Annotated in this window: 51 protein-coding genes and 1 tRNA gene (1 of these 52 cut by a window edge); 30 read left to right on the forward strand and 22 right to left on the reverse strand. The window is 70.9% G+C overall.

Going from position 1 to position 55,426, the window contains the following annotated elements:
• Both JMJ55_RS24195 and JMJ55_RS24200 read left to right on the forward strand, forming a co-directional pair.
• The coding region (locus JMJ55_RS24195; RefSeq protein WP_236034004.1) for a hypothetical protein at positions 1-1,341 on the forward strand (1,341 nt) is incomplete at its 5' end.
• Positions 1,342-1,413: 72 nt separating this feature from the next.
• Positions 1,414-2,382 (forward strand): hypothetical protein, encoded by a 969-nt coding sequence (locus tag JMJ55_RS24200; protein WP_202828190.1) that lies wholly within the window; start codon positions 1,414-1,416, stop codon positions 2,380-2,382.
• A 703-nt stretch (positions 2,383-3,085) separates the two neighbouring features.
• On the opposite strand, the gene JMJ55_RS24205 is transcribed toward JMJ55_RS24200, so the two are convergent.
• A tRNA-Gly gene (locus tag JMJ55_RS24205) sits at positions 3,086-3,160 on the reverse strand.
• A gap of 107 nt (positions 3,161-3,267) precedes the next feature.
• Between JMJ55_RS24205 and nhaA the strand changes: the two genes are divergently transcribed.
• The 3 genes from nhaA (at position 3,268) to JMJ55_RS24220 (ending at position 6,229) form a co-directional block, all read left to right on the forward strand.
• On the forward strand, positions 3,268-4,434 hold the full coding sequence (gene nhaA, locus JMJ55_RS24210; protein ID WP_236034005.1) for a Na+/H+ antiporter NhaA: 1,167 nt from the start codon (positions 3,268-3,270) through the stop codon (positions 4,432-4,434).
• A 104-nt stretch (positions 4,435-4,538) separates the two neighbouring features.
• Positions 4,539-5,126, forward strand: a complete 588-nt coding sequence (locus tag JMJ55_RS24215) for a nucleotidyltransferase family protein (protein ID WP_202828191.1) — start codon at positions 4,539-4,541, stop codon at positions 5,124-5,126.
• A complete protein-coding gene (locus tag JMJ55_RS24220; RefSeq protein ID WP_202828192.1) occupies positions 5,123-6,229 on the forward strand; it encodes a DSD1 family PLP-dependent enzyme in 1,107 nt (368 codons plus the stop codon). Before JMJ55_RS24215 ends, JMJ55_RS24220 begins: the two co-directional genes overlap by 4 nt.
• 39 nt (positions 6,230-6,268) lie before the next feature.
• On the opposite strand, the gene JMJ55_RS24225 is transcribed toward JMJ55_RS24220, so the two are convergent.
• Positions 6,269-7,447: a D-alanyl-D-alanine carboxypeptidase family protein gene (locus JMJ55_RS24225; RefSeq protein ID WP_236034006.1), complete on the reverse strand. Its 1,179-nt coding sequence runs from the start codon at positions 7,445-7,447 to the stop codon at positions 6,269-6,271.
• Between the two features lie 262 nt (positions 7,448-7,709).
• Here JMJ55_RS24225 and JMJ55_RS24230 point away from each other — a divergent pair, with 262 nt between their 5' ends.
• The 5 genes from JMJ55_RS24230 (at position 7,710) to JMJ55_RS24250 (ending at position 14,517) form a co-directional block, all read left to right on the forward strand.
• A complete protein-coding gene (locus JMJ55_RS24230) occupies positions 7,710-8,333 on the forward strand; it encodes a phasin family protein (protein WP_202828194.1) in 624 nt (207 codons plus the stop codon).
• 274 nt (positions 8,334-8,607) lie between these two features.
• The gene (gene clpS / locus JMJ55_RS24235; protein ID WP_456237083.1) at positions 8,608-8,991 is read left to right on the forward strand and encodes an ATP-dependent Clp protease adapter ClpS; all 384 of its coding nucleotides are present in this window, start codon (positions 8,608-8,610) and stop codon (positions 8,989-8,991) included.
• A gap of 227 nt (positions 8,992-9,218) precedes the next feature.
• Entirely contained in the window at positions 9,219-11,582 is a 2,364-nt protein-coding gene (gene clpA, locus JMJ55_RS24240; protein ID WP_202828195.1) for an ATP-dependent Clp protease ATP-binding subunit ClpA, read from the forward strand.
• A gap of 257 nt (positions 11,583-11,839) precedes the next feature.
• Positions 11,840-14,068 (forward strand): catalase/peroxidase HPI, encoded by a 2,229-nt coding sequence (katG, locus tag JMJ55_RS24245; RefSeq protein WP_202828196.1) that lies wholly within the window; start codon positions 11,840-11,842, stop codon positions 14,066-14,068.
• A gap of 107 nt (positions 14,069-14,175) precedes the next feature.
• A complete protein-coding gene (locus tag JMJ55_RS24250) occupies positions 14,176-14,517 on the forward strand; it encodes a carboxymuconolactone decarboxylase family protein (RefSeq protein WP_202828271.1) in 342 nt (113 codons plus the stop codon).
• Here JMJ55_RS24250 and JMJ55_RS24255 read toward each other — a convergent pair whose 3' ends face one another.
• Both JMJ55_RS24255 and JMJ55_RS24260 read right to left on the reverse strand, forming a co-directional pair.
• Positions 14,518-17,745: a PAS domain-containing protein gene (locus tag JMJ55_RS24255; protein WP_202828197.1), complete on the reverse strand. Its 3,228-nt coding sequence runs from the start codon at positions 17,743-17,745 to the stop codon at positions 14,518-14,520.
• Between the two features lie 78 nt (positions 17,746-17,823).
• Positions 17,824-19,806, reverse strand: a complete 1,983-nt coding sequence (locus JMJ55_RS24260; RefSeq protein WP_202828198.1) for an ATP-binding protein — start codon at positions 19,804-19,806, stop codon at positions 17,824-17,826.
• A gap of 159 nt (positions 19,807-19,965) precedes the next feature.
• Here JMJ55_RS24260 and JMJ55_RS24265 point away from each other — a divergent pair, with 159 nt between their 5' ends.
• Both JMJ55_RS24265 and JMJ55_RS24270 read left to right on the forward strand, forming a co-directional pair.
• Positions 19,966-21,000: a chemotaxis protein CheB gene (locus JMJ55_RS24265; protein WP_202828199.1), complete on the forward strand. Its 1,035-nt coding sequence runs from the start codon at positions 19,966-19,968 to the stop codon at positions 20,998-21,000.
• On the forward strand, positions 20,993-21,979 hold the full coding sequence (locus tag JMJ55_RS24270) for a chemotaxis protein CheB (RefSeq protein ID WP_202828200.1): 987 nt from the start codon (positions 20,993-20,995) through the stop codon (positions 21,977-21,979). The genes JMJ55_RS24265 and JMJ55_RS24270 overlap by 8 nt, the downstream gene beginning before the upstream one ends.
• Here JMJ55_RS24270 and JMJ55_RS24275 read toward each other — a convergent pair.
• A complete protein-coding gene (locus JMJ55_RS24275) occupies positions 21,976-24,240 on the reverse strand; it encodes a CheR family methyltransferase (protein WP_202828201.1) in 2,265 nt (754 codons plus the stop codon). The two genes, JMJ55_RS24270 and JMJ55_RS24275, sit on opposite strands and share 4 nt — an antisense overlap.
• Positions 24,241-24,327: 87 nt before the next feature.
• On the opposite strand from JMJ55_RS24275, the gene JMJ55_RS24280 reads away from it, so the two are divergent.
• From JMJ55_RS24280 to JMJ55_RS24295, 4 genes are all read left to right on the forward strand, one after another.
• On the forward strand, positions 24,328-25,035 hold the full coding sequence (locus tag JMJ55_RS24280) for a Crp/Fnr family transcriptional regulator (protein WP_202828202.1): 708 nt from the start codon (positions 24,328-24,330) through the stop codon (positions 25,033-25,035).
• Positions 25,036-25,277: 242 nt separating this feature from the next.
• Complete coding sequence (locus JMJ55_RS24285; RefSeq protein ID WP_236034007.1) at positions 25,278-26,027, forward strand: Crp/Fnr family transcriptional regulator; 750 nt, start codon at positions 25,278-25,280, stop codon at positions 26,025-26,027.
• 55 nt (positions 26,028-26,082) lie between these two features.
• Complete coding sequence (locus tag JMJ55_RS24290; RefSeq protein ID WP_202828204.1) at positions 26,083-26,982, forward strand: LLM class F420-dependent oxidoreductase; 900 nt, start codon at positions 26,083-26,085, stop codon at positions 26,980-26,982.
• A 53-nt stretch (positions 26,983-27,035) separates the two neighbouring features.
• Complete coding sequence (locus tag JMJ55_RS24295) at positions 27,036-27,998, forward strand: tripartite tricarboxylate transporter substrate binding protein (RefSeq protein ID WP_202828205.1); 963 nt, start codon at positions 27,036-27,038, stop codon at positions 27,996-27,998.
• A 4-nt stretch (positions 27,999-28,002) separates the two neighbouring features.
• Here JMJ55_RS24295 and JMJ55_RS24300 read toward each other — a convergent pair whose 3' ends face one another.
• The 3 genes from JMJ55_RS24300 to JMJ55_RS24310 are packed head-to-tail and all read right to left on the reverse strand — an operon-like array spanning position 28,003 to position 31,054.
• Positions 28,003-28,446 carry a response regulator gene (locus JMJ55_RS24300; RefSeq protein WP_202828206.1) on the reverse strand — a complete coding sequence of 148 codons (444 nt, stop codon included), beginning with the start codon at positions 28,444-28,446 and terminating at the stop codon, positions 28,003-28,005.
• 58 nt (positions 28,447-28,504) lie between these two features.
• Positions 28,505-29,905 carry an ATP-binding protein gene (locus JMJ55_RS24305; protein ID WP_202828207.1) on the reverse strand — a complete coding sequence of 467 codons (1,401 nt, stop codon included), beginning with the start codon at positions 29,903-29,905 and terminating at the stop codon, positions 28,505-28,507.
• 3 nt (positions 29,906-29,908) lie between these two features.
• Entirely contained in the window at positions 29,909-31,054 is a 1,146-nt protein-coding gene (locus tag JMJ55_RS24310) for a penicillin-binding protein activator (protein WP_202828208.1), read from the reverse strand.
• Here JMJ55_RS24310 and rsmI point away from each other — a divergent pair.
• On the forward strand, positions 31,042-31,935 hold the full coding sequence (gene rsmI / locus JMJ55_RS24315; protein WP_202828209.1) for a 16S rRNA (cytidine(1402)-2'-O)-methyltransferase: 894 nt from the start codon (positions 31,042-31,044) through the stop codon (positions 31,933-31,935). The two genes, JMJ55_RS24310 and rsmI, sit on opposite strands and share 13 nt — an antisense overlap.
• On the opposite strand, the gene hemW is transcribed toward rsmI, so the two are convergent.
• The gene (gene hemW / locus JMJ55_RS24320; protein ID WP_202828210.1) at positions 31,932-33,083 is read right to left on the reverse strand and encodes a radical SAM family heme chaperone HemW; all 1,152 of its coding nucleotides are present in this window, start codon (positions 33,081-33,083) and stop codon (positions 31,932-31,934) included. The genes rsmI and hemW overlap by 4 nt on opposite strands.
• Positions 33,084-33,148: 65 nt before the next feature.
• Between hemW and JMJ55_RS24325 the strand changes: the two genes are divergently transcribed.
• From JMJ55_RS24325 to JMJ55_RS24335, 3 genes are read left to right on the forward strand one after another with little or no spacing between them, the layout of a single operon-like run.
• Complete coding sequence (locus JMJ55_RS24325; RefSeq protein WP_202828211.1) at positions 33,149-33,556, forward strand: MAPEG family protein; 408 nt, start codon at positions 33,149-33,151, stop codon at positions 33,554-33,556.
• A 30-nt stretch (positions 33,557-33,586) separates the two neighbouring features.
• Complete coding sequence (locus tag JMJ55_RS24330; protein WP_202828212.1) at positions 33,587-33,964, forward strand: rhodanese-like domain-containing protein; 378 nt, start codon at positions 33,587-33,589, stop codon at positions 33,962-33,964.
• Between the two features lie 4 nt (positions 33,965-33,968).
• Positions 33,969-34,886, forward strand: a complete 918-nt coding sequence (locus JMJ55_RS24335; RefSeq protein ID WP_202828213.1) for a 3-hydroxyacyl-CoA dehydrogenase NAD-binding domain-containing protein — start codon at positions 33,969-33,971, stop codon at positions 34,884-34,886.
• Here JMJ55_RS24335 and JMJ55_RS24340 read toward each other — a convergent pair.
• The 5 genes from JMJ55_RS24340 to JMJ55_RS24360 form a co-directional block, all read right to left on the reverse strand.
• Positions 34,870-35,025, reverse strand: coding sequence for a DUF3309 domain-containing protein (locus JMJ55_RS24340; RefSeq protein WP_202828214.1), 156 nt, complete (start codon positions 35,023-35,025; stop codon positions 34,870-34,872). The two genes, JMJ55_RS24335 and JMJ55_RS24340, sit on opposite strands and share 17 nt — an antisense overlap.
• A 71-nt stretch (positions 35,026-35,096) precedes the next feature.
• Positions 35,097-36,416 (reverse strand): TRAP transporter large permease, encoded by a 1,320-nt coding sequence (locus JMJ55_RS24345; RefSeq protein ID WP_202828215.1) that lies wholly within the window; start codon positions 36,414-36,416, stop codon positions 35,097-35,099.
• Entirely contained in the window at positions 36,416-36,925 is a 510-nt protein-coding gene (locus tag JMJ55_RS24350; RefSeq protein ID WP_202828216.1) for a TRAP transporter small permease, read from the reverse strand. Before JMJ55_RS24350 ends, JMJ55_RS24345 begins: the two co-directional genes overlap by 1 nt.
• A gap of 59 nt (positions 36,926-36,984) precedes the next feature.
• Positions 36,985-37,977: a TRAP transporter substrate-binding protein gene (locus JMJ55_RS24355; RefSeq protein WP_202828217.1), complete on the reverse strand. Its 993-nt coding sequence runs from the start codon at positions 37,975-37,977 to the stop codon at positions 36,985-36,987.
• Between the two features lie 90 nt (positions 37,978-38,067).
• Positions 38,068-38,733, reverse strand: a complete 666-nt coding sequence (locus JMJ55_RS24360) for a dienelactone hydrolase family protein (protein ID WP_202828218.1) — start codon at positions 38,731-38,733, stop codon at positions 38,068-38,070.
• 44 nt (positions 38,734-38,777) lie between these two features.
• Here JMJ55_RS24360 and JMJ55_RS24365 point away from each other — a divergent pair, with 44 nt between their 5' ends.
• Both JMJ55_RS24365 and JMJ55_RS24370 read left to right on the forward strand, forming a co-directional pair.
• A complete protein-coding gene (locus tag JMJ55_RS24365) occupies positions 38,778-38,960 on the forward strand; it encodes a DUF4169 family protein (RefSeq protein WP_202828219.1) in 183 nt (60 codons plus the stop codon).
• 65 nt (positions 38,961-39,025) lie between these two features.
• Positions 39,026-39,460 carry a hypothetical protein gene (locus JMJ55_RS24370; RefSeq protein ID WP_202828220.1) on the forward strand — a complete coding sequence of 145 codons (435 nt, stop codon included), beginning with the start codon at positions 39,026-39,028 and terminating at the stop codon, positions 39,458-39,460.
• A gap of 9 nt (positions 39,461-39,469) precedes the next feature.
• Here JMJ55_RS24370 and JMJ55_RS24375 read toward each other — a convergent pair whose 3' ends face one another.
• The 5 genes from JMJ55_RS24375 to JMJ55_RS24395 are packed head-to-tail and all read right to left on the reverse strand — an operon-like array spanning position 39,470 to position 42,761.
• Positions 39,470-39,913 (reverse strand): MgtC/SapB family protein, encoded by a 444-nt coding sequence (locus JMJ55_RS24375; protein WP_202828221.1) that lies wholly within the window; start codon positions 39,911-39,913, stop codon positions 39,470-39,472.
• Positions 39,914-39,924: 11 nt separating this feature from the next.
• Entirely contained in the window at positions 39,925-41,019 is a 1,095-nt protein-coding gene (gene ychF, locus JMJ55_RS24380) for a redox-regulated ATPase YchF (RefSeq protein ID WP_202828222.1), read from the reverse strand.
• Between the two features lie 9 nt (positions 41,020-41,028).
• Positions 41,029-41,484, reverse strand: a complete 456-nt coding sequence (locus JMJ55_RS24385) for a hypothetical protein (RefSeq protein WP_202828223.1) — start codon at positions 41,482-41,484, stop codon at positions 41,029-41,031.
• Complete coding sequence (pth, locus tag JMJ55_RS24390) at positions 41,484-42,059, reverse strand: aminoacyl-tRNA hydrolase (protein WP_202828224.1); 576 nt, start codon at positions 42,057-42,059, stop codon at positions 41,484-41,486. Before pth ends, JMJ55_RS24385 begins: the two co-directional genes overlap by 1 nt.
• Before the next feature lie 12 nt (positions 42,060-42,071).
• On the reverse strand, positions 42,072-42,761 hold the full coding sequence (locus tag JMJ55_RS24395) for a 50S ribosomal protein L25/general stress protein Ctc (RefSeq protein ID WP_202828225.1): 690 nt from the start codon (positions 42,759-42,761) through the stop codon (positions 42,072-42,074).
• 169 nt (positions 42,762-42,930) lie between these two features.
• Here JMJ55_RS24395 and JMJ55_RS24400 point away from each other — a divergent pair, with 169 nt between their 5' ends.
• Positions 42,931-45,564, forward strand: coding sequence for a DUF2339 domain-containing protein (locus JMJ55_RS24400; protein WP_202828226.1), 2,634 nt, complete (start codon positions 42,931-42,933; stop codon positions 45,562-45,564).
• Here JMJ55_RS24400 and JMJ55_RS24405 read toward each other — a convergent pair.
• From JMJ55_RS24405 to JMJ55_RS24415, 3 genes are read right to left on the reverse strand one after another with little or no spacing between them, the layout of a single operon-like run.
• A complete protein-coding gene (locus JMJ55_RS24405) occupies positions 45,536-46,129 on the reverse strand; it encodes a histidine phosphatase family protein (protein ID WP_202828227.1) in 594 nt (197 codons plus the stop codon). The genes JMJ55_RS24400 and JMJ55_RS24405 overlap by 29 nt on opposite strands.
• Position 46,130: 1 nt before the next feature.
• On the reverse strand, positions 46,131-46,748 hold the full coding sequence (locus JMJ55_RS24410) for a glutathione S-transferase family protein (protein ID WP_202828228.1): 618 nt from the start codon (positions 46,746-46,748) through the stop codon (positions 46,131-46,133).
• 24 nt (positions 46,749-46,772) lie between these two features.
• Positions 46,773-47,705, reverse strand: a complete 933-nt coding sequence (locus JMJ55_RS24415) for a ribose-phosphate pyrophosphokinase (RefSeq protein ID WP_202828229.1) — start codon at positions 47,703-47,705, stop codon at positions 46,773-46,775.
• 271 nt (positions 47,706-47,976) lie between these two features.
• Between JMJ55_RS24415 and fliF the strand changes: the two genes are divergently transcribed.
• The 7 genes in view from fliF to JMJ55_RS24450 are tightly spaced (at most 3 nt apart) and all read left to right on the forward strand, a layout consistent with a single transcriptional unit that may run on beyond the window.
• A complete protein-coding gene (gene fliF, locus JMJ55_RS24420; RefSeq protein WP_236034008.1) occupies positions 47,977-49,626 on the forward strand; it encodes a flagellar basal-body MS-ring/collar protein FliF in 1,650 nt (549 codons plus the stop codon).
• Positions 49,626-50,627, forward strand: a complete 1,002-nt coding sequence (gene fliG / locus JMJ55_RS24425; RefSeq protein ID WP_202828230.1) for a flagellar motor switch protein FliG — start codon at positions 49,626-49,628, stop codon at positions 50,625-50,627. The genes fliF and fliG overlap by 1 nt, the downstream gene beginning before the upstream one ends.
• The gene (locus JMJ55_RS24430) at positions 50,624-51,304 is read left to right on the forward strand and encodes a hypothetical protein (RefSeq protein WP_202828231.1); all 681 of its coding nucleotides are present in this window, start codon (positions 50,624-50,626) and stop codon (positions 51,302-51,304) included. Before fliG ends, JMJ55_RS24430 begins: the two co-directional genes overlap by 4 nt.
• A gap of 3 nt (positions 51,305-51,307) precedes the next feature.
• Entirely contained in the window at positions 51,308-51,631 is a 324-nt protein-coding gene (fliN, locus tag JMJ55_RS24435; RefSeq protein WP_236034009.1) for a flagellar motor switch protein FliN, read from the forward strand.
• Between the two features lie 2 nt (positions 51,632-51,633).
• Entirely contained in the window at positions 51,634-53,028 is a 1,395-nt protein-coding gene (locus JMJ55_RS24440; RefSeq protein ID WP_202828232.1) for a sigma-54 interaction domain-containing protein, read from the forward strand.
• A 3-nt stretch (positions 53,029-53,031) separates the two neighbouring features.
• The gene (flhA, locus tag JMJ55_RS24445) at positions 53,032-55,095 is read left to right on the forward strand and encodes a flagellar biosynthesis protein FlhA (protein WP_202828233.1); all 2,064 of its coding nucleotides are present in this window, start codon (positions 53,032-53,034) and stop codon (positions 55,093-55,095) included.
• Positions 55,095-55,426, forward strand: partial view of a hypothetical protein gene (locus JMJ55_RS24450; protein ID WP_202828234.1) — the beginning only. The gene runs 553 nt beyond the window's last position; 332 of the gene's 885 nt are visible here — the first part of the coding sequence; its start codon is at positions 55,095-55,097; the stop codon falls past the right edge of the window. Before flhA ends, JMJ55_RS24450 begins: the two co-directional genes overlap by 1 nt.

Consider the following 55,426-nt stretch of genomic DNA (forward strand, 5'->3'; position numbering starts at 1 on the left):
GCAGCACGCGGGAGATATCCCTTGGCCGGGTCAGTTCTCGATGAAAACCCCGGGTCAGTTCTCAGCGAAACTCAACAACAGGCCTACTGCATCGTCGTGACGCGCGGTGTCGATGACTTGGTGCACGCCTTCAAGGTGACGGTGGACACCAACAAGCCCCTGTTCCAGACCATCAAGGAGGATCCGAAGTCCCGCATCACCGACCTGCCCCTGACACCAGATGCGATCCTGCCGGGGTCGACCAGCGGGTTCGACCTCTGGCGTGAGGACGAGGACCGGCGCCGGGTGAAGACCATCGTCGGCGCCTTCGCGGAGCGGCCGAAGTTGCCAAAGATGCTGCGGCGCAAGGATCTGCTGGACACGGTGTCCAATGGCTGCGCTCAGGGGCTCTATGTGCTGTCGCTGCCGAGGCCTGACGGCAGTGCGCGGACCTGGTGGCGCATGCCGATCGATGAGGCCTCCCTCGCTGATGACGCGCTCGAGGCCGTGCAGAACAGCGCCGCTGTCCTCGACGCCCTGGACCCGGCTCTGCTGGCACCGGGGAAGCTTGAAGGACTCGACTGGAAGACCGGGTTGAAGGTCGCCGACCTGGTCTCGTACTTCGATGGTCATACCCTTACCATCGACCATCCGGACGAAGGCTGGACGGAGGAGAAGCCGATCCCGCGATGCCCGGAGGCGAAGGTGCTGGAGGCCGTGAGCGCGGCCGTGAAGGCCGGGACCGTCTGGATCACCAGTGGTGCGGCCTCGGTGTGGGGCGACACGCCGCCTGCCGGCATTGTCTCCAAGACGGCGGTCCTGCGGGCGCCGCCGGATCCCATCAGCGTTTCCTCGCTGACGCCCGAAGCGCTCCCGGATGCCTGGACCGATGGCAAGGCGTCCGTGCACTCGATCGAGCAGGCAGTTGCCGCTCAGCGAGGGGTCGTCTCACTGCCCTGGAAGCTGGTTGAGGCCGCCATCACAGGAGCGATGAACTCCGGCTTCATCCGTGTGATTCCTGGCGGTGTGGCGTGGCCATGCCAGCCGCACGAAGCCGCTGCCGTCCAGATCGGTCTGCCGGAAGCGCCGAAGGCCAAGGGCGAGGCGAAGCGGCAGGAATTCGCGGAAGACCAGACGCCTGGGCCGAAGCCAAAGGCAGCGTTCCGCGAAGCCGTGCTCGACAGCAGCCAGCTGAATGAACTAGTCGAGGGCATGGGCGACGTTCTGGCAGCGGCAGGCAACCTGACGCTGCGGTTCCGGGTGGCTGTGGAATTCGCTGAGGGCGAGGTCGCGACCCCAGATGTTGCGGCGAAGCTGGCTGCGGCGCTCGACAAGCTTGGGGTTGGGGGTGGGTATCCGTGACGAGGGAGCCCTCAACTGCTGGCGTGCGTCGAATCGACTGATGTCAGAAGGCGCGTCTGGGAGGTCGGCCAGATGAGTAGCACTGGGGGGCGCGTGCTCTACACATATTCGCTCGACAAGTGCGACGTCCAGGACAAGACCAAGCTGGCCGACTTTCGCAAAGCGCGCGCCGAGTGGGTCGATCTGCTGGAGAAGGACCCCCTTCACAGCGTCAGCCGCCAACTTTCCGGGCTGGTGTGGCAGGATGCCGTCTTTCGCCTGTTCAATGAGGCGTGGCGCATCGAAGACCCTGCACAGCCGAGCGGGGTCACGGCGCCCTTGCTGGCGGAGGCCCTGGTCAACGGCTACGTCGCCAACCTCGTGCTTGGCGTCGGCCGCCTGACGGACAAGGCTGACTATGGGAAATCTGGAGCCCGCAACGTCGTAAGCCTCAAACGCCTCGTCGAGGAGATCAAGAGCAAGCGGGATCTGATCACCCGCGAGATCTTCGTCTGCTACGATGGGTTGGTCTACGACGTGAACACGATCCCTCCGCCGTCGCGGCGCGGAAGTGGCGGTTTTATCGGCGTCGAGATCGGTGGGCCGTTCGACTGGTCCACGCCCACGCTCTTGCACGAGCATTTTGACGGCCTCTCGGGCGTTGATCCAAGTGCCCGCAGCCGCACTGACACGATTGCGGATGCGGCATTCGATGAGATCGAGACGCTCCTTTCCTGCCCGGAGATCGAAAAGCTCAGGGAACTGCGCAACAAAGTTATTGCCCACGCAGCCGATCCGATATCCCGCGCGCATCTTTCGAGCTTTGGCTTCAAGCTGCAGGAGGCAAAGGTCGCCCTGCACGCCCTTTGTTGGGCCTACCACCGGGTGCAGATCAACCTGCTTTGGAACAGCGGGGGCGGCGTAATGCCGATTCCGCAGTTCGACATTTTCGATCGCATGGATATCTCACTTCTGAGCCAAGCGCAGACGTCGGGGTTGCCCCCGTTCTGGCAACAGGTAGTCGCGGAGCGGGAGAGATGGGTGAAGGAGCCGCCACCCTGACCGCCTACTCCTTGTAGGCTTTCCTTGAGTGACGATCGGAAAACCGAAATGGACACCAGCCAGCCTCGTGGAGGCGAAATTGATGCTCCGCTGCCGCCGTACTTCTGGTTCGCTCTCGAAGTACGGAATTCGGGCAAGTGGGGTTCGAACCACGGCAAGTGCTGACCGCGCTGAAACCGGCCTTTTACCTAGGTTTTCGCGCTCCGTACTAAAACGCCCAAGTCAGAAGGTCCGGAGAGAATTGGCTTCCGGAGAGGGGTTTTCCGCCGTCTCCGCGTCCGGCCAGTCAACAGGTCAGCCCCGAAAACCTCAGGAAACCTGCGACCTAGCACCGCGACCGGTCAGGCGGAGAGCAAGGCTCGTATGGGAACTGGCGGAGCAGCGGAGATTCGAACTCCCGGTACGCTGTCCGCCTACCGTCTCGGGGCCGAAGCGAGGTTCTCGCTCTCCGGTTCTTTGCCCAGGCGATGAAGATGCTGAATCGGAGCAGGGGATCCGCGCCAAAGATGGCACGATAACAAGGCAATAGACCTTGTTGGGTAAATCGCCCTACCCTCAAGGTCCGGAGAGTCTCCAGCATTTCGGAGAGAAAACTCGCCTCCGTTCCGGAGCCAAACCATCAAGGTTGCCGCGAAAACCCAGGCCAAACCTGCGCCTCAGCGCGGCGGTCTGTTCGGGAGAGATGGGTTGTGTGGAAGGTGACTGGAGCGGGCGAAGGGATTCGAACCCTCGACCCCAACCTTGGCAAGGTTGTGCTCTACCCCTGAGCTACGCCCGCTTCCGGTCGCCGCGGCGACGGGGGTGGACTTACCCATAGTTTGCGCGGCGCGCAAGAGGCCGTTTTCGCTGGCCGGCCAGGATGGCTCCGCTACAAGCCATCGCCTCATGAACATGACCAAAAATCCACGCTCCGCTTCGCTGCTGCGGCGCCTCTTCGCGGGCTCGGCCGCGGGCGGCGTCGTGCTGATGGCCGCGGCGGCGGCGGCGCTGGTGCTGGCCAATTCCCCGCTGGACAGCGCCTATGCGGCGGCGCTCGGCGCCTATCTGGGGCCGCTCAGCCTGCTGCACTGGGTGAATGACGGCTTGATGGCCGTGTTCTTCCTGCTCGTCGGACTCGAGATCAAGCGGGAGATGGTGGAGGGCCACCTCGCCCGGCGGGCGCAGCGGGTGCTGCCGGGCCTCGCCGCGGCAGGGGGCATGGCGGTGCCGGCGCTGGTCTTCCTGTTCTGCAACCTGGATGAGCCGGCGAATCGGCGCGGCTGGGCGATCCCGGCGGCGACCGACATCGCCTTCGCCCTCGGCGTGCTGGGGCTGCTGGGTCGGCACGCGCCGGCCTCGCTGCGGGTCTTCCTCACCGCGCTCGCCATCCTGGATAACCTCGGCGCGGTGGTGATCGTCGCGCTTTTCTACCCTGCGGGACTCGATACCTTCTCGCTTGGCCTGGCGGCGACGGTGATGGCGGTGCTGATCAGGCTGAACCGGGCGGGGGTGGTCCGGCTCCTCCCCTATCTGCTGCTGGGCGGGCTGCTCTGGTGGTTCACCCTCCGCTCCGGCGTGCATGCGACCATCGCCGGGGTGGCGCTGGCCTTCGCCATCCCGCTGCGGCGGGACCACGACGCCTCCCCGCTGCACCGGCTGGAGCATGGGCTGCAGCCCTGGGCGGTCTTCGGCATCCTGCCGGTCTTCGGCTTCGCCAATGCCGGGGTTTCGCTGGCGGGCGTGGGGCTGGGGGCGCTGGCGGCGCCACTGACCCTCGGCGTCGGGCTCGGCCTGCTGCTGGGCAAGCTGGTCGGGGTCTTCGGCGCGGCGGCGCTGGCGATCCGGACGGGGCTGGCGGCGCTGCCCCAGGGGGCGGGGTGGTGGCAGCTCCTCGGCACCGCCCTGCTTTGCGGCATCGGCCTCACGATGAGCCTCTTCATCGCCCTGCTCGCCTTCCCCGATTCGCCCGACCGGCAGGCGGAGGTGAAGATCGGCATCCTCGCCGGCTCGCTCCTCGCCGGTCTGGCCGGGGCGGCGGTGCTGCGCCTGGCGCCGCGCCGCGGGGGCGAATGACGGAAGCTGCAGCTTTCGGACAAAACCCCGCCCGCTGCGGCCCGGCAGGGATTGGGGAGGAAGGGGGCGGGGTCGGCGCACGACATGAACATAACAAGAACAATATGATAGGGCAAGACGAATCCCGCCTCGCCACCTTCATCGCCGCCCGGCCGGCGCTGCTCCTCCCGCTGCAGGCGCTGGCCGCGCTCGGCCTGCCGGATGCCTGGATCGGCGCGGGCTTCCTCCGCAATCCGGTCTGGGACGCACTCTCCGGCTTCCCGCCGGGCCACAACCCGCCCGGGGATGTCGATGTGGTCTGGTTCGACCCGGCCCGCGCCAGCACAGGCGAGGATGCGGCGATCGAGGCAGCGCTGCAGGCGCGGCATCCCCTCCCCGGCCCCGACTGGTCGGTGCGGAACCAGGCGCGGATGGCGGCCCGCAACGGCGATGCGCCCTATCGGGACACGCGGGACGCCGTGGCGCATTGGCCGGAGACGGCGACCGCCATCGCCGCCCGCTGGACGCCAGAGGGGGTGGAGGTGCTGGCGCCGCACGGCCTCTCGGACCTGTTCGGCCGGGTGGTGCGGCCGACGCCGGGCTTCGCCGAGCGCCGCCCGGCCGCCTTCGCCGCCCGCCTCGCCGCTCAGGACTGGACGCGGCGCTGGCCGGGCGTGACCATCACGCCGATGCCTGATCGGAGCCCACCATGATGCAACCACCCCCCGCCCAGCCGGGCATGCCCGAGGACGAGGTCGACACCCCTGCCCTGCTGATCGACCTCGATGCCTTCGAGGCCAATCTGGACGCCATGGCGACGCGGCTGGAAGGCACAGGGGTGAAACTCCGCGCCCATGCCAAGACCCACAAGTCGCCGGTGATCGCCCGGCTGCAGATGGCCCGCGGCGCGGTCGGGCAATGCGTGCAGAAGGTGGGCGAGGCGGAGGTGCTGGCCTGGGGCGGCATCCCCGACATCCTGGTCAGCAACGAGGTCGTCGGCCGCACCAAGCTGGCCCGGCTGGCGGCCCTGCAGCGGATCAGCCGGGTCGCGGTCTGCGTGGACGATGCCGCCCAGGTCTCGGCGCTGGAAGCGGCCGCGGAGGCTGTCGGGGCCCGCATCACCGTGCTGGTCGAGCTGGATTGCGGCGCCAGCCGCTGCGGGGTGGAGCCGGGGCCGCCGGTGGTGGCGCTGGCCCGACAGATCGCCGCCAGCCCGCACCTGATCTTCGGCGGGCTGCAATCCTACCATGGCAGTGCCCAGCATCGCCGGCGGCCGGAGGAACGAGCCGCGGCCATCGCCCATGCCGTGGAGGTGACGCGGCGGAGCGTGGAGCAGCTCACCCAGCAGGGCCTGCCCTGCGCCATCGTCGGCGGCGGCGGCACCGGCACCTTCGAGCATGAGCTGGCGAGCGGCGTGTACAACGAGATCCAGGCCGGCTCCTATGCCTTCATGGATGCCGATTACGCGCGGAACGAGGTGCCGCCCCCCTTCCGGCAGAGCCTCTTTGTCCTGAGCACGGTGATGAGCCGGGCGATCCCCGGCGTCGCCGTGCTGGATGCGGGGTTGAAGGCGCTGGCGGTGGATAGCGGCCTGCCGCTGGTCCATGGCCGGCCGGGGCTGCGCTATGCCGGCGCCTCGGACGAGCATGGCAAGCTGCTCGTCGAGGACGGGACGGCGCCGGCGCTCGGCGAGAAGCTGCGGCTGGTGCCGGGGCATTGCGACCCGACCATCGACCGCTACGACTGGTATGTGGGCGTGCGGCGGGGCCGGGTGGAATGCCTCTGGCCGGTGGCCGCACGGGGAATGATGCAGTAGCGGGGCCGGGAGGGGCGAAAGGCCCCTCCCGCCCAGTCCCTACCGCGCCCGCTTGGCGTGCCGTGTCGTCGGCGCCGGCGCGGCATTGGCCGGGCGGATCGGGGCGACCTTGGCGGAGCGGGGCGCGGCGACGCTGGCGCGGCCGCCGGCATCGCCCTGTTCCATCCGCGCCGTGATGCGCGGGGCACGGGTGGTGACGTTGCGTAGCAGGGGCGGCCGGGCGGCGGGCTGCACCCTGACCGGGGCAGCCGTCAGGCGCAGAACCGGGCGCGAGGTCGCGGCGACGCGCGCGGCCGGCGCGGGCGCCGAGGCGGCCAGCAGGCGCCGGCCGGCCCGGGCCTGGGCGAGCGAGGCGGCATGGGCGCTGGCCATCATGGTCGGCAGGTTGCGGCGGGCCATGGGGGAGACGCCCATCTGGCTGAAGCCCTGGTCCAGCAGCGCCATCATATGGCGGTCCCGTTCCCGCCCCGTCTGACCACCGAAGACGGCGGCGATCAGGCGGACACCGTCGCGCTGGGCGCTGGCGACCAGGTTGAAGCCGCTGTCGTTGACGTAGCCGGTCTTGATGCCGTCCGCGCCCTCATATTCCTGGAGCAGGCGGTTGTGGTTCCAATGGGTGCGGCCGCGGAAGACGAAATGCGGCGTCGAGAAGAAGGCATAGCGCTCCGGGAAATCCTGCATCAGGCGCCGACCGAGCAGGGCCATGTCGCGGGCCGTGGTGGTCTGGTCCGGGTCCGGCAGGCCGGAGGCGTTGCGGAAGGTGGTGCGGGTCATTCCCAGCGCCCGGGCCTTCAGCGTCATCATCTGGGCGAAGCGCTCCTCGGAGCCGCCGCCCAAATGCTCGCCGAGGGCCGCGGCGGCGTCATTGGCCGATTTGGTGACCAAGGCAAGGATCGCCTCCTCGACCGTCAGCGACATCCCGGGCGTCAGGCCGAGGCGGGACGGCGCCATGGAGGCGGCGTTGCTGGAGACGCGGATGGTGCTGTCGAGGGTGGAGCGACCGTCCCTGAGGGCCTCGAAGGCCATATAGACGGTCATCATCTTGGTGAGGGAGGCGGGGTAGCGCTGCTCGTCGGGGCTGGCGGCGATGAGGATATTGCCCGATCGGGCCTCGGTGACGATGGCGGAGTAGCGTTCGCTGCCGATCTGAGCCCGGGCGGGCGACGGCGTGGCGAGGCTACAGGTAACGGCAAGGGCCGTGACGGCCCCCAGGCGCATGGCGCAGGTCCCCAGCATTGCATTCCCCCGATGCGCGGCCCAAGCCCCCCGGCCGACCTGCGAATCGCAGGCAATCTACGTGCAGTTGTGTCGCGTTGTCCACGGGAATGGAACAGGAACCGCCGGAAAGCAAAGGCTTACGGGACGCTCCTCGCGTGACCGTCGCGAGCGCCGAAACGAGCCTTCCGGGCTGGTTTCTCAACCAATTGCTGCGCTGCAAAATTATCTTGCATCGCGATGCCCGGCGCTCTACATCCGCGTCATGTTGCAGCGCAGCAAAGCCCGGCCCCGCCGTGGCAGCCCAGTTGGCATTGCCCTGCAACCTGGGCCCGGCGAGGCCCAAAACCGGATGCAGGAGCAAGTCATGACCGTGGTTTCCGAGGCCAAGCTGGCCGATGTCAAGAAGCTCGTGAACGACGCTGCCGCGACCGGCGCCCCGAAGGCTCAGAAGCTGGCGGGCGAAGCTGCCGCGCCGGTGCGCAACACGGTGGAGAAGCAAATGGAACAGGCAACGAAGGCGACCGAAGGCTTCATGAAGGCGGCCGAGCAGGCGGCCGAGTTCGGCCGCGGCAATGCCGAGGCGGTGGCGAAGTCGGCGCAGGTCTACATGACCGGCGTGCAGGACCTCTCCAAGCAGACCCTGGCGCTGATGCAGGCGCTGAGCGAGCAGGCGATCGCCAATGCCAAGGCGCTGGCGACCGTGAAGAGCCTGAAGGAGGCCACCGAGATCCAGACCTCCTACGCCCGCACCACGGTCGAGAAGATGCTGGCCGACACGACGAAGCTGCAGGAGGCTTCGCTGAAGCTGGCCGAGGCTACCTTCGCGCCGATCACCGCCCGCGTGCAGATCGCGGTCGAGACGATGTCGAAGCCGCTCGCGGTCTGAGCATCGGCTGATGCGCCGGGTCCCCTTGGGGCCTGGCCATGACGAGACCGGGGCCCGGCCCCGGCATTCCTGCCTCGGCAGGGGTGCCGGGCCGGGCCCCTGGCGTTTCGGGCCCTCTCCCTAGACCTTTCTTTGACGAGTTTGCGCGCCCATATCGGCGGAGGCCCCCGCAGGGCCCTTCACCTTCCGCCATCCGGGGCGGTATCCTCCCCCCCGGGAGCCTTCTTTTGGGGCAAGCGGCGAGCCCACCTTCAGCGACCCCATCGGGACCTCCATGAGCGATCAGGACCAGGCAAGGACGGCAGGCATGGCACGCGTGACCGGCGCCAATCCGCCGGGCGGAACCACCCCCGGCGATACCACGCCCAATACCGGCGTCGTGGTGAAGACCCGGCCGCGCACCAAGAAGCCGGCCATGTACAAGGTGCTGATGCTGAACGACGACTACACGCCGATGGAATTCGTCGTGCATGTCCTCGAGCGCTTCTTCCAGAAGAACCGGGAGGAGGCGACGCGGATCATGCTGCACGTCCACCGGCGCGGCGTCGGCGTCTGCGGGGTGTATACCTATGAGGTGGCCGAAACGAAGGTCACCCAGGTGATGGACCTGGCCCGGCAGAACCAGCACCCCCTGCAATGCACGATTGAAAAAGAGTGATTCCGTCCGGCCCCGGATACGGCGCATCATCGCCTCCGGTGGCCAGCTCGGCGCGGCCCCGCAATGCCACCCCGCCGAATGGGGGGCTCGCCCAGGGGGAGAGGGGCGCCCAGATCATAGGAAGCCCGCCGGGCGCAATCGCGTCAGACGGATGGTTCAGCGGAAACCCACCCTTATCCCTGGATGTTCCAGGGTCTTAGGGTTCCATCGGGGAGCGTCGCCACAGCATGTTATCCCGCAATCTCGAGCAGACGCTCCACCGCGCCCTCGGCCTGGCCAATGAACGCCGGCACGAATACGCGACACTGGAGCATCTTCTTCTCGCCCTGACCGACGATGCCGACGCGGCGACCGTGCTGCGGGCCTGCGGCGTCGACAACGACAAGCTGAAGCGCGACCTGACCGAGTTCCTCGACAAGGATCTCGCGGGCTTGGTCACCGAGCGCGCCGGCGATCCGAAGCCGACCGCCGGCTTCCAGCGCGTGGTCCAGCGCGCCGCCATCCATGTCCAGTCCTCCGGCCGGGACGAGGTGACGGGCGCCAATGTCCTCGTCGCCCTGTTCTCTGAGCGGGAGAGCCATGCGGTCTATTTCCTGCAGCTGCAGGACATGACCCGGCTGGATGCGGTGAATTTCATCTCCCACGGCATCGCCAAGGCGCCCGGCCGCACCACCAACCGGCCGGTGCAGGGCACGCCGAATGCCTCCTCCAATCCTTCGGGCGGCGAGGAGCCGGAGAAGGAGGAGAAGCCGCGCGGCGGCCGCAGCCAGGACGCGCTGTCGAACTACTGCGTCAACCTCAACAAGAAGGCGCAGCAGGGCAAGATCGACCCGCTGATCGGCCGCGACCACGAGATCGAGCGGACGATCCAGATCCTCTGCCGCCGCACCAAGAACAACCCGCTCTATGTGGGTGACCCGGGCGTCGGCAAGACCGCCATCGCCGAGGGCCTGGCCAAGCGCATCATCGAGGGCGACGTGCCCGAGGTGCTGGCGAAGTCCACCATCTACGCGCTCGACATGGGCAGCCTGCTTGCCGGCACCCGCTACCGCGGCGATTTCGAGGAGCGGCTGAAGGCGGTGGTGAACGAGCTGGAGCAGCAGCCCGGCTCCATCCTCTTCATCGACGAGATCCACACCGTCATCGGTGCGGGCGCGACCTCGGGCGGGGCAATGGATGCCTCGAACCTGCTGAAGCCGGCGCTGGCCCAGGGCACCCTGCGCTGCGTGGGCTCGACCACCTACAAGGAATACCGCAACTACTTCGAGAAGGACCGGGCCCTCGTCCGCCGCTTCCAGAAGATCGACGTCAACGAGCCGACGGTCGAGGATGCGGTGAAAATCCTCCAGGGCCTCAAGACCAATTACGAGAAGCACCACAAGGTCCGCTACACGCCGGAGGCGATCCGCGCCGCCGTCGAGCTCTCGGCAAAGTACATCCATGACCGGAAGCTGCCGGACAAGGCGATCGACGTGATCGACGAGGTCGGCGCCTCCCGCATGCTCCAGCCAGAGGGCAAGCGGCGGAAGACCGTGACGCTGCGCGATGTCGAGGAGATCGTGGCGAAGATCGCCCGCATCCCACCCAAGTCCGTCAGCAATGACGACAAGGAGACGCTGCGGAACCTGGAGCGCGACCTGAAGGCGATGGTCTTCGGCCAGGACAAGGCGATCGAAGCGCTGTCTTCCGCCATCAAGCTGTCCCGTGCGGGGCTGCGCGATGCGGAGAAGCCGATCGGCAACTACCTGTTCTCCGGCCCGACCGGCGTCGGCAAGACCGAGGTGGCGAAGCAGCTCGCCAAGACCCTCGGGATCGAGCTGATCCGCTTCGACATGTCGGAATACATGGAGCGGCACTCGGTCTCGCGCCTGATCGGCGCCCCTCCGGGCTATGTCGGCTTCGACCAGGGCGGGTTGCTGACCGACGCCATCGACCAGCATCCGCATGCGGTGCTGCTGCTCGATGAGATCGAGAAGGCGCATCAGGATCTCTACAACATCCTGTTGCAGGTGATGGACCACGGGAAGCTGACTGACCACAACGGCAAGACGGTCGATTTCCGCAACGTGATCCTCATCATGACCACCAATGCCGGCGCGGCCGACATGGCGAAGCCCGCCATCGGCTTCGGCAGCGCCGTCCGGGTCGGCGAGGATACGGAGGCCATCCAGCGGATGTTCACCCCCGAATTCCGCAACCGGCTGGATGCGGTGGTGCCCTTCGCCGGCCTGACGCCGGAGATCGTCGGCCGCGTGGTCGAGAAGTTCGTGATGCAGCTGGAGGCCCAGCTCGCGGACCGGAACGTCACCATCGAGCTGAGCTCGGCGGCGAAAGAATGGCTGGCCGAGCGGGGCTACGACCCGCTCTACGGCGCGCGGCCGCTGGCCCGCGTCATCCAGGAGCACATCAAGAAGCCGCTCGCCGAGGAGCTGCTCTTCGGCCGGCTCGCCAAGGGCGGCTCGGTGAAGGTGAACCTGCGCGACGGGGCGCTTGCCTTCGATTACCAGGAGGCTGCGCCGCCGGCCCTGCCGAAGCCCGAGGAAGGTCCGGGCGATGGCGAGGCGGAGAAGGAGCCGGAGGTGGTGGAGTAACCCTCCACCCCCTGACCGGGTTGAATCATGCGGGCGCGGGGGCTTCCTCCGCGCCCGCAGTCAATTCGGGACGTCGGTTAATGATCGCCTCAATCGATCAGGATTATGATTATAATCGGTTTCCCATGAAATCCCGACCCCGTTAGAGTTTCCGACGCGCGGCACCCGTATGCGTATTCCGTTGCGGGCTCGGAAGGCGACGCCACACGCGTCACCGGCAGGGCGAAACAGCAAGCCGCGCCATAGGGAGAGATGCCATGGATGGGGTGGCCGATCAGAAAGCGGCAGGTGGATGCCCGGTGGCGCATGGGGGCTCCCCGCGCCGCGGGCATGGCCGGGGCCGGGGCAACCGGGAATGGTGGCCCGACCAGTTGAGCCTCACCACGCTGAACCAGCACTCGCCGCGATCCAACCCGATGGATCCGGGCTTCGACTATGCCGCGGAGTTCAAGACGCTCGACCTCGATGCGGTCGTCAAGGACCTGCACGCCCTGATGACCGATTCCCAGGACTGGTGGCCGGCCGATTTCGGCCATTACGGCGGGCTCTTCATCCGCCTCGCCTGGCACAGCGCGGGCACCTACCGCACGACCGACGGGCGCGGCGGCGCCGGCGGCGGCCAGCAGCGCTTCGCCCCGCTCAATAGCTGGCCGGACAACGCCAACCTCGACAAGGCGCGGCGGCTGCTCTGGCCGATCAAGCAGAAATACGGCAACAAGCTGTCCTGGGCCGACCTCTTCGTCCTCGTCGGCAACGTCGCCCTGGAATCCATGGGCTTCAAGACCTTCGGCTTCGCCGGCGGCCGCCCGGATACCTGGGAACCCGAGGAGCTGTATTGGGGCCCCGAGGGGAGCTGGCTCGGCGATGAGCGCTACAGCGGCGAGCGGCAGCTCGATAACTCGCTCGGCGCGGTGCAGATGGGCCTCATCTACGTCAACCCCGAGGGTCCGAACGGCAAGCCCGACCCGCTGGGCTCGGCGCGCGACATCCGCGAAACCTTCGCCCGCATGGCGATGGACGATGAGGAGACGGTGGCCCTGATCGCCGGCGGCCATACCTTCGGCAAGACCCATGGCGCCGGCGACCCGTCCTTCGTGGGGCCCGAGCCGGAAGGTGCTACGATCGAGGATCAGGGCCTCGGCTGGCGCAGCAAGCACGGCACGGGCTTCGGCGCGGATGCGATCACCGGCGGCCCGGAAGTCACCTGGTCGCAGACGCCGACCCGGTGGAGCAACCACTACTTCGACAACCTCTTCAAATTCGAATGGGAGCTGACCAAGAGCCCGGCCGGCGCCTGGCAGTGGACGGCGAAGGACGCCCCGGCCGACATCCCGGACGCGCACGATCCGTCGAAGCAGCATGTGCCGACCATGCTGACCTCCGACCTCGCGCTGCGGATGGACCCCGCCTATGAGAAGATCTCGCGGCGCTTCTACGAGAACCCGGACCAGTTCGCCGATGCCTTCGCCCGGGCCTGGTTCAAGCTGACGCATCGCGACATGGGTCCGATCCAGCGCTATCTCGGGCCGCTTGTCCCGAAGGAGACGCTGATCTGGCAGGACCCGATCCCGCCGCTCGATCACCCGGTGATCGGGGAAGCGGAGATCGAGGCGCTGAAGGCCCAGCTCCTCGCCACCGGCCTCACGGTGTCGCAGCTGGTCTCGACCGCCTGGGCCTCGGCCGCGACCTTCCGCGGTTCCGACAAGCGCGGCGGCGCCAATGGCGCGCGCATCCGACTGGCGCCGCAGAAGGACTGGCCGGTCAACAACCCGCCCGAGCTGGCGAAGGTGCTGCAGAAGCTCGAGGAGGTGCAGAAGGCCTTCAATGCCTCGGCCACCGGCGGCAAGAAGGTGTCGCTCGCCGACCTGATCGTCCTCGGCGGCTGCGCCGCGATCGAGAAGGCGGCGAAGGATGCCGGCACCACCATCAAGGTGCCTTTCATCCCGGGCCGCATGGACGCGACGCAGGAGCAGACCGACGCCCCCTCCTTCGAGCCGCTGGAGCCGACCGCCGACGGCTTCCGCAACCACTATGAGGGCCTGCAGTTCATGGCGCCCGAGGAGGCGCTGGTGGACAAGGCCGAGCTGCTGCGGATCACCCCGCAGGAGATGACGGTGCTGGTGGGCGGGCTGCGGGTGCTGGGCGCCAATTCCGGCGGGTCCAGGCATGGTGTCTTCACCAGCCGCCCCGGCCAGCTGACGACCGATTTCTTCGTCAACCTGCTGACCATGGGCACGGAGTGGCAGCCGACCGGCTCCGACAACGCCTTCGAGGGCCGCGACCGCAAGACGGGGGAGGTGAAGTGGACCGCCACGCGCGTCGACCTCATCTTCGGGTCGCACTCGCAGCTGCGCGCCTTCGCCGAGGTCTATGCCCAGTCGGACTCCCAGGCGAAGTTCGTGAAGGACTTCGTCGGCGCCTGGACCAAGGTGATGAATGCCGACCGCTACGACCTGCCGAAGCATCCGAACTTCACCGCCAACTAGGCCGGCAGCGCAGGAGTGGCGCTCCGCCGCATCCTGAAAGACACTGGGCGGGCGCGGGGGACATCCTCCGCGCCCGTTTCCGTACAGGGGGAGAGCCAGTGAGCGCCATCAAGGATTGGGATGCCTACAACGCCGCCGAGCGGACCCGGGGCAAGGAGCTGAACGCCCTGCATCCGGAACTGGTGAAAGGCTTCGGCGCGCTGAGCCGCGGCGCCGCCACCACGCAGCATCTGGATGCCAAGACGCGGGAGCTGATCGCGCTCGCCGTCGCCATCACCACCCGCTGCGATGGCTGCATCGATGCGCATGTGCGCAAGGCCAGGACCGCCGGGGCCAGCAAGGCGGAGATCGCCGAGGCGCTCGGCGTCGCCATCGCGCTGAATGCCGGCGCCGCCTTCACCTATGCGCTGCATGCTCTGGATGCGGCGGAGGAGACGGCCGGCGGCTGATCAGGGCGCCGGCGGCAGGGCCCGCCGCAGCGCCGCCTGCAGCTCGGCGATGCGGAAGGGCTTGCGCAGCAGCGCCGCTTCCGGCCCGGCCGCCGCCTCGATCGCCGCCGTGTCGGAATAGCCGCTGGCGAAAAGGATCGGCAGGCCCGGCCGCAGCCGCCGGGCGGTTTGGGCGAATTCGGCGCCGTTCATCCCCGGCATGGCGAAATCGACGATGGCGAGGTCGGGCTGCTCCCCTTCCAGCGCCACCAGCCCTGCCTCGCCATCCTGGGCGGGGATGGCGCGGTAGCCGAGGTCGCGCAGGGATTCGAGCAGGAAGCGCAGCACCTCCGCATCATCCTCGACCACCAGGATGGTGGCGCCTGGCCGCGAGGCGGGCCCGGTCCCCTCCCCCACCGCCGGCTCGGGCGCGACCCGCAGATCGGTGCGGCGGAGCAGCAGGCGCACCGTGGTGCCGGCGCCGGGCCGGCTTTCGATCCGCGCCAGGCCGCCGGCCTGGCGGGCGATGCCATAAACCTGGCTGAGGCCGAGCCCGGTGCCCTTGCCGAATTCCTTGGTGGTGAAGAAGGGGTCGAAGGCCCGCGCCACCACCTCGGACGGCATGCCGGTGCCGGTATCGGCGATCGCCAGCTCGACATAGTCGCCGGGCGCCAATTCGGGGTCGTGCCGGATGGGACGGAGCCGCGTGGCGATGGTCAGCCGCCCACCCTCCGGCATGGCGTCGCGGGCATTGATGGCCAGGTTCAGCACCGCCATCTCGAGCTGCGTCGGGTCGGAGAGCACCGGCGCCTCGCCCTCCTCCAGCACCAGCCGGATCTCGATCAGCGGGCCGAGGCTGCGGGCCAGCATCTCCCGCATGCCCTCGACCAGCCGGCCGAGGAAGAGCGGCTTCGCCTCCAGCCGCTGGGCGCGGGAGAAGGCGAGGAGTTGGCCGGTGAGCTTGGCGCCGCGCTCGGCCGCGGCGAGGCCGGCCTCGGCCCAGCGGCGCACCCGCGTGGCATCCTCCGCCCGGCGGCGGATCAGGTCGAAGCTGCCGGAGACGCCCTGCAGCAGGTTGTTGAAGTCATGCGCGATGCCGCCGGTGAGCTGGCCGACCGCTTCCATCTTCTGGCTCTGGCGCAGCCGCTCCTCGGCCTCAGCGAGGCGGGCCTGCTCGGCCAGCCGCTCGGTCACGTCATAGACGAATTGATAGGCGCCCAGCAGCCGCCCATCGGCGCCGCGCAGCGGGTTGAACTTCATCTCGTAATGGCGGCGGCCGCGGCCGGGGGCGCCGAACTCGGCGATCTCGGTGAAGGCCTCGCCGGACAGGGCGCGGGTCCAGATGCGCTGCACCCCGACCTGCTCCTCCGGCAGATGCGCCAGCAGGTCGAGCATCGAGAGGCCGACCCGCGGCCGGATGCCGAAGCTCCGCTCGAACTCGTTCGCCGCGGCACGGTTGATCGCGAGCCAGCGGAAATCGAGATCGGCGACCTGCACGAAGGCGTCGGTGCCCTCGACGATATCGGCCAGCAGCTTGCGTTCGGCCAGCACCTCGGCGAAGCGCCGCTCCAGCGTCTCGTTCAGCTCGCGCAGCCGCGCCTCGGTGGCCTTGCGGGCGGTGATGTCGATGGCGGTGCCGAGGACGCGGAGGCACCGGCCATCCTCGTCGAAGATGGCGCGGCCCTTGGCGGCCACCCAGCGCTGCACGCCATCCTCCCGCCCGATGGTGCGGTATTCCACGTCATAGACGGTGCGGCGGGCCGGGTCGCAGGCGGCGGCGAAGGCGGCGATGGTCTCGGGCGCATCCTCCGGATGCAGGCCGCCATAGAAATCCGCCAAGGTCACCGGGCGATCGGGCGAGATGCCGAACATGGCCTTGACCAGCGGTGGCCAGAACATGGTCTCGGTCGCCATGTCCACATCCCAGAGGCCGATCTCGGCCGCCTCGGTCGCCAAGCGGAGCAGCTCCTCGCTGTGGCGGAGCGCCGCTTCGGCAGCGCGCTGGTCGGTGACGTCGATGCAGCTGCCGATAAAGCCGAGGAAACTGCCATCCGCGGCGAAGCGCGGCACGCCGGTATCGTCCACCACGCGCCAGGTGCCGTCCTCCCGGCGCAGGCGGTAATCCATGCGGAAGGCCTCGCGCCGGTCGAAGGCAGCGTCATAGGTGGCGACGCAGCGGGCCATGTCCTCCGGATGGACGCCCTCGGCCCAGCCATAGCCCAGCTCCTGCTCCATGCTGCGGCCGGTGAAGCTCAGCCAGGGGCGGTTGAACCAGGTGCAGGCCTTGCTGGTGTCGGAGATCCAGATCAGCACCGGCGCGGCATCGGCGATCTCGCGGAAGCGCGCCTCGCTCTCGCGCAGCACCTGCTGGCCCCGCTGCGCCTCGGTGACGTCGAAGCCCTCGCAGAAGATGCCGATGACGCGGCCCGCGCCATCCGTCACCGGCTCATAGATGAAGTCGAGCAGCAGATCCTGCTCGGGGCGGTCCGGCGTGGCGCGGAGGCGCATGGGCGTGGCGCGGGCGACATGGCGCTGGCCGGTGGCATAGACCTGGTCGAGCAGCTCGTAGAAGCCCTGCTCGACGAGGTCGGGGAAAGCCTCGCGGACCGTCCTGCCGATGATGTCGGCGCGGCCGAAGAGCCGGATATGGGCGTCGTTCACGAAGTCATAGACATGCTCCGGCCCCCGCATGGTGCAGATGAAGCCGGGCGCCTGCTGGAACAGGCGGCGCTGCCGCTCCACCGCATCGGCCTGCTGCCGTTCGGCCAGGACCCGCGCCGTGGTATCGACCAGGATCGCCAGGACACCGACGGGGCGGCCCCCCTCATCCGGCACCGGGGAATAGTCGAGATTGAGCCAGACCTCCCGCGGCGGCCCGTGCAGGTGCAGGGTGAAGGCCTGGTCCTTGAAGGACGTGGTGCGGCCGGCCAGCCCGGTGCGGAGAACCGTATCGTTGAACGCCGCGGCCTCGGGCCAGGCCTCGCGGACCGGCAGACCGAGAAGCTGCGGATGGCGCCCGGCGGCGAAGGCCGCATAGGCATCGTTGTAGAGCAGCACCCCCGCCTCGCCCCAGAGCAGCGCCATGGGGATGGCGGCGCGGAGCAGGATGCCGGCCGAGAGGCGGAGGCAGGGCGGCCAGGCCTCGATGGGGCCGAGCGGGGTCGCGGCCCAGTCGAAGCGGCGGATCCGTTCGCCCATCTCCCCGCCGGCAAGGAAGGCATCGGGGTCATGGGAAGGCGGCGGCTGCAAGCGTTACCCCTCGGGAATGGCATTCCCCGGCAGAACAGCATGCCGGCGGCCCGGTGACAAAGCCGGTTGCGTGGAGGTTCAGGCCGGGTCGCGCTGCATCGGGCGGGGCGCGCTGCGGCGCGTGGCGGTCTCCAGCGCCTGGCGGAGCTGCTCCAGCGTGAAGGGCTTGCGCAGCAGCGGCAGGCCCGCGGCGGCGACACGGGCCGGGGCGCCGCCGAAGCCGCTATAGAGCAGGATCGGCAGGCCGGGCCGCAGCGCCCCGACCTGGCGGGCGAGGTCGAGCCCGTCCTGCCCGCCCGGCATGACCACATCGGTCAGCAGGAGATCGACCGCCACCTCCCCTTCCAGCATCCGCAGCGCGGCGGCGGCGCTGCCGGCGCGGAGCACGTCATGGCCCAGATGGCGCAGCATCTCGGTCGTCAGCACCGCGACATCGTCATCATCCTCGGCGAGCAGGAGACGGAGCGGGGCCATGGCGCGGGCCGGTGCCTGCGGCCGGGGCGCCGCCGCCGCGCCGGGCGCCTCGGCAGCGCGGGGCAGCAGCAGGGTGACGGTGGTGCCGCGGCCGGGCTGGCTGTCGATCCGCGCGGTGCCGCCGCTCTGCCGCGCGAAGCCATAGACCTGCGGCAGGCCGAGCCCGGTCCCATGGCTGGCCGGCTTGGTCGAATAGAAGGGCTCGAAGACCCGGGCCAGCACCTCGGGCGGCATGCCATGGCCGGTATCCTGGACGGCCAGCCGCAGGAAGCAGCCGCCGAGCCCATCCGGATCGGTGATGGAATCCAGCTCGGTATTCGCAGCCGTGAGGCGCAGCGTGCCGCCCTTCGGCATGGCATCGCGCGCATTCACCGCGAGGTTGAGCAGCGCGAGTTCCAGCTCCCCGGGATCGGCCAGGACCGGCCAGAGCCGTTCCTCCAGCGCGATCTCGATGGTGATGTCGCCGCGCAGCGTCCGCGCCAGGAGTTCACGCGCCTCCTCGAGCCAGGCGCAGAGGTCGAGTGGCTCCGGCCGCAGCGATTGCCGGCGGGCGAAGGTCAGCAGGCGGCGGGTCAGCGTCGCGCCGCGCTGCGCCGCCTGCACCATCGCCTCGGTCAGGCGCTGCCGGCGCGGCATGTCATCGGTGCGCTGGAGCAGGGTGGCGCCGCTGGTGATGACGGCGAGCAGGTTGTTGAAATCATGCGCCACGCCGCCGGTGAGCTGGCCGAGCGCCTCCAGCTTCATGGTCTGGAACAGCCGGGCCTGGGCGATCTCCCGTGCCCGCACCTCGGCCTCGACCTCGGCCTGCAGCCGGTTGTTCGCCTCGGCCAGGGCCAGTTCGGCGCGCTTGCGGTCGGTGATGTCGAGGTTGAGGCCGATCATCCGCACCGGCCGGCTCGACAGGTCGTAGAACAGCCGCCCGCGGCCGGCGAGCCAGCGCTCGCCACGCCGCGGATGGAGGATGCGGTATTCCACCGCGAAATCGGGACGACGGTCGCGCAGGCAGGTCTGCAGCGCCTCCTTGGCCATGTCACGGTCCTGCGGATGGACCGATTCCACCCAGGCCTCATAGCTCGGCGTCACCTGGCGCGGGTCGAGCCCGTAGAGGGTGTAGTATTCCTCCGACCAGGTGATGCGGTCGCTGCGGATGTCCCAGTCCCAGGTGCCGGCCTCGGCATAGCGCTGGGCCAGGCGCAGGCGCTCCTCGCTGTCGCGCAGCTCGGCATTCTTGTGGTTCAGCGCCTCGGTGCGGGCGGCGACGCGGCCTTCCAGTTCGGCATTGGCCCGGGCGAGGCTGGTATTGGCCTGTTCCAGCTCCTCGGCGAAGACCTGCAGCTCCTCCATGGCGACCCGCAGCTCCTCGGCCTGGGGGTCGTCCGGCGGGAGGGGCGCAGCGGCCGCTGGCCGGGCCAGGCGCGCCTCGGCCTCGCGCAGCGCGGCGTTGCAGGCGGCGAGCGATGCGAGGGCGCGATCACGCTCCTCGGTGAGGATGGCGATCTCGGCCTGCGCATCCTCCCATGCAACGCGGAGCTGCTCGGTCTCGCCCTCCTGGCGCATCCGCTCGTGATCGTCGAAATCGGCTGGCATATCTGGATCCATAGCGTGATGGCGTCAGCCGCTTTCGGCGTATCAAATCATCAAGGCTGGAACGGGCGATGCACCCCTGCGTTCGGCCCGGTAACGAGACAATGGGGCTGTTTTCCCGTTGTGATGCCTGGGAACGCCGCACCGCGGCCGGAGGCTCGCTTGGACAGGCAGCACCATGACGTCATCCTGGTCGGCGCCTCGGCCGGCGGGGTGGATGCGCTGATGCGTCTTTGCAGTGGCTTGCCACGGGATCTGCCGGCCGCCGTGCTGGTGGTGCTGCACATGCCACCCGCCGGGCCGAGCCTGCTGCCCCAGCTGCTGAACCGCGCCGGGCCGCTGCCCGCCGCGGCGGCGGAGGAAGGGGAGCCGATCCGCCACGGGCGGATCTATGTGGCACGGCCGGACCTCCATCTCCTCGTGGACCGGGACGGGTCGCGGCTGCTGCTGCGGCACGGGCCGCAGGAGAACCGATCCCGCCCGGCGATCGACCCCCTGTTCCGCTCCGCCGCGCTGGCCTTCGGGCCGCGGGCGATCGGGGTGGTGCTCAGCGGGCTGCTGGATGACGGCACCGCCGGGCTGGTGGCGATCAAGGCCTGCGGCGGGCTCAGCGTGGTGCAGGACCCGGAGGATGCCGCCTGGCCGGACATGCCGCTGAACGCGCTGCGCGGCGATTCGCCGGATCATAGTGCAACCCTCGCCGACCTCCCGGCGCTGCTGGACCGGCTGGCGCGCAGCCCGGCCGGGCCGCCCCGCGCCGGGCTGCCGCAGCTCTCAGCCGAGGTCAGCATCGCGGAACAGGAGGAGGCGGTGTCGGACCCGGCCTTGCAGGCGCCTCTCGGCACACCGAGCCGGATCTCCTGCCCGCAATGCGGCGGGGTGCTGAACGAGATTGAGGAAGGCCGGCTGCCGCGGTTCCGCTGCCAGATCGGCCATGCCTATGGCCCGGAATCCCTGCTGGCCAGCCAGGCCGAGGCGCTGGAGGCGGCGCTGGGGGTGGCGATCCGGACCCATAACGAAAGGCGGCTGCTCTTCCGGCGGATGGAAGCGGCGGCGCTGGGCCGCAAGCTGCCACATGCCGCGGCGCGCTGGGCGCGGGCGGCGGAGGAAGCGGCACGGGCGGCGAGGCTGATCACCCGTGCGGCGGAGGCGATACGGCGCCTGCCCGGCGAGGAGCCGAAGCCAGGCGATGGCTGATACGGAAGGCCGGGACATCATCGTGATCGGCGCCTCGGCCGGTGGGACGGAGGCGTTGCAGCGATTGTTGGGTGCCCTGCCGGCCGACCTGCCGGCCAGCCTCTTCGTCACCGTCCATATCGGGGCGCGGCGCAGCATGTTGGACAGGGTGCTGGCCAAGGCCGGGCCACTGCCCGTCGCATGGGCCGAGGATGGCGCGCCGATCCGGCCGGGCGAGGTGCGGCTGGCCCCGCCCGACCATCACCTGCTGCTGGAGCCGGGGCGGATGCGGCTGTTCCGTGGGCCGCGCGAGAACATGACCCGGCCGGCGGTGGATCCGCTGTTCCGCTCGGCGGCGCGCAGCTTCGGGGGGCGGGTCGTGGCGGTGGTGCTCAGCGGCAACCTGGCCGATGGCACGGCCGGCATGGCCGAGGTGAAGCGGCATGGCGGGATCGGCATCGTGCAGGATCCGGCGGAGGCCGAGTTCCGCGGCATGCCCGAAAGCGCGCTGCGCCATACCAAGGTGGATCATAGCCTGCCCGTCCTCGGCATCGCCGCATTGTTGCGGCAGCTGGCCGGGCCGGGCGGAAGCGAAAGCAAGGAGGAGCCAGTGAGCGGAGGCTATCAACTGGGGCCGCCCGTTGCCCTGACCTGCCCGACCTGCGGCGGTTCGCTGCGTGAGGAGAGGCAGGACAGCCTGCCCTATTTCAGCTGCCATATCGGGCACCGCTTCGCGGCCGCCGATATGGACGAGGCACAGTTCCAGCAGATGGAGGGCGCGCTGGAGGTGGCGCTGCGGGCGTTGAACGAACGGACCGCGCTCTGCGAGCGGCTGGCGGAATCGGCGCGGCTGCGCGGCGCGCAACACTCGGTCGAGCGCTGGGAGGCGGCGGAGCGGGAGGCGCGATCCCGGGCCGAGACCCTGCGGCACTTCATCGAGCGGGGCTGGCAGCGGCCCGACCCGGATGAGCGGTCGGCGCCGGATGAGGAGCCGGCTTAGTCCGCCGCCGACTCCAGCCGCCGCCGGTCGCTGATGTCATGCACCATGGCGACCAGGATGGGCGGGTGTTCGCGGGCGAAATGCTGCAGGCAGATCTCGGCCGGGTATTCGCGGCCGTCGCGGGCGCGCATCACCGTCTCGAACACCACCTCGGCCTGCTCGCCGGCGATCAGCGGCTGGATCAGCGCCTTGAGCGCTTCGGGCGAGACGCCGCGCATCAGGTCGGTGATCGGGACCTGGCGGAGCTGGGTGATGGAATAGCCGAGCTTCTCCTCGGCGCCGCGGTTGATCAGCAGGAAGCGCAGCGTGTCGGGATCGAGGAAATACACGCTGTTGAGCGACTGGCCGATGATCCGGCCGAGATAGCGGGTGTATTCCTGCTCCCGCGCGGTCTCGGTGACGTCCTCGACGATCAGCACCACGCCGCGCGGCGGCCGCGCCTCGTACAGCAGGGGCGAGAGGCGGATGCGGGAGGTGAGCTGGCGGCCGCGGCGGTCCACCGCATCGAGGGTGAGGCTGGCCAGCGGCGTCTCCCCGGCCAGCACCCGCAGGAGGTCCGGGCGCAGCCGCCCGACCCGCAGGCCGATATCGAGGTCGAGGAAGTCGCGGCCCAGCACCTCCTCGGCGCGCAGCCCCCAGGCATTCTCGCTGGCCCGGTTCCAGGACCGGATGCACAGGTCGTGGTCGAGCACGACGATGCCGGCATCGATGCTGCGCAGGATGGATTCCGAGTAGCGGCGGTATTCGCCGGTCTCCTCGGCCTGCACCCGCATCTCCTCGTTCGCCGTCTCCAGCTCCTCGTTGGCGGAGCGGAGCTCCTCGTTCATCGTCTCCAGTTCCTCGTTGGTGGACTGGAGCTCCTCGTTGGTAGTTTCCAGCTCCTCGTTGGTGGACTGGAGTTCCTCGTTGGTCGTCTCCAGCTCCTCGTTGGCGCTCTGCAATTCCTCGATCGTGGTCTCGAGGCTTTCCTGCGCCGCCTCCAGCTCCTGCTGGAGGGTGAAGAGGCGGGTGGTGTCGGTGAAGCCGAGCAGGACGGCATAGCGCTGGCCGTCGCGCTCATGCAGCGGCGTCACCTCGATGGTCAGGCGGATCGGCTCGGTCGGCGGGCGATGGTATTCCTGATGCTCGATGCGGATGGGGCGGCCGAGCCGCGCCGCCTCCTCGATGCGGCTGCGCAGCTCGGCAGGGCGGTAGGAGATGGGCAGGTCGTGGAAGGGCCGGCCCAGATCGGCCTCCCCCACCTCCAGCATGCGGCGCGCGGCGGCGTTGATGAAGACCAGCAGGCCTTCGGGATCGACCGCGAGATAGGCGGTCGTCGAGGCATCGGCGACGGTCTCCAGCAGGCGGAGCTGGAGCGGCAGCATGCGCGGGTTGCGGCCACCGCTCGACTGGCCGGCGAGGGTCAGGCTGCCGCCCTGGTTGCGGCGCCATTCCTGCGGCACCTTGCGGAAGATGCGGTGCTTCAGATCCACCGCCTTGAACAGGCGGGACCGGGCCAGCTGCGTCTCGGCCTTGCCGAGGAACATGATCCCATCATCTGCCAGACCGTAGTGCAGGCGCGGCAGGACCTGGGCTTGCGTCTCGGATTCCAGGTAGATCAGCAGGTTGCGGCAGACCAGCAGGTCGATGCGGCTGATCGGCGCATCATGGACGATGTTGTGGCGGCCGAAGATGACGCATTTCCGCAGCTCCCGCTCCACGACGTAGTGGTTGGTCGTGCGCTCGAAATAGCGGGCGAGCAGGTCGGGCGGGACGCCCTCGACATCGCGCGGCGTATAGGTGGCCTGGCGGGCGATGCGCAGCGCATCCTCATCGAGGTCGGTGGCGTAGATCTTCACCCGGCGGCTGAACTCCTCCAGCCCCAGCGCCTCGGCGAAGAGCATGGCGAGGCTGTAGGGCTCCTCGCCGCTGGCGCAGCCGGCGCTCCAGATGCGGATCGGGACGGCGGGATCGCCCGCGCCGCGGAGGAGCAGGCTCGGAATCGCCTCGGCCCGCAGCGCCTCCCAGGCCTCGGCATCACGGAAGAAGGAGGTGACGTTGATCAGCACGGTGTCGAGGAGTTCGATGAATTCCTGCGGATGCACTTCCAGGAAACCGTGATAGGCGGCGAAGCTCTCGGCCGAGACCTGTTCCATCCGGCGCAGCACGCGGCGCCGCAGGCTGGTGCGCTTGTAGCCCCGGAAATCGACGCCACGGCTTTCCTGGATATAGCGGATGAGCGCTTCGAATTCGGGCTCGGACGGCTCGATGCCGGTTGTCATGGGACATCCTGGGGGTGAGGCATCACGGATAGCAGGTATTCGCCGGGACGGTGAGCGGGGCCGTGGAAGGCGGTGTAGGCTGCGCCGATGCCGATCCCGGTCCCGTCGCGCCGCCTTCCCGCCCGCAACCGGGTGCTGGCCGCGCTGACGCCGGGCGAGCGGATGCTGCTGACAGGGCTGGCCGAGCCGCTGGCCATGGTGCCGGGGATGGAACTGGCGCGCCCGGGCGAGCCGATCGGGCATCTGGTCTTCCCCGAGGCGGGCGCGGTCTCCTTCTTCCTCGACCTGCCGGACGGGGCGGCGGAGGTCGGGCTGGTGGGGAATGAGGGGGTGGTGGGCCTGCCGGCGCTGTTCGGCATGCCGCTGCCGCCCTTCCGGGCCGTGGTGCAGGTGGCGGGCGCTGCGCTCTGCGTGCCGGTGCCGCCGCTCGCCCTATTGGCGGAGAACAGCCGCAACCTGCGGCAGGTGTTGCGGCGGCAGGCGATGGCGGCGCTGCTGCAGGCCTCCATCGCCGGCGCCTGCGCCACGGCGCATCCGGTGGATGCGCGGCTGGCCCGCCGGCTGCTGGCGCTGGAGGACCGGCTCGGCCCCGGCTTCGCGCTCACCCAGGAAAGGCTGGCGGGCATGCTGGGGGCACGGCGGCCGACGGTGAATGCCGCGCTCGGGCGGCTGCGGGCCGCGGGGATGGTGCGACAGACGCGCGGGCGGATCGCGGTGGCGGACCGGGCGGGGCTGGAGGCCGCATCCTGTCCCTGCCACGCCCTGGAACAGGATGCCCTGGCCCAGCTTCGCTAGTCTGTGTCAGCCCGGCTGACAGATGCCACATTCAAATACCTAACCTGGAATGAAATAACGTCATCGTTGGGTGTCGGCCCATCGCGGGATTGGCTTCTCATGGGTTTGAGAGCCAGCGCGACGACCTCGGTTCGGAGGCGCTGCCGAGCGGAAGCGGAGGCACGATGCTCCAGGAACGATATGGCATGATATGGCAGCAGACGGCTGCGGCACCTCCCCCTCCTACGATCCATAACGCAATCTTGGCCACGCTGCCGGCCGCGGAACTGGCGCGGCTCCAGGCGCAATTGGAGCCGGTGACGTTCGCCCGGCACCAAGTGCTGACGCCGCGGGAGCGGCCGATCGACCAGGTGCTCTTCCTCGAAAGAGGCTATGCGACGCGCATCGCCCTCATGGAGGATGGCGACGGCGTCGAGATCGGGCTGGTGGGACGCGAGGGCATGGTCGGGCTGGCCCCGGCCCTCGGCGCCGAGACCGAGATCTTCGAGGTGGTGGCGCAGATGCCCGGCCATGCGCTGCGGCTGCCGCTCGCCGCCTTCCAGGAGGCGATGGCGCAGCTGCCCGCCTTCCACGGCGTCGTCTCGCGCTATGTGCTCGGGCATTTCGAGCAGGTGGCGCAGACCGCGGTCTGCAACAGCCGCCACCAGGTGGACCAGCGCCTGGCGCGCTGGCTGCTGATGGCGCTGGACCGGGCCGAGGGCGACAGCGTGCCGGTGACGCATGAGGCCCTGGCGATAATGCTCGGGGTACGGCGGGCCAGCATCTCGGTCGCGGCCTCGGCGCTGCAGCGGGCGGGCTGCATCCACTACGAGCGGGGGCGGATCACCGTCACCGACCGGCCGGGGCTCGAGGCGGCCGCCTGCGAATGCTACGCCGCCTTCCGTCGCGGCAATGAGCGGCTGACGCGGCCATCGCTCACCTGCCATCCGGCGATGTCCGGCCGGCCGCCTTCGCCTGAGCAGGCCGGCGCCGCTGCCGTCAACATGGCCTGACCGCCGCGGCGAATCGGCGCTTAATCTCCCCCTGAGGATCTTGGGGGAGGATGCGATGAGGCTCGGGGTGATGCTGCCGCTGGCGGATATCGGCGGCGAGCCGGGGGTGGTGCGGGACTTCGCACTGGCCGCCGAGGCGATGGGCTACACCAATCTCGGCCTGGCCGACCATGTGCTCGGGGTGAATGTCGCCAGCCGGCCGGGCTGGGGCGACCGCAACACCTCGGAGGATCTGTTCCACGACCCGTTCCTGGCCTTCGCCTATCTCGCCGGGCTGTGCCGCGAGACCACGGAATTCTCCACCCAGGTCCTGATCCTGCCGCAGCGCCAGACGGTGCTGGTGGCGAAGCAGGCGGCGAGCCTCGACCGGCTCTGCGGCGGCCGGTTCCGGCTGGGGGTGGGCGTCGGCTGGAACCCGGTGGAATTCACCGGCCTCAACGAGAATTTCGCCAATCGCGGCCGGCGCAGCGCCGAGCAGGTGGCGGTCATGCAGGCGCTCTGGGCCGAGCCGCATGTGACCTTCGAGGGCAAGTGGCACCGGATCGAGGATGCCGGGATCAATCCCCGCCCGGCCGCGGGCCGCATCCCGGTCTGGTTCGGCGGGCATGTGGAGCAGACGCTGGAGCGGATCGCGACCCTCGGTGATGGCTGGATCATGAATGCCTATCCGCCGGGGGCGGAGGTGGAAGGCGAGCTCGCCAAGCTGCGCCGGCTGACCGAGGCGGCGGGGCGCGATCCCGGCGCGGTGGGGCTGGAGGTCTGGGTCTCGGCCGGCGCGGGGGCGGAGGCGGAGTGGCGGCGGGAGGCGGAATACTGGAAGGCGCAGGGCGCGACGCATCTGACGCTGACCACCAGCTACGGCCGGCGCCACCACACCCGCATCGCCGGGCGCGGCGTCGGGGACCATCTGGCGGTGCTGCGGCGCTACCAGGCGGCGGTGGCGGATCTGGTGTGATCGCCAGCCAGCGCCCGGCGCGGTAGAAAGGCGAAAACGGGAGGAAAACCAGGATGACGCCCTTCGCTCGCCGCGCGGTGCTGGCCGCGCCCGCCTTGCTGCTCGCCCCGCGCGCCCGCGCCCAGGGCGCTGCTTTCCCGAACCGGCCGGTGCGGATGATCGTGCCCTATACGCCCGGCGGCGTCTCCGACATCACCGCGCGGCTGATGTCCGACCCGCTCGCCGCCGCCTGGGGGCAGCCGGTGCCGGTGGAGAACCGGGCCGGCGCCGATGGGGTGATCGGGACGGAGATGGTGGCGCGGGCCGCGCCGGACGGGCATGTGCTCGGCCTGGTCTCGGTCGGGCATCCGGTGAATGCGGCCTATTACAAGCTGCCCTACGACACGATGCGGGATTTCAGCTTCGTCACCCAGACCACCTCGACGCCGCTGGTGCTCTGCGCCGGGCGGGGCTTCGGGCCGACCACCCCGGCGGAGCTGGTGGCGCATGCGAAGCGCAATCCCGGCGTCACCTTCGCCGGCACCGGCGGGGTGGTGCGGCTGGCGCCGGTGCTGTTCGGCCAGCTGACGGGGATCGAGCTGACCTATGTGCCCTATCGCGGCAGCACGGGGGCGCATCCCGACCTGATCGCCGGCCGCGTCGACATCATGTTCGACACCGTGCCGGCGGCGCTGACCCATATCCAGTCCGGCGCGCTGAAGGCGCTGGCGACGACGGGGGCGAAGCGGGCGCCGCAGCTGCCGGAGGTGCCGACGCTGGCCGAGGCGCTGCTGCCGGGCTTCGAGGCTTCGACCTGGGGGATGGTGATCGCCCCGGCCGGGCTGCCGGCGCCGGTGCTGCAGAAGCTCAATGCCGATTGCGTCGCCGCCCTGCGCCGGCCGGAGGTGATGGAGCGGCATACGACTCTCGGCGCCGAGGTCGTCACCTCCTCGCCCGAGGCGATTCGCGCCTTCTGCGCGGCGGAGCTGGCGAAATGGGGCGAGGCGGCGCGGCGGGCGGGGATCGAGCCGCAGTAGCGGCTCAGCTCTGCATCGCCATCCCCGGGCCACCGCCCCCCAGACTCCGGTCCCCGGCCAGGCGCAGCAGCAGCAGCAGCAGGTCATGCGGCTTGAAGGGCTTGTGCAGGGTGGGCCGGCGCACATGCTCGCCCTGGCCATCGGTATCGCCATAGCCGGTCATGAAGAAGAAGGGCACGCCGTGCCGGTGCAGCGCATCGGCGACCGGCAGCGCACTGGCCCCGCCGAGATTCATGTCGAGCGCGCAGGCATCGATGCCGCCATCGGCCAGGCTCCGCTCGATCAGGTCCAGCGCCCTGTCCACGCTGCCGACAGGGCCGATCACGGTGGCGCCTGCCTCCTCGAGAGCATCCTCGAGCAGCATGGCGAGCAGCACCTCATCCTCGACAACCAGCACGCGGCAGGCACCGAGCTGGACCGACGGCTCATCCGGCAGGAGTCTCAACATGGCTACGCTCCTCGGCTCCGGGGGGAAGCAAGCAAGAGGTCGCGGATCTGTCAGTACGCTATGACACCACCCCTGTCTGAGCAACGTAAGGTAGCCACACCCGAAACAAAGCTCCGTTACCCGGCTCGCTCTCGATCAGCAGCAGGCCGCGATGCCGGTTGACGATGTGCTTGACGATGGCGAGGCCGAGCCCGGTGCCGCCGGCGCTGCGTGAACGGCCGCGATCCACGCGGTAGAAGCGCTCGGTCAGGCGCGGGATATGCTCGGGCGGGATGCCGGGCCCGTCATCCTGCACCGCGACCAGCACGCCGGGGCGGGTGGGCAGCCGGGGCCCGCCCTCGACCCGCGTGACCGAGAGCCGGATCGCCCCGCCCTCCCGCCCATGGCGGACCGCATTCTCCAGCAGGTTCCGCAGCACCTGGGCCAACTGCTCGCTATCCGCCGGCGCGGCCACCACCCCTGGCTCGATCGTGGCCTCGAGGCTGGCGCGCCGGGCGCGGAACAGCGGCTCCAGCGCATCCGCCTCGGCGCGCGCGATGGCGGCGAGGTCGGCCTGGCCGGTCGGCGGCTGGTGCTCGGTCAGCTCGATTCGGGAGAGGCCGAGCAGGTCGTCGATCAGCCGCCGCATCCGCTCCGACTGCTCGGCCATGATGCCGAGGAAGCGGGTCCGCGCCGCGGGATCGTCCTCGGCGGGGCCGCGCAGGGTCTCGATGAAGCCCATCAGGCTGGCGAGCGGCGTGCGCAGCTCATGGCTGGCATTGGCGACGAAATCGGCCCGCATCCGCTCCACCGCCCGCTCGCGCGACCGGTCCGAGAGGACGATGACGATGCGGCCGCCATCCGCCAGCGCCGGGTCCATCGGGATGACCTGGGCCGCGATCTCCCGCATCACCGGCACGGGCAGCACCAGATCGGCGGTCTGCGGCCGGCGCTCGGCGAGTGCCCGGTCCACCGCGGCGGCAAGGGTCGGGTGGCGCAGCAGGGCGGCGGTGTCGCCCTCGCGCGGGGCGGCGCCGAACAGGGCCCGGGCGGCGGCATTGGCGCGCAGCGGGCGGCGTTCGGGCGAGAGGACCAGGAGCGGGTCGGGCAGGCGCTCGACGATCGCCTCATCGGCGCGGCGGAGGCGGCCGACCAGCTCGTCCCGGGCGGCGAGGCTGCGGGCCAGCCGGGCGACGCCCTCGGCGATCTCGTCCACCGCCGGCAGCAGCGGGGTATAGCCGGGCGGGACCAGCTCGCCATCCGCCGCGGCGGCGCGGCGCAGCGCCTCGGCCAGCCGGGCCAGGTTGCCGATCCAGAGGCTGGCGACCAGCACGGCCGAAAGGGCGGTCGCCAGCAGGGCCAGCAGGCCGGGCCCCCAGTCCAGCGCCCCCTCGAACATCAGCACGAGGAGGATGAGGCAGGGCACCGCCCCGATCAGCCCGGCGGCACCCAGCACCCGACCGGGCGGCAGGCGCGGCATGGCCTAGCTGCCGGGGACCGGTGCCGGCTCCACCAGCCGGGGCTCACCCGAGCCATCGAGGGCGAAGAGGGCAAGGCCGTGCTGGGCCAGACCCTCCGGCGCCAGGCGGATCGGGCCATCGGCGCCGAGCATCGCCTCCCCCACCGGGGCCATGCCGGAGCGGGCGGCGCGGCTGGCCAGCGCCGCGGCGTCATAGGCGACGCCGGCAAGGCGCGGCGGCCGGTCGCCGAAGGCGGCCTGGTAGCGCTGGTCGAAGCCGGCGCGCGTCGCGGGATCGGGGCCGGGGAACCAAGCGCCGGCCAGCGCCGGCTCGGTCGCCACCGCCGGATCATTGGCCCAGAGGGTGGTGCCGAGCAGCCGCGGCTTGGACGGCAGGGCGGTGGCAAGGGCATTGGCCGCAAGGCGGGCGCGGTCGCCGCCGAGGCCGAGCAGCACGGCATCCAACCCTTCCGGCCCCGCCTGGGCGGCCAGCGCATTGGCGGCGGCGCCGCTGTCGCCGAGCCGGGGCTGGAGCTGGATGATCGGCGCCGGCAGGCCGAGCGCCGAGACCCGGCCGCGGAGCGCGGCGGCGAGGCGGCGGCCGAATTCGTCATCGGTGGCCAGCAGCCCGATGCGGCGGGCGCCGGCATTGGCGGCGGCGGTCACCACCCGCTCCGCCTGCTCGCCCGGGGTCGAGCCGATCACCCAGACGCCGCCGCCGGCCTGGGCGGCATCGGTGGTGAAGGCCATCATCGGCGCGCGGGCGGCGCGGGCCGGGCCGGCAGCGGCCGCGGTCTCGGTCAGCGTCAGCGGCCCGGCGAGTGCCCGGGCCCCCTCGCCCAGCGCCGATTGCGCGGCCTGGGCGGCGCCGCCGGGCGTGCTGCCGGTGTCGCGCGGGACGAATTCGATGGCGGGATCCGCCTGGTCGAACAGCGCGAGCTGCGCGGCGTTCAGCATCGCCTGGCCGAGCGGGCGGTTGGTGCCCGAGAGCGGCAGCAGCAGCCCGACGCGGGTGCGGGGCACTTCCGGCAGCGGTGCCTGGTAGCTCGGCACCTGATAGGGCAGGCCGGTATAGGCGGGCGGGGCTTGCGGCGCGCAGGCCGCCGGGGCCAGTAACAGGGCGAGCCGGAGCCAGTGGCGAAGCGGAGAATGGCGTGATGGAACCGGCAAGCGAACCTCCTGACCCTTCCCGCGACAACCCGCCGCCGGGGCTGACCCTGGTGGCGACGCCGATCGGCAATATGGGCGATCTCTCGCCCCGCGCGCTGGCCACGCTGCGCGGCGCGGATGCCGTGCTCTGCGAGGATACCAGGGTTACCGGCGCCCTGCTGATGCGGCACGGCGTCTCGGTGACCCTGCTTCCTCTGCACGAGCACAACGAGGATGACCAGACCCCACGGGTGCTTGAGAAGCTGCGGGCGGGGCAGCGGATCGCCCTGGTCTCGGATGCCGGGACACCGCTCGTCTCCGATCCCGGCTACCGGCTGGTGCGGGCGGCGATCGCGGCCGGGCTGCCGGTGGGGGCGGTGCCGGGCCCGAATGCCGCGGTGATGGCGCTGACGCTCTCGGGCCTGCCGCCACATCCCTTCCTCTTCCACGGCTTCCTGCCGCCCAAGGCCGGGGCGCGGGCCGCCGAGATCGCCCGACTGCGGGCGGCGGAGCGCGCCGGCCTCTCGGCCAGCCTGATCCTCTACGAGGCGCCGCACCGCCTGGCCGAGACGCTGGCGGCGCTGGCCGAGGGGCTGGGGGAGGACCGCCCGGCGGCGGTGGCGCGGGAGATGACCAAGCGATTCGAGGAGGTGCGCCGGGGCAGCCTCGGCATGCTGGCGGCGCATTACGCGGCGGAAGCGGCACGGGGCGAGATCGCAATCGTGATCGGCCCCGCGCCGGAGGAGCAGACCGGCGAGGCGGAGCTGGACCGGGCGCTGCGCGAGGCGCAGGCAGCCGGGATGAGCCTGCGCGATGCGGCGGCGGCGGTGGCCGCGGCGACGGGGCTGCCGCGGAAGCAGGTCTATCGGCGGGCGCTGGAGCTGGGCGGCGGCGAGGGCTAGCGGAGCAGCACCGGCAGCATCGCATCCAGCCGCATGCGCCCCTCATCGGTGGCGCGCAGCCGGCCCGTCTCCGTCCATTCCAGATAGCCCTCCTCGATGCAGGCCAGCAGCATCGCCGGGTCCACCGCCTCGGCCAGCGTCAGGCCGCTGCGGGCCGCGATGCGGGCGGGGTCGATCCCCTCGGCAAGGCGGAGGCCCATCAGCAGCGCCTCGCGGGCGCGGTCGGTGGGGACCAGCGCCTCCTCCTCCACCGTGCCATGGCCCTGGCGGGCGATGCGGGCCAGCCATTCCTCCGGCGCGCGGTGGCGGCGGGCGGCCAGCATCTCGCCGCCGAGGAGTAGGCGCTGATGCGCGCCCGGCCCGATGCCGAGATAGTCGCCATAGCGCCAATAGGCGAGGTTGTGCCGGCTCTCGGCGCCGGGCTGCGCGTAATTCGAGACCTCATAGGGGGCGAGGCCGAAGCGGCCGGCCTCCTCGACCGTCGCCCAATAGAGCCGCGCGGCCTCGTCCGGCTCGGGCAGGGCGAAGGCGCCGCGGGCATATTCGGTGGCGAAGCGCGTCCCCGGCTCGATGGTGAGCTGGTAGAGCGAGAGGTGGTCGGCGGCGAGCGCCAGGGCCCGGCGCAACTCGTCGCGCCAGGCAGCCTCGGGCTGGCCGGGCCGGGCATAGATCAGGTCGAAGGAGAGGCGGGGGAAGATGCGCCGCCCGGTTTCCAGCGCCGCCATCGCCTCCGCCGCGCTGTGCTCGCGGCCGAGGAAGCGCAGCGCCTCCCCATCCAGGGCCTGCACGCCGAGGGAGAGGCGATTGACGCCGGCGGCCCGGATCTCGGCCAGCCGCCCGGCCTCGACGCTGGTGGGGTTGGCCTCCAGCGTGATCTCGAGATCGGGCAGCGGATCGAACAGGTGGCGCGCATCCTCGATCAGCGCGGCGGCGGTCGCCGGCTCCATGAGGCTCGGCGTGCCGCCGCCGAAGAAGATGCTGGCGAGCGGGCGGCGGCCCACTCTTCCGGCCTCATGCGCCAACTCCCGCCGCAGCGCGTCCCGCCAGGTTGCCTGGTCGATCCGCTCCCGCACATGGCTGTTGAAGTCGCAATAGGGACATTTGCGCAGGCAGAACGGCCAGTGGATATAGAGGGCGAGGGGTTCCATGATGCGCCCGATATGGCGATGCGCGGGCGGCTTGTCGAACGCGCAGCCCTGGGGGACCCCGACCGATGGCACTGCCCGTCACCGCGCTCTATGCCGCCCTGCTCGGGCTGCTCTACGGGGTGCTCACCCTCCTGGTCGTGCGCGCGCGCTTCGGCTCCGGCGTCATGCTCGGCATGGGGGAGGACCGGCGGCTGCACCGTGCGGTCCGGGCGCATGCGAATTTTACCGAATTCGTGCCCCTGGCGCTGCTGCTGATCGCACTGAATGAGGGGCTCCGGGTCTCGACCTTCCTGCTGCATGGGCTGGGCATGGTGCTGGTGCTGGCCCGCGTGCTGCACGCCATCGGCATCAGCCGGGAGCCGGATATCCGCGCGGCGCGGGGCCCGGGCGCGGTGCTGACCCTGGCGGTGATCATCGTCGCCAGCCTCACCCTACTGTCGCGGGCGCTCGCGGCGCTCACCATCCTGGGCTAGCCTCCCCCCTCCAACCAGGGAGGGACGACCATGCCGACGACCGTGAAGGAAATGGTGGCGGCCGCCAATGCGGCGGTGCCGCGGATCGGTGCCGATGAGGCGCAGGCGCTGCATGCCAAGGGCGGGGCGGTCTTCATCGACCTGCGGGAGCCGGCGGAGATCGCCGCTTCGGGCAAGGTGCCGGGAGCGCTGGCCATCCCGCGCGGGCTGCTGGAATTCCGCGTCGATCCCGACAGCCCGGCGCGCGACCCGGCGCTCGGCAAGCCCGTCGTCATCACCTATTGCGCCTCGGGCGGGCGGGCGGCGCTGGCCGGCAAGCTGATGCAGGATCTCGGCTACACCGATGTCCGGAACCTCGGCGGGTTCAAGGACTGGGTCGATGGCGGCGGGACGGTCGAGAAGGGCTGAGGCCATGCGCCCGATCCGCCGCATCGCCGTCATCGGTGCCGGGACCATCGGCGCGAGCTGGGCGGCCTGGTTCCTCAGCCGTGGGCTGGAGGTGGTGGTCAGCGACCCCTCCCCCGCCGCGCCGGACCTGGTCCGGCGCATGGTGGAGACGGCCTGGCCGGTGCTCGGCGCCGTCCCCGGCGCCGATCCGGCGCGCTGGCGGTTCGAGGCCGATCCGGTCCAGGCCGTCGCCGGCTGCGACGCGGTGCAGGAGAATGCGCCAGAACGCTATGAGGTGAAGCAGCCGCTGCTGCAGGCGATCTCCGCGGCGCTGCCGGCGAATGCGCTGATCCTCTGCTCCTCCTCTGGCCTGCTGGTCAGCCGGCTGTCGGAGGGCTGCACCCATCCGGAGCGGGTGGTGATCGGCCATCCCTTCAACCCGCCGCATCTGATCCCGCTGGTCGAGGTGGTGGGCGGCACGACGGCGAGCCGGGAGGCCGTGCAGGCGGCGGTCGAATTCTACCGCGCCATCGGCAAGCACCCGATCACCCTGAACAAGGAAGTGCCGGGGCATCTGGCCAACCGGCTGCAGGCGGCGCTGTGGCGGGAGGCGGTGCATATGGTGGCGGAAGGCGTCGCCAGCGTCGCCGATGTGGATGCCGCCATTGCCCAGGGGCCGGGGCTGCGCTGGGCGCTGATGGGCCCGCATGCCACCTTCCACCTGGCTGGCGGCGAGGGCGGCTATGAGCATTTCATGCGCCACCTGATGCCCGCGGTGACGAGCTGGTGGGAAAGCCTCGGCAACCCGGTGGTGACGCCGGCCTTGCAGCAGGCGCTCATCGCCGGCGTCGCCGAGGAGACCGGCGGGCGGCCGATCGCCGAACTGGCGGCGGAGCGGGACGCCGCACTGGTCCGGCTGCTGGCGGCTAAAGCCGGCCCGTGAGGGCCATGATCAGCAGCACCACGACGATAATGCCGAGGATACCGCTGGGATAGTAGCCCCATCCACTGCTGTAGGGCCAGGTGGGCAGCACGCCCAGCAGCACCACGATCAGCACGATCAGCAGGATCGTCGAATTCATCGCATGCCTCCGCCCGGCGGGATGCCGGTGCGGAGGGCGAACGTCCCGCCCCCGCTCCGGTTGCCTTCACATCAGCGGAGGAATTCCGGCGAGATCAGGTTCGGCAGGAACAGCACGATGCCGGGGAAGATGATGATCAGCGCCAGCACCGCGAACATCGGCATCAGCATGATCATCGTGTCCTTGAGCGCATCGCCGAGGCGCATGCCGGCGACCGAACAGGCGATCATCAAGCACAGGCCGTAGGGCGGCGTCACCAGCCCGAAGGCCAGGCTGACGATGCCGATCATGGCGAAATGCACCTGGTCCATGCCGACGCCCACGGTCAGCGGCTGCAGGATGGCGCCGACGATGATGATGGCCGGGATGGCATCCAGGAAGCAGCCGACGACGAGGAAGACGAGGGCGATGAAGAAGCCGACGCCGATCGGCCCCATGCCCCAGCTCTTCACCCCCGCCAGCAGGAATTCCGGGATTTGGTAGAAGGCGAGCAGCCAGCCGAAGGCCGAGGCCGTGCCGACGCAGAAGAGCGTGATGCCCGCCAGCCGCCCGGTATCGCCGAGCGCCGCGATCAGCCCCTTCAGGTCCATCTCCCGATAGACGATCAGCGAAAGGAAGCCGGCATAGAGCACGGCGATGCAGGCGCTCTCGGTCGCGGTGAACCAGCCGAAGATCTTGCCGCCGATGATGATGAGCGGCGTCAGCAGCGCCGGGATGGAGACGAGGAAGGAGCTGAAGACCTGCGCCAGCGTGGCGCGCGGATAGGTGGGATAGCCACGCGCCTTCGCATAGGCATGGACGGTCGCCATCTGGGTCAGCGCGATCAGCGCGCCCGGGATGACGCCGGCCAGGAACAGCGCGCCGATCGAGACCGTCAGCACGCCGCCCCAGACGATCATCAGGATGGAAGGCGGGATGATGACGGCGAGCACCGCCGAGACCGCGGTGATGGCGACGGAGAAGCTGTCGTCATAGCCCTCCTTCCGCTGCGCCTCGATGAAGATCTTGGACTGGGAGGCGGCGTCCGCCGTGCTGCTGCCGGAGATGCCGGCGAAGAAGAAGGACAGCACGACATTGATCTGGGCGAGGCCGCCCGGGAAATGCCCGACCAGCGAGCGGGAGAAATTCATCAGCCGGTCGGTGATGCCGCCGATATTCATCAGGTTGGCGGTCAGCAGGAAGAAGGGGACCGCGAGCAGGATGAAGGAGTTGTAGGCGTTGAAGGTCTCCTGCGCGAGCATCATCGGGCTCAGCCGCGGCTCGATCAGCAGGATCGGCAGGCAGGCGAGGCCGAGCGCGACCGCGACGGGGACGCGCAGCACCAGCAGCAGGAAGAAGATGCCGAACAGGATCTGGGACGCGGTTCCGGCGCCGAGGACATTGCCGCCCATCACGCATCACTCCGCAGCACCGCGAGGGCGTTCAGCATCCGCTCCGCCTCGAACAGCAGCCAGACCAGGCCGGCGATGGGCCAGGCCATATGGATGACCCAGAGCGGCAGCTCCGCCAGCTCACTGATCCGGTAGAAGGCGAATTCGGTGAATTCCCATCCCCACCACAGGAAGACGAAGGCGAAGAGGAGGATGAAGCTGCCGGACAGCAGCTCGACCTTGGCCTCGCCGCGCGGGGTGAGGCGGGGGAAGACATCGACGACGAAATGCGTCCCCTCCCGCACCGCGAGCATGGCGCCGAGCATGACCGCATAGACCAGGCAGAAGCGGGCCAGCTCCTCGGTCCAGATATAGGCCGGGATCAGAGGAGTGTAGCGCGAGAGGATCTGCAGGGTGACAGGGATGATCAGCACCGCGACGCTCAGCATCAGCAGGGCGGCGATCGCCTGGCCGAGCGCGGCATTGACGCGGCGCAGCACAACCGGCGCGCCGGGTGGGGAACTCGTCATGGGATGTCCTGGCAGGGAGGAAAAGGGCGCCGCGCGGCAGGCACGGCGCCCGGCGGGCCTCAGGCGGTGAGCGCGTTGATGCGGTTGAGGATGCCCTCCGCATCGATCTCCCGCGCATAGGCGGTCATGACGGGATCGACCAGCCGCTTCATCTCGGCGCGCTGGGTGAACTCCACCCGGTGCAGCTTGCCGGCCTTTTCCAGCGCTTCGAGGATCTGGCCATCGGCGCTGGCTTCGGCCTCGCGGTGATAGGCGCTGGCCTCCTTGCCCGCCCGCTTGATCGCCGCCTGCAGGTCGTTCGGCAGCTTCGAGAGGGTCTGGACCGAGACGCAGAGCGGCCGGATGGTGATGGCGTGCTGCGTCATCGAAAGCTGCGGCGCCACCTCGAAGAAGCGCATCTGCTCGACGCCCGCCGCCTCGTTCTCGCCGCCATCGATCACGTTGTTCTGGATGGCGTTGTAGATCTCGTTATAGGCGATGACGGTCGGCGACATGCCAATGGCCGAGAAGGTGCGCGACCAGATCGGCGCGCCCTGGACCCGGACCTTGAGGCCCTTCAGCTCGGCGAGGTTCGACACCTTCTTGTTGAAGAAGATGTTGCGCACGCCGCCGCCGCCATAGCCGATCATCGCCACGCGGGCGCGCTTCTCGACCTCGTCCGCCACCGGCTTGAACAGGTCCTGGTCGAGCACCGCATTCCAATGGGCGATGTCACGGAAGATGAAGGGCGCATCGACGAAGGGCGCCGCCTTCGAAAAGGTGGACATATGCGCCGGCGAGACGATGGCGTAGTCCACCGCGCGACCCTGCGCCATATACTCGAAATACTGCTTTTCCAGGCCGAGTGACGAGTTCTTGTGCAGCACGAAATTGATCGGCTTGCCGTAATACTGCTTCACCAGCTCCTCGAAGCGGATCAGCGCCTTGGTATAGGGATGCTCGTCGCCGAACTGGGACGCGCCGTTCAGGGTGATGGCGCCCTGCGCGCGAACCGGGATGGACAGGATGGCGGGGGCAGCGAGTGCGCCCCCCAGCAGGGCCCTGCGGTACATTGATTCTCTCCCTTGGACGGTATCGCCGACGGTGTCGCCGGCTCTGCCCGGGAGGTTAACCGCAGATCATCCGGTTTGGGAACCGGCCGGTTACGCCAGATGCCGCGCGAAGAAGGCCAGCGTCCGTTCCTGTGCCTTCGCCGCGTCGGCGGGCACGTAGCTGCCGCGCTCCTCGCAGCCGAAGCCGTGGCCGGCGCCGGGATAGACGAAGACCTCCACCTTCGGCCGGGCGGCGCGCACCGCCTCGACATCGGCCATGGGGATGGAGGCATCGGTCTCGCCGAAATGCAGCTGCACGGGGCAGCGCGGCACCTCCTCCTTCGCCGCGGCGATGCCGCCGCCATACCAGCCCACACTCGCGGCAAAGGCGCTGGTGCGGGTCGCGCCATGCCAGGCGACGGTGCCGCCCCAGCAATAGCCGACGATGCCGCGCCGGGCCGCGCGCGGCAGGGCGGCGGCGGCGGCCAGGATGTCGAGCACGGTCTTCCCGGCATCGATGGTGCCGCGCAGGTCGCGGCCGCGGGCGACATCGGCGCCCTCATAGCCCAGTTCGACGCCGCGCTCGGTGCGGTCGAACAGGGCGGGGCAGACGACCGCATAGCCCGCCGCGGCGAAATCGTCGCAGACCCGGCGCATATGCCGGTTCACGCCGAAGATCTCCTGGACCACCACCAGGCCGCGCCTGGCATCGGTGGGTCCGGCCGTATAGGCCGAGAGAACATGGCCGTCGGCGGCGGTGAGTTCGATGGTCGGCATGGAAAGCCCCTCCCCTGCTGGGTTGCGGCGGCTATGCTGCGGCCATGGGCGAGATCGTCAACCTGAAGCAGGTGAAGAAACGGCAAGCCAGGGCCGCGGCAGAGGCCGAGGCGGCGGCGAACCGGGCGAAGCATGGCCGGACCGCGGCGGAAAAGGCCAATGACCGGCGGGCCGAGGCACGACGCCAGGCCGTGCTGGACGGGACGCGGCGGGAGGAGGAACGGTGACCACCCCGTCGCGCACCGGTCGCCGCAGCGCTAGGCTGCACCCCAAGCAAGATTCGGGAGCCCCCATGCGCCATATCCTTCCGGCCCTTCTTCTCCCCCTCGCCCTGGCTGCCTGCCTGAACGAGACGGCGATCCCCGATGCGACCTCATCCGGCGGTCGGACCGGCGCCGTCTCGCGCCCGCCGCCGCCGCCGCGCGTCACCACCTATGACGGCCAGTGGGTCGGCACCATCACGCTGAACCCCGACCGCACCCGGGAATGCCCGCGCCCGCCCTCGGCGGAGCGGACGATCACGGTGGAGGGCGGCCGCGCCACGCTGGCGCTGAACCCGCAGGTGCGGCAGACCCAGACCGGTCATGTGAATGCCGATGGCTCGGTGCGGATGGTGGATTCGCTCGACCGCTCCATCGCCACCACCGGGCTCTTCGCCGAGGGCACTTTCCAGGGCGAGTACCGCAACGGGCTTTGCACCTATGCCGTTCGCATGACCAAGCGCTGAGGCGGGCCGCTATTTCGGCCCTTCCTCCGGCGGCGGGGCGCGGTGCTCGATCCAGGCGGAAGCCTGGCGCAGCAGGACATGGGCGAAGAAGACCAGCGCGGTGAGGCCGAGCGCCATGCCGTATTCGCCAAGCCCCGCCGCCGTGCCGATGGCGGCGACGGCCCAGAAGGTCGCGGCGGTGGAGAGGCCACGCACCGTCATCCCATGATGCAGGATGACGCCGGCGCCGAGGAAGCCGACGCCGGAGGCGATGGCGCCGAGGGCCGGACCGGGATTGGCGCCGCTATGGGTGACCGCGATGCGGGCGAAGACGCAGGCCGCGGCGGCGACGATGGCGCTGGAGCGAAGGCCGCCCGGATGGCGCCGCCACTCCCGCTCCGCCCCGATCAGCGCGCCGAGCACGAAGGCGAGGAGGACGGCGAGGGCATTGGCGGTGAAATCCGCGGGGAGCACCGCCGCCCGGCTCAGACGTTGAAGCGGAAGAGCAGGACGTCGCCGTCCTTCACCACATATTCCTTGCCCTCGACCCGCATCTTGCCGGCTTCCTTGGCGCCCTGCTCGCCGCCCAGGGCGATGTAGTCGTCATAGGCGATGGTCTCGCAGGCGATGAAGCCGCGCTCGAAATCGCCATGGATGACGCCGGCGGCCTGGGGCGCCTTCATCCCCTTGGTGATGGTCCAGGCCCGCGTCTCCTTCGGCCCCACGGTGAAGTAGGTGAGCAGGCCGAGCAGCGCGTAGCCGGCGCGGATGACGCGGTCGAGGCCGCCTTCATGCAGGCCGAGGCTCTCGAGGAAGTCGCCGCGATCCTCCTGCGCCATCTGGCTGATCTCGGCCTCGATGGCGGCGGAGACGATCACCGCGCTGGCCCCCTGCGCGCGGGCCATGGCGAAGACCCGCTCCGAATGGGCATTGCCGGAGGCGGCCGAGGCTTCCTCGACATTGCAGACATAGAGCACCGGCTTCGTCGTCAGCAGCTGCAGCCGCTTCGCCGCCTCCTCCTCGCCCTTCGGCACCGCGGTGCGGGCCGGCTTGCCTTCCTGCAAGGCCTTCACGATGGGGTCGATCAGCGAGAGCTGCTGCGTCGCCTCCTTGTCGCCGTTGCGGGCGCGCTTCTGCAGGCCGATCTGGCGCTTCTCCAGTCCATCGAGATCGGCCAGCATCAGCTCGGTCTCGACCGTCTCCGCATCGCGGACGGGATCGACGCTGCCCTCGACATGGGTGACGTCGCCATCCTCGAAGCAGCGGAGGACGTGGACGATGGCATCCACCTCGCGGATATTCGCCAGGAACTGGTTGCCGAGGCCTTCGCCCTTGGAGGCGCCGCGGACCAGGCCGGCGATATCGACGAATTCCAGCGTCGTGGGCACGATCTTCTGGCTCTTGCCGATCTTCGCCAGGGCCTGCAGCCGTGGGTCGGGCACGCCGACGCGGCCGACATTCGGCTCGATGGTGCAGAAGGGGTAGTTCGCGGCCTGGGCGGCGGCGGTCTCGGTCAGGGCGTTGAACAGGGTCGATTTGCCGACATTGGGCAGGCCGACGATGCCGCAATTGAAACCCATGGGGGACTCCTAAGCGAGGGCCTGTGCCAGCGCCTCGGCGATGGTGGTGGCGGCGATGCGGGCGGCGCCGTCATCGGTGCCAAGGGAAAGGGCCGCGGCGCGGAGCGGCGGCACCAGCAGGGCGGGCGTCGCCCCGGCTCGGCGGGCGGCGGCGATGATGCGGTCCGCCGGATGTCCGCCAGGGGCGATGATCTCGGCGGCTTCCAGCAGCAGCGCGGCCTTCAGCGCCGCCTCGCCGGCGGCGGCCATGGCCAGGCGCTGGCGGCGGATATCGGAGAGCGGGCCGCCCATCGGATCGCCCGGCGTCACCGCGGCCGCGGCGCGGAGGGAGGCGGCGGCCCCGGCCAGGGCACCGGCCTCGCGCACCAGGGCGGCGGCCAGCGCGGCGGCGCCATTGGCGAAATCCTCGGGCCCGGGGCCGCCCATCATCTGGGCGGCGAATTCGGCCTCGTCCTCGGGCTGCATCAGCGCGTCTCCTGGGTCAGCAGGGCGATGCGGGTCATGGCCTCCTCGGGCTTGCCGGTGGCCAGCAGCGGCGCGATATCGGCGACAGCATCGAGCAGCGGCTCGAGCCAGGTATCGACCTTGGCGAAATTGCCGAGCACATGGCCGGTGACGCGGTCCTTGTGGCCGGGATGGCCGATGCCGAGACGGACGCGCCAGAAATCCGGCGTGCCGAGCGCACGCTGCATGTCGCGCAGCCCGTTATGCCCAGCCGCGCCTCCGCCGCGCTTCACCCGCACCTTGCCCGGGGCGAGGTCGAGCTCGTCATGGAAGGCCCAGATATCGCTGGGCGGGATCTTGTGGAAGCCGGCCGCCGGCTGCACGGAATCGCCGGAGCCGTTCATATAGGTCTGCGGCTTGAGGGCGAGGACCTTCACCCCCGCGATGCTGCCCTCGGCGACCAGCCCCTTGTAGCGGCTGCGCCAGGGGGAGAAGCCATGGCGCCGGGCGATCGCGTCCAGCGCCATGAAGCCGATATTGTGGCGATGCCGCGCCTGGGAGGGCTCGGGATTGCCCAGGCCAACCCAGAGCAGCATCGCCAGCAGTCCCTACTTCTTCTTCGCGGGCGCCTTGGCGGCGGCCGGGGCGGCGGCGGCGCCACCCTTGGCAGCCTTGCCCTTCGGCGCTGTCTCGGTCGCCGGGGCAGCGGCGACCGGCACGGCCTCCTCCACCACGGTCGGCGCGGCGATGGTCGCCACCACGAAGTCGCGGTCGATCACGGCCTTGGTGCCGAACTGGTCCTTCACCGCCGACCAGCGCAGGCTGTCGCCGATGCCGGCCTCGCCCAGGTCGATCTGGAAGGCTTCCGGCACGGCGTCCGGATCGGCCAGAACCTCGACCTCGCGGCGGACGAGGTTCAGCACGCCGCCGGCCTTCAGGCCCGGGCAGGTGTCCTCGTTCAGGAAGGCGACCGGCACGCGGACGCGGATGCGCTGGCCGGCGGCCAGGCGCTGGAAGTCCACATGGATCGGCCGGTCGGTGACCGGGTGGAACTGGATGTCGCGCATCAGGGTGCGCTCGGTCCCGCCACCGGCGACGGCGACCTCATACAGGTGGCTCTGCCAGCCGCCCTTGTGCAGTTCCTTCATCACGTCGCGCGGGTCGAGGGCGATCAGCGTCGCCTCCTGCTTCGCACCGTAGATGACTGCGGGGACCTTGCCCCCTCTCCGAGTTGCGCGCGCCGCCCCCTTACCGGCCTGCTCACGCGCCTCGGCCTCGATCCGGATGGTTTGGACCATGGCTGTGCTCCGTTGGTCAGGATGATGAGCCCGGCGCGGGGCCGCATGCCCAACGCCAAGCGCGCGGGCCTCCAGGGGTGCCCGCGTCGCGGGGGCCTTAGCGGATCGCGCCGGCCAAAGCAACCAGGCGTGGCTTGACCGGAAGCGGTGTGACGGCAAGCGTTACGGAATGGAAGGCTTCATTATCCTGCTCGTCCTGGGCTTCCTGCTCGGCTGGGCGCTCGGCATCGCCGGCTACCGGAAGGCGCGGGCCCTGCAACGGCGGGTGGAGGCGCTGGAGCTGGCGCTGCGGGAGGGCAAGCCGCTGGCCGAGCCGGCACCCCGGCCGGCCTCGCCCTGGGATCAGCCCCAGCCGGTGCCGGCCGAGCCCGAACCGGTGCCCGAACCCGCCCTGGCCGAGGCACCGCCCACCCCCCTGCCCGAGCCCGAGCCCGTGGCCGCCCCGCCGCCGGCACCGCCGCGGCCGGGGCTGGAAGAAATGCTGACGCTGCGCTGGGGCGTCTGGCTCGGCGCCGGGGCGCTGCTGCTGGCGGGCGTCTTCCTGGTGCGGACCGCCGTGGAGGAAGGATGGCTCGGCCCCCTGCCCCGCTGCCTGCTGGCCGGGCTGCTCGGCCTGGCGCTGATCGGCGGGGCGCTCTGGCTGCGGCGGCGGCCGGCGGAGGATCGGCCGAACCTCCCCTTCCCCGACCAGGCGCCGGCGGCGTTGGCGGCGGGCGGCGTCGCCATCCTGTTCGGCGCCGCCTATGCGGCGGGGCCGATGTATGGGATGGTGCCGCCCCTGCTCGGCTTCGCACTGCTGGCGCTGGCGGCGCTGGCCGGGATCCTGCTGGCGCTCGCCTTCGGGCCGCTGGTGGCGGCGGTCGGCATCGCCGGCGCCTATGCGACGCCGGCCCTGGTCGAGACCAGTGACCCCTCGCTGCCCGGCCTCTTCCTCTATCTGCTGGCGGTGACGGCGGCGGCGCTGGCGGTGCTGCGGCAGGTGGGCGCGGCTTGGCTCGGCTGGTGCGCGGCGGGGGCCTCGGCGGCCTGGGTCATGTTGGGCGGCGGGCTGGCGGAGGGGGATGCGATCTGGGCCCCGGCCCTTTATGCGCCGGCGGCCGCGGCACTGCATGTGGCGCTGGTGCCGCGGGCGGCGCTGGCGGGCCCGCTCGGGCGGCAGCTGGCGATCCTCCCCTTCACCCTGCTGATGGCGGCGAGCCTGCTCCTGGCGCTGGGGCTGGCCCCGATGGAGCTCGTGCCCAAACTCGCGGTGCTGCTCTTCTCCCTGCTGGGCCTGCTGGCCGCCACCTGGGAGGAGCGGCTGATCCCGCTGCCCTTCCTGGCCGCGGGGGCGGGGCTGGCCATGCTGCTCGGCTGGTCGGTGCCGGGCTGGGAGCCGGCGGAGGAGGCCGTGACGGCCGGCGGGATGGTGCAGGCGCTGTTGCCGATCCATCCCTGGCTGCCGGAGGCGCTGCGGCCTTTCCTCGGCGCGGCGGCGGCGCTGGCGGCACTGCACGCGCTGTTCGGCCTCTGGCGGGAGCGGCGCGGGGCGCGGCCGGTCGCCTGGGCGACGCTGCCGGCGGCGGTGCCGGTGCTGTCGCTGCTCATCGCCTATGCCCGAGTGGAGGGCTTCGCGCGGGACGGGCATTGGGCCCTGGCGGCGCTGGCCCTGGCGGCGGCCTCGACCGGACTCGCGGGACTGGCGGCGCGGGATGGGGCGGTGCAGCGGGCCGGGGCGCATGCCGCAGGGGCGATGGCGGCGCTCGCGCTCGGGGCGGCGATGCTGCTGGCCGACCAGTGGCTGACCTTCGCCATCGCGCTGTTCCTGCCGCTGCTCGCCTGGGTGGAGGGCCGGAGCGGGCTCCACCCCCTGCGGCATGTGGCGCTGGCGGTGGCGGGGCTGGTGCTGGCGCGACTGCTTCTGAACCCGGCGGTGGCCGGCTACGCCGTCGGGACGGTGCCGGTGGCGAATGGGCTGCTGCTGGCCTATGGCGCGCCGGCCGCGCTCTTCGCCCTGGCGGCGGCGCTATTCCGGCGGCGCCGGGACGACCTGCTGGTCGGGGTGCTGGAGGCAGGAGCGCTGGCCTTCGGCACGGTGCTGGTGCTGCTCGAGATCCGGCACGGCCTGACGGGTGGGGACTGGACCGGCAGCGACTGGGGTTTCCGCGAGGCGTCGTTGCAGCTCACCGCCCTTGCCCTGCTGGCAGTGCTGGTGCGCTGGCTGGAGGCGCGGCTCGGCGGGCGGCGCGTGCTGGCGGCGGGGTGGCGGCTGCTCTGGGTCGCCGTCCTGCTGCTCGGCACCGTGATGATCTTCGGCAACCCCGCCTTCGACAGCGGGGCGGAGGTGGCATCGGTGCCACTCTTCAACGAGCTGGCGCTGGCCTATGCGGTGCCGGGGGCGCTGGCGGGGCTTTCCCTCCGCGGCCTGCGCCGGGGCCTGCTGGCGCGGGCCCTCGCGCTCTATGCGCTGCTGGCGGGCTTCGCCTGGGTGACGCTGGAGACGCGGCACCACTTCCATCCGGAGGAGATGTCGCTCGACCTCGAGGAGGTGGGCGGGTCGGAGCTCTATGCCTATAGCGGCGCCTGGCTGCTGTTCGGGGCGGCGTTGCTGGCGCTCGGCATAAGGCGGCGGGTGCCGGCGCTGCGGCTGGCGGCGCTCGGGATGATCGGGCTGACCATCCTCAAGGCCTTCTTCGTCGATATGGGCGAGCTGGAGGGGCTGTGGCGGGTGCTCAGCTTCCTCGGTCTCGGCCTGGCGCTGATCGCGCTGGGCGCCGTTTACCGGCGCTTCGTCGTCACTCCGGCGCCAGTTCCGCCGGGGTAACCTCCCAGACCCGGCCGCCATCCGCTGGCGGCTCGCAGCGGATGGGGAGCGCGTTCGGGGTCCGCACATTCGGCTCATGGCCGAAGGCGAGGCGCAATGCGCGGAACAGCGCGCCATGGGCGACGACCAGCACCGGCGCGGGCCGGGCAGTGGCGCGGTTCACCGCTGCCACGGCGCGGGCCAGCAGCCCGGCGAAGGTCTCGGCGCCCTCGGGCGTGTACTGGCCGGCGATCCAGTCGTCGTACCAGTCGCCCATCGGCTGGCCTTCCTGCTCGCCGAAATTGACCTCCTGCAGATCCTCGTCGAACTCGACCGGCAGGCCGAGCGCCTCGGCGGAGATCTCGGCGGTGACCCGGGCGCGGACCAGCGGCGAGGCGACGATGGTGGCGATGCCGCCGATTCCCGCCAGGGTCTTCGCCGCCCGCCGGGCCTGGAGCAGACCGACCGAATTCAACGGAATGTCGGTGCGGCCCTGGGAACGCCCCTCGGCGTTCCAATCCGTCTCGCCATGGCGGAGGAACCAGAAGGGAATGCGGTTCAGGCTCTCCGCCAGGACGGGCGCCATCTCAGGCGAGGCCTTCGGCGGCCATGGTCCGCTGCACCGACGGGCGCGCCTTCATCCGCTCGTAATGCGCGGCGACATTCGGCGGCAGCTGCCGCTTCAGCCGGTCGGCCCACCAGAAGGAGACGTAGAAGAGCGCGCTATCGGCGAAGGAGAATTCGCCGAGCAGGTATTGCTTGCCCTCCAGCGCCTTGTCGAAGAGGCCGAGGCCCTTCTCGAAGATCTCGACGCCGCGGGCCTTCACCGCCTCATGATCCGCCTCGTTCGGGGCGAAATTGGCGGGGCGGAAGATGCGGGAGAAGCCCTGCATGTGCAGCGTCGCCACCGCGTAGTCGGTGTATTCCAGCGCCTTGGCAAGGCTCTCGGCATCCTTCGGCAGCAGCTTCGCCTCGGGGAAGGTGCTGGCCAGCCAGAGGGCGACGGCCGGATATTCGGTCACCACCGAGCCGTCATCCCGCACCAGGGTCGGCACCTTGGATTTCGGGTTGAGGCTGGTGAATTCCGGCTTGAACTGGTCGCCGTCCTTGGTGTTCAGCCGCACCGCCTCATAGGGCTTGCCGATCTCCTCGAGCAGGACATGGATGCCGACGGAGCAGGCCCCGGGCGCGTAATAGAGCTTCATCGTTTTTCCTCCCCTATGACCTGTCTAGTTGAACAGCGAGGAGACGGAGCTCTCCTCGGAGATCCGGCGCATCGCCTCGGCCAGGAGCGGGGCGATGGTGACCTGGCGGATATTGGAGGACACCCGCACCGCCTCGGTCGCCAGGATGCTGTCCGTCACCGTCATGTTCTCGATCGGCGAGGCGCCGACGCGGGCCACCGCGCCGCCCGAGAACACGCCATGCGTCACATAGACCGAGACGCCGGAGGCACCGTTCTTGATCAGCGCCTCGGCGGCGTTGCAGAGCGTGCCGCCGGAATCGACGATGTCATCGACCAGGATGCAGTGCCGGCCCTCGACCTCGCCGATCACGTTCATCACCTCGGAGACGCCGGCGCGGGGGCGGCGCTTGTCGATGATGGCGAGGTCGGTGTGCAGGCGGGACGCCATGGCACGGGCCCGGACCACGCCGCCGACATCGGGGGAGACGACCATCAGGTCGCGGCCCTTGTAGCGTTCCATGATATCGCGGGAGAACAAGGGCGCGGAGAAGAGGTTGTCCACCGGGATGTCGAAGAAGCCCTGGATCTGCGCCGCATGCAGATCCATGGTCAGCACCCGGTTGGCCCCGGCGGCGGTGATGACATTCGCCACCAGCTTGGCCGAGATCGGCGTGCGGGAGCCGGATTTCCGGTCCTGCCGCGCATAGCCGAAATAGGGGATCACGGCGGTGACGCGCCGGGCGCTGGCGCGTCGGAGCGCGTCCAGCGTGATCAGCAGCTCCATCAGGTTGTCGTTCGCCGGATAGGAGGTGCTCTGGACCACGAAGACGTCCTCGCCGCGGACATTCTCGTTGATCTCGACGAAGACCTCCATATCGGCGAAGCGCCGGATGGAAGCGCTGGTGAGCGGCAGGCCGAGCGAGGCGGCCACCGCCTCGGCCAGCGGCCGGTTGCTGTTGCAGGCGACGATCTTCATCAGGCGAGTGTCATCCTGGCCGGACCCCTGTCTCTGCGCGACCCGAGCGCCGCCGATGGGCCCATTCCGCACGGCGGGGCGGACATATCAAGGTGGCAGTATCGTGTAAATCGCCGACCCCCGCGCCTGTGACCGGGGAGGCATGCGGGCCGCCCCGGTCTTAACCCGGCAGCAACCCTGGCGGCGGCAAATTCTGCCGGTCGGCAGGATGCCGATCGGGGGAACAGGGCATCATGCCTCGGACAGGCGGTATGCGGCGGCAAGGGCGGGCATGATGGCGGGGCTCCTGGCCGGGCTCCGGGGGCTGGGGCCGCTGCGCCTGGCGGCGCTGGCCGCCGTCGCGCTCGGCATCCTCGGCCTGATCGGGGCGCTGGCCTTCCGCGCCGGGGAGCCGGCGATGAGCCCCCTTTTCGGAGAGCTGGAATCCCGCGACGCCGCCGCCGTGGTCGCGGCGCTGGAGCGCCAGCGGGTGCCCTACCGCCTGGCCGGGGGTGGCAGCACGGTCCTGGCCCCGGTCGATCAGGTGCCGCGCCTCCGCCTGCTCCTGGCGCGGGAGGGGCTGCCCTCCGGCGGTGGGGTCGGGTGGGAGATCTTCGACCGTTCGGAAAGCCTCACCACCAGCCCCTTCCAGCAGGATGTGAACCGGCTGCGGGCGCTGGAGGGGGAGCTGGCGCGGACCATCCGCGGCCTCGCCGGCGTCCGCACCGCCCGCGTCCATCTGGTGCTGCCGCGGCGGGAGGCCTTCTCGCGCGAGCGGGGGGAGGCGCAGGCCAGCGTCGTGCTCGCCATGCAGGGCGCGCAGCGGCTGGACCGGGAGGGGGTGCAGGCCGTGCTGCACCTGGTCGCAACCGCCGTCCCTGGCCTCAAGCCCCAGCATGTCTCGATCGTGGACAGCCGGGGGGAGCTGCTGGCCCGCGGCGGCCAGGCCCTGGCCGGCCCCGCCCAGGCCCTGAACCAGGAGGAATTGCGCCGGGCGCAGGAGATGCGGATCGGCCGCGCCGTGGAGGAGCTGCTGGAGCGCACCCTCGGCCCCGGCCGGGTCCGCGCCGAGGCGACGGTGGAGCTGGATTTCGACCGCGTCGAGACCCGCGAGGAGCGCTTCGACCCGGAGAACCAGGTGCCCCGCAGCACCCAATCCGTCACCGAGCAGAATCGCGGCGCCGAGCCGCCGCCCACCTCGGTCGCCACCAACCTGCCGGGGCAGGAAGCGACCTCCAGCGGCGGCGGCGCCAGCAGCGAGAGCCGGCAGGAGGAGACCACCAATTACGAGATCGGCCGCAGCAGCCGGAACGTGCTGCGGGAGCATCCGGTGCTGAAGCGCCTCTCGGTCGCGGTGCTGGTCGATGGCCTGGCCGAGAACGGCGCCTGGCGGGAGCGGACACCGGAGGAGCTGGCGCGCATCGCCGCCCTGGTCCGCAGCGCCGTCGGCTTCGACGAGCGACGGGGCGACCGGGTGGAGGTCGTCTCCATGCGCTTCGTCGAGGAAGCGGGGACCGCGCCCGAGGCGCCGAGCTTCCTCGGCCTGCCGGTCAGCCCGGCGCTCGGCACGAGGCTGGTCGAGAGCGCGCTGCTGGCCCTGGTGGCGCTGGTCGCCATCCTGCTGCTCGGCCGGCCGATGGTCGGGCGGCTGCTGGTCGGCCTCGGGCCGCAGCCGGCCCTGGCCATGGCCGGCGCCGGCGGCGCGGCGATGGACGGCATGGAGGGCGCGCCCGGCCTGCCCCCATCCGAGGGCGGCGCGGCGCTGGCCGGGCCCGATGACCCGAACCGGCCAGCCTCGCCCGAGGCGATGATCGACCGCGCCCAGGTCGAGGGCCAGGTCCGTGCCTCGGCCATCAACAACCTGGTGGCGCTGGTGCAGGAGCATCCCGAGGAGGCGCTCTCGGTGCTCCGCCGCTGGCTGGCGCCGGAGGATGCCACCTGATGGCCAAGACCGTGCTGACCGGGCCGCAGAAGGCGGCCGCGCTGATGCTGGCGCTGGGCGAGGAGCATGCCGCCCCCCTGTTTGCCCGCATGCATGAGGACGAGATCCGCGATCTCTCGATCGCCATGGCGACACTCGGCACCGTGCCTTCCGCCACGATCGAGGAGCTGTGCCGCGACTTCTCCGAGCAGCTCGGCCAGGCCGGTTCGCTGACCGGCAGCTTCGAGAGCACGGAGCGGCTGCTGCTGAAGACCCTGCCGCCCGACCGCGTCGCCCAGATCATGGAGGAGATCCGCGGCCCCGCCGGGCGGACCATGTGGGACAAGCTGGGCAATGTGAATGAGGCGGTGCTGGCGAATTACCTGAAGAACGAATACCCGCAGACCGTCGCCGTCGTGCTCACCAAGGTCCGCGCCGACCATGCCGCCCGCGTCCTCGCCCTGCTGCCCGAGGGCTTCGCCATGGAGGTCGTCATGCGCATGCTGCGCATGGAGACGGTCCAGAAGGAGGCGCTGGAGGGTGTCGAGCGCACCCTCAAGATGGAGTTCATGTCGAACCTCGCCCGCGCCGCGCGGCGCGACGCGCATGAGATGATGGCGGAGATCTTCAACAACCTCGACCGCCAGTCGGAAAGCCGCATCCTCTCGGCGCTGGAGGAGCGCAACCGCGACAGCGCCGAGCGCATCCGCAGCCTGATGTTCACCTTCGAGGACCTCCAGCGCGTCGATGGCGCCGGGCTGCAGGCGCTGCTGCGGGCGGTGGAGAAGGACCGGCTGGCCCTCGCCCTGAAGGGCGCCTCGGAGACTCTCCGCGACCTCTTCATGAAGAACCTGACGGAACGGGCGGCGAAGCTGCTGCGCGACGACATCGCCGCGCTCGGCCCGGTGCGGCTGCGCGACGTGGATGAGGCGCAGGCGGGGATCGTCGCCATCGCCAAGGACATGGCGGCGCAGGGCAGCATCCAGCTGCAGGACAACCGCGACGAGGAGATGCTGCCATGACCGCAGTGTTCGAGCTGGTGGATCTGCTGCGCCTGCCGGGCGGCGGCGGCGTGACCGCGGCGGTGTTCAGCCTGCCCGATCTCGACGCCCCGCCCGAGCCACCGCCCCCCGAGCCCGTGCCCGAGCCGGAGGAAGACCGTGCCGCTGCCGAGGCGGAGGCGCGGGCCGCGCTGTGGGAAGCGGCCGAGGCCGCGGGCCGCGCCGCCGGCGAGGCAGCCGGCCGTGCCGCCGCGGAGCAGGAGGCCGCGGCGCGGGGAGCGGCGGCGCTGGTCGCCATCGCCGCCGCGCTGGAGGGGGCCGCCTCCGCCGCCGCCACGGCCGCGGCGGAGGCGGCGGGCGACCTGGCGCGGCTGCTGCTCAGCGCGCTCGGCGCGGCGCTGCCCGCCGCCGCCGCGCGGCTCGGGCCGGAGAGCGCGACGGGGCTCGCCGCCCGGCTGGCGCCGCTGCTGGAGGCGGAAGTCGCCGTCACCCTGCATGTCCCGCCCGGTTGCGGCAGCGCGACGGCGCAACTCGCCGATCCGCGGCTGCGCATCGCGGAGGACCCCTCCCTGCCCCCCGGCGGCGCCCGGGCCGCTTGGCGCGGCGGCGGCGCCGAATTCTCGCCCGAGGCTGCGCGCGCCGCTGTGGCGGCGCTGCTCGACAGTTTCGGATTGCACCCCCTGACGGAGAGGAACTGACCCATGCCGGAGCCCGCCGGATTCGAGACCCTCGGCCCGCTAGAGGCCGGCACCTCGCGCGCCGGCGCCAGCCCCGGCCGCGACCTGGAAGCGGTCTATGACATCCCGGTGCAGGTCAGCGCCGTGCTCGGCCGCGCCACCATGCAGGTTTCGCAACTGCTGAAGCTCGGCCGCGGCGCGGTGGTGGAACTGGACCGCAAGCTGGGCGAGGCGGTGGACATCTATGTCAACAACCGGCTCGTCGCCCGCGGCGAGGTGGTGATGGTCGAGGATAACCGGCTCGGCGTCACCATGACCGAGATCGTCAAGGGCGATCGGGGGGTCTAGCCATGGCACGACTCCTCATCATCGGCGCGCTGGAGGCGGAGCTTGGCCTCGCGGCGCGGATGGCGCAGGCACGCGGGGCGCGGCTGGCCCAGGCGGATGGCGTCGCCTCCGGCCTCGCCCGGCTGCGGGCGGAGGGCGCGGATCTCGTCCTCTGCGAGGTCACGCATGATATCGGCTGGCTGGTGGAGCAGCTCGCCGCCGAACGCATCGCCTGCCCGGTGGTGGCCTGCGGCCGCAATGCCGATGCCGCCGCGGCAGTGCGCGCCATCCGCGCCGGGGCGCGCGAATTCCTCCCCCTGCCGCCCGAGGCGGAGCTGATCGCCGCCATCCTTGCCGCCGCCGCCGGGGAGGCAGAGGCGCCGGTCCATCGCGACCCGGCCATGGCGGCGCTGCTGGCGCGCGCGGCGCAGCTGGCGGGCGCCCAGGCCAGCCTGCTCATCACCGGCGAGAGCGGCACGGGGAAGGAGGTGCTGGCGCGCCATATCCACCGCCACAGCCGCCGCGCCCATGGCCCCTTCGTCGCGCTGAACTGCGCCGCCCTGCCGGAGGCGCTGCTGGAAAGCGAGCTCTTCGGCCATGAGAAAGGTGCCTTCAGCGGCGCCGTCGCGGCCCGGCGCGGCAAATTCGAACAGGCCGATGGCGGCACCCTGCTGCTGGACGAGATCGGCGAGATGGACCTGCGCCTCCAGGCCAAGATCCTCCGCGTCATCCAGGAGAGGGAGGTGGACCGGCTGGGCGGCGGCGCGCCGGTGAAGGTGGATGTGCGGCTGCTGGCTGCGACCAACCGCGACCTCGCCGCCGAAGTCCAGGCCGGGCGGTTCCGCGCCGACCTCTATTTTCGGCTGAATGTGCTGGCGCTGCACATCCCGCCGCTGCGCGAGCGGCCGCAGGATATCCTGGCGCTGGCGGCGCATTTCGCCGCCCGTTTCGCCGAGGCCAACGGACTGCCGCCGCGCCGCCTCGCGCCGGCCGCGGAGGCGCTGCTGCTGGCGCATCCCTGGCCGGGGAATGTGCGGGAGCTGGAGAATGCGCTGCATCGCGCCGTGCTGCTGGCGCGCGGGCCGGAGATCGGGCCGGAGGCGGTGGAGCTGACGGTGCTGCCGCGCGCGATGGCGCCATCGGCGGCGCCCGCGGTCGAAGCCGCATCGCCCGCCACGCCGCGCGGCGTCGCCGGGCTTGTCGGCCGCAAGGTGGAGGAGGTGGAGCGCGACCTCATCCTGGAAACCCTGACCCATTGCCTCGGCAACCGGACGCGGGCGGCGGAAATTCTCGGCATCTCCATCCGCACCCTGCGCAACAAGCTGCATGACTACCGGGCGCAGGGGCTGGCGGTGCCGGCGACGGTCCCGCCCCTGCCCGCCCCCCTGCCCTGGGCGCCGCTGCCCGTGGGGGGCTAGCGGGTGCAGGCCATCGCGCTGCCTGCCTGGCTGCACCGGCTCCGGCCGGGGGGCGATGTCACCCTGGCGCTCGGCGTCGGCCTGCTGCTGGCCGTGCTGGTGGTGCCGCTGCCGACGCTGCTGCTGGATGCGGGGCTGGCGCTCTCCATCACGCTGGCGGTGCTGGTGCTGATGGTGGCGCTGTTCCTGCGCACGCCGCTCGACTTCACCGCCTTCCCGCAGCTCCTGCTGCTCACCACCCTGCTGCGGCTGGCGCTGAACGTCGCCACCACCCGCACCATCCTCACCCATGGGCATGAGGGGCCGGAGGCGGCGGGGCAGGTGGTCGCGGCCTTCGGCGGTTTCCTGATGGGCGGCGATGTGATGGTCGGGATGATCGTCTTCGCCATCCTCCTCGTCGTCAATTTCATGGTCGTCACCAAGGGCTCCGGCCGCATCGCGGAAGTCGCGGCGCGGTTCAGCCTGGACGCCATGCCGGGCAAGCAGATGGCGATCGATGCCGATCTCTCGGCCGGCATCATCGACGAGGCCGAGGCGCGCCGCCGGCGCGGCGAGCTGGAGCAGGAGAGCGCCTTCCACGGCGCCATGGACGGCGCCGCCAAATTCGTCCGCGGCGACGCCATCGCGGGCCTGATCGTCACCGTCGTCAACCTGCTGGGCGGCCTCGCCATCGGCGTGCTGCGGCATGGCCTCGGGGTGGGGGAGGCAGCGACCACCTTCGCCATGCTGACGGTGGGCGACGGGCTGGTCAGCCAGATCCCCGCGCTGCTGATCTCGGTCGCCGCCGGCATCGTCGTCACCAAGGGATCGGGCAAGGAACGCGCCGATGAGATGATGGGCCGCCAGCTCGGCCAGGGCTGGAAGCCGATGGGGCTGGCCGCCGGGATCGCCGGGGTGCTGGCGCTGATGCCGGGGATGCCGCTGCTGCCCTTCCTGGCGCTGGCTGCAGGCGGCGGGGCGCTGGCCTGGCAGCGGCGGGGGGCGGAGCGCGCGGCGGCCGAGGCACCACCCCCGCCGCCCCCCGCCCCGGCCGAGCCGCCGGTCGCCGAATCCCTGCGGCTCGACCTGCTGCGGCTGGAGCTGGGCTATGGGCTGCTCTCCCTTGCGGCCGGGGAGGCGCCGCGGCTGACCGAGCAGATCAAGGGCCTCCGCCGCTCCATGGCCGCCGAGATGGGCTTCGTCCTGCCGAGCGTGCGCATCCAGGACAATCTCGAACTGCCGCCCGACGAATATGTGCTGCGAGTGAAGGAGATCGAGGCGGCGCGCGGCCGGCTGCGGCCGCCGCTGCATCTCGCCATCGATCCCTCGGGCGGCGTGCCGGCCATGGCGGGCGAGCGCACGACCGAGCCGACCTTCGGCCTCCCCGCCCTCTGGATCGAGGAGGCGCTGCGCGATGAGGCCCTGGCGCGCGGCTGCACCGTGGTCGATTGCGCCGGCGTCCTGGCCACGCATCTGACCGAGACGGTGCGCGACCACATGCCGGAGCTCCTCTCCTTCGCCGAGACGCAGAAGCTGCTGGATGAGCTGCCGAAGGAGCACCAGAAGCTGGTCGCCGATGTCATCCCCGGCCAGGTCGGACTCGGCGGCTTGCAGCGGGTGCTGCAGGCGCTGCTGGCCGAGCGGGTCTCGATCCGCGACCTGCCGACCATCCTCGAGGGCGTGCAGGAGGCGGTGGCGGGCGGCACCCGGGGCCTCGCCGGCATCCTCGGCATCGTGCGCGGCCGGCTGGCGCGGCAGCTCTCGGATGCGGCGCGGGGGCCGGGCGGCTATGTGCCGCTGATCGCCCTCTCGGCCGATTGGGAACTGGCCTTCGCCGAGAGCCTGGCCGGGCCGCCGGAGGACCGGCAGCTCGCCATGGCGCCCTCCCGGTTGCAGGAATTCATGCAGCGGGTGCGGGAGGTCTTCGATGCCGCCACCGCCGCCGGTGAGGCGCCGGTGCTGGTCTGCTCGGGCGGCATCCGCGCCCATGTCCGCGCCATCCTGGAACGCTTCCGCCCGGCGACCACGGTGCTGAGCCAGGCGGAGATTCATCCGCGCGCCCGCATCCGCACCGTGGGCACGCTCTGATGCGGCTGCGGCTGTTCCAGGCGGCGGGAATGGCCGAGGCGATGGCGGCCGTGCGGGCCGAGCTGGGGCCGGAGGCGGTGATCCTCGACAGCCGGCGGGTGCGCGGCGGCGTCGAGGTGACGGCGGCGCTGGACCGGCCGGCGCCCCCGGTGCCGGTGCTTCCACCGCCGCCGTCCGCCCTGCCCCTCGCCCGGCACAACCTGCCGCCCGGCCTGGCGGCGCGGCTGGGCAGCGGCGGGGCGTCGGCGCTGGCGGGGGCGCTCCGCTTCGCGCCGCTGCCGGACGGCCGGGCGCGGCCGCTGCTGCTGGCCGGGCCGCCGGGGGCGGGCAA

It is taken from the genome of Belnapia mucosa (assembly GCF_016775475.1).
In the GTDB taxonomy this organism is placed as follows: domain Bacteria; phylum Pseudomonadota; class Alphaproteobacteria; order Acetobacterales; family Acetobacteraceae; genus Belnapia; species Belnapia mucosa.

What these genes read in the sequence shown, in the direction of transcription:
- JMJ55_RS24290 (WP_202828204.1), top strand. Translation starts at nt 26,083, where the DNA reads ATGAGGCTCGGGGTGATGCTGCCGCTGGCGGATATCGGCGGCGAGCCG.
- JMJ55_RS24400 (WP_202828226.1), top strand. Translation starts at nt 42,931, where the DNA reads ATGGAAGGCTTCATTATCCTGCTCGTCCTGGGCTTCCTGCTCGGCTGG.
- rsmI (WP_202828209.1), top strand. Translation starts at nt 31,042, where the DNA reads ATGGAACCGGCAAGCGAACCTCCTGACCCTTCCCGCGACAACCCGCCG.
- JMJ55_RS24270 (WP_202828200.1), top strand. Translation starts at nt 20,993, where the DNA reads ATGGCTGATACGGAAGGCCGGGACATCATCGTGATCGGCGCCTCGGCC.
- nhaA (WP_236034005.1), top strand. Translation starts at nt 3,268, where the DNA reads ATGAACATGACCAAAAATCCACGCTCCGCTTCGCTGCTGCGGCGCCTC.
- hemW (WP_202828210.1), bottom strand. Translation starts at nt 33,083, where the DNA reads ATGGAACCCCTCGCCCTCTATATCCACTGGCCGTTCTGCCTGCGCAAA.
- JMJ55_RS24335 (WP_202828213.1), top strand. Translation starts at nt 33,969, where the DNA reads ATGCGCCCGATCCGCCGCATCGCCGTCATCGGTGCCGGGACCATCGGC.
- fliF (WP_236034008.1), top strand. Translation starts at nt 47,977, where the DNA reads ATGATGGCGGGGCTCCTGGCCGGGCTCCGGGGGCTGGGGCCGCTGCGC.
- JMJ55_RS24260 (WP_202828198.1), bottom strand. Translation starts at nt 19,806, where the DNA reads ATGCCAGCCGATTTCGACGATCACGAGCGGATGCGCCAGGAGGGCGAG.
- katG (WP_202828196.1), top strand. Translation starts at nt 11,840, where the DNA reads ATGGATGGGGTGGCCGATCAGAAAGCGGCAGGTGGATGCCCGGTGGCG.
- JMJ55_RS24440 (WP_202828232.1), top strand. Translation starts at nt 51,634, where the DNA reads ATGGCACGACTCCTCATCATCGGCGCGCTGGAGGCGGAGCTTGGCCTC.
- fliG (WP_202828230.1), top strand. Translation starts at nt 49,626, where the DNA reads ATGGCCAAGACCGTGCTGACCGGGCCGCAGAAGGCGGCCGCGCTGATG.
- clpS (WP_456237083.1), top strand. Translation starts at nt 8,608, where the DNA reads ATGAGCGATCAGGACCAGGCAAGGACGGCAGGCATGGCACGCGTGACC.
- JMJ55_RS24295 (WP_202828205.1), top strand. Translation starts at nt 27,036, where the DNA reads ATGACGCCCTTCGCTCGCCGCGCGGTGCTGGCCGCGCCCGCCTTGCTG.
- JMJ55_RS24275 (WP_202828201.1), bottom strand. Translation starts at nt 24,240, where the DNA reads ATGACAACCGGCATCGAGCCGTCCGAGCCCGAATTCGAAGCGCTCATC.
- JMJ55_RS24415 (WP_202828229.1), bottom strand. Translation starts at nt 47,705, where the DNA reads ATGAAGATCGTCGCCTGCAACAGCAACCGGCCGCTGGCCGAGGCGGTG.
- JMJ55_RS24395 (WP_202828225.1), bottom strand. Translation starts at nt 42,761, where the DNA reads ATGGTCCAAACCATCCGGATCGAGGCCGAGGCGCGTGAGCAGGCCGGT.
- JMJ55_RS24405 (WP_202828227.1), bottom strand. Translation starts at nt 46,129, where the DNA reads ATGGCGCCCGTCCTGGCGGAGAGCCTGAACCGCATTCCCTTCTGGTTC.
- JMJ55_RS24410 (WP_202828228.1), bottom strand. Translation starts at nt 46,748, where the DNA reads ATGAAGCTCTATTACGCGCCCGGGGCCTGCTCCGTCGGCATCCATGTC.
- JMJ55_RS24230 (WP_202828194.1), top strand. Translation starts at nt 7,710, where the DNA reads ATGTTGCAGCGCAGCAAAGCCCGGCCCCGCCGTGGCAGCCCAGTTGGC.
- JMJ55_RS24430 (WP_202828231.1), top strand. Translation starts at nt 50,624, where the DNA reads ATGACCGCAGTGTTCGAGCTGGTGGATCTGCTGCGCCTGCCGGGCGGC.
- JMJ55_RS24200 (WP_202828190.1), top strand. Translation starts at nt 1,414, where the DNA reads ATGAGTAGCACTGGGGGGCGCGTGCTCTACACATATTCGCTCGACAAG.
- JMJ55_RS24345 (WP_202828215.1), bottom strand. Translation starts at nt 36,416, where the DNA reads ATGGGCGGCAATGTCCTCGGCGCCGGAACCGCGTCCCAGATCCTGTTC.
- JMJ55_RS24330 (WP_202828212.1), top strand. Translation starts at nt 33,587, where the DNA reads ATGCCGACGACCGTGAAGGAAATGGTGGCGGCCGCCAATGCGGCGGTG.
- JMJ55_RS24360 (WP_202828218.1), bottom strand. Translation starts at nt 38,733, where the DNA reads ATGCCGACCATCGAACTCACCGCCGCCGACGGCCATGTTCTCTCGGCC.
- clpA (WP_202828195.1), top strand. Translation starts at nt 9,219, where the DNA reads ATGTTATCCCGCAATCTCGAGCAGACGCTCCACCGCGCCCTCGGCCTG.
- JMJ55_RS24370 (WP_202828220.1), top strand. Translation starts at nt 39,026, where the DNA reads ATGCGCCATATCCTTCCGGCCCTTCTTCTCCCCCTCGCCCTGGCTGCC.
- JMJ55_RS24225 (WP_236034006.1), bottom strand. Translation starts at nt 7,447, where the DNA reads ATGCGCCTGGGGGCCGTCACGGCCCTTGCCGTTACCTGTAGCCTCGCC.
- JMJ55_RS24365 (WP_202828219.1), top strand. Translation starts at nt 38,778, where the DNA reads ATGGGCGAGATCGTCAACCTGAAGCAGGTGAAGAAACGGCAAGCCAGG.
- JMJ55_RS24385 (WP_202828223.1), bottom strand. Translation starts at nt 41,484, where the DNA reads ATGCAGCCCGAGGACGAGGCCGAATTCGCCGCCCAGATGATGGGCGGC.
- pth (WP_202828224.1), bottom strand. Translation starts at nt 42,059, where the DNA reads ATGCTGCTCTGGGTTGGCCTGGGCAATCCCGAGCCCTCCCAGGCGCGG.
- JMJ55_RS24355 (WP_202828217.1), bottom strand. Translation starts at nt 37,977, where the DNA reads ATGTACCGCAGGGCCCTGCTGGGGGGCGCACTCGCTGCCCCCGCCATC.
- JMJ55_RS24215 (WP_202828191.1), top strand. Translation starts at nt 4,539, where the DNA reads ATGATAGGGCAAGACGAATCCCGCCTCGCCACCTTCATCGCCGCCCGG.
- JMJ55_RS24305 (WP_202828207.1), bottom strand. Translation starts at nt 29,905, where the DNA reads ATGCCGCGCCTGCCGCCCGGTCGGGTGCTGGGTGCCGCCGGGCTGATC.
- fliN (WP_236034009.1), top strand. Translation starts at nt 51,308, where the DNA reads ATGCCGGAGCCCGCCGGATTCGAGACCCTCGGCCCGCTAGAGGCCGGC.
- JMJ55_RS24300 (WP_202828206.1), bottom strand. Translation starts at nt 28,446, where the DNA reads ATGTTGAGACTCCTGCCGGATGAGCCGTCGGTCCAGCTCGGTGCCTGC.
- JMJ55_RS24220 (WP_202828192.1), top strand. Translation starts at nt 5,123, where the DNA reads ATGATGCAACCACCCCCCGCCCAGCCGGGCATGCCCGAGGACGAGGTC.
- ychF (WP_202828222.1), bottom strand. Translation starts at nt 41,019, where the DNA reads ATGGGTTTCAATTGCGGCATCGTCGGCCTGCCCAATGTCGGCAAATCG.
- JMJ55_RS24340 (WP_202828214.1), bottom strand. Translation starts at nt 35,025, where the DNA reads ATGAATTCGACGATCCTGCTGATCGTGCTGATCGTGGTGCTGCTGGGC.
- JMJ55_RS24325 (WP_202828211.1), top strand. Translation starts at nt 33,149, where the DNA reads ATGGCACTGCCCGTCACCGCGCTCTATGCCGCCCTGCTCGGGCTGCTC.
- JMJ55_RS24350 (WP_202828216.1), bottom strand. Translation starts at nt 36,925, where the DNA reads ATGACGAGTTCCCCACCCGGCGCGCCGGTTGTGCTGCGCCGCGTCAAT.
- JMJ55_RS24280 (WP_202828202.1), top strand. Translation starts at nt 24,328, where the DNA reads ATGCCGATCCCGGTCCCGTCGCGCCGCCTTCCCGCCCGCAACCGGGTG.